The organism is Enterobacter sp. DVT3837 (assembly GCF_056238685.1).
The window spans coordinates 2,414,647-2,471,557 of sequence record NZ_JBWDLA010000001.1 but is presented as its reverse complement, the minus strand read 5'-3'; the positions used below and the strand labels follow the sequence as shown (position 1 = coordinate 2,471,557).

56 protein-coding genes and 1 pseudogene (2 of these 57 running past the window's edge) are annotated in these 56,911 nt (G+C 54.3%); 23 read left to right on the top strand and 34 right to left on the bottom strand.

The window, feature by feature from the left end:
- From hycE to hycA, 5 genes are all read right to left on the bottom strand, one after another.
- Positions 1–402: the beginning of a formate hydrogenlyase subunit HycE gene (hycE, locus tag AC0XWG_RS12110; RefSeq protein ID WP_028016834.1), read on the bottom strand. Its footprint begins 1,308 nt before the window's first position; 402 of the gene's 1,710 nt are visible here — the first part of the coding sequence; it begins with the start codon at positions 400–402; its stop codon lies off the left edge, out of view.
- Positions 403–417: 15 nt separating this feature from the next.
- Entirely contained in the window at positions 418–1,341 is a 924-nt protein-coding gene (locus AC0XWG_RS12105; protein ID WP_256066304.1) for a respiratory chain complex I subunit 1 family protein, read from the bottom strand.
- Between the two features lies 1 nt (position 1,342).
- A complete protein-coding gene (hycC, locus tag AC0XWG_RS12100; protein WP_475680610.1) occupies positions 1,343–3,157 on the bottom strand; it encodes a formate hydrogenlyase subunit 3 in 1,815 nt (604 codons plus the stop codon).
- Positions 3,154–3,762, bottom strand: a complete 609-nt coding sequence (locus AC0XWG_RS12095) for a 4Fe-4S dicluster domain-containing protein (protein ID WP_028016837.1) — start codon at positions 3,760–3,762, stop codon at positions 3,154–3,156. Before AC0XWG_RS12095 ends, hycC begins: the two co-directional genes overlap by 4 nt.
- 70 nt (positions 3,763–3,832) lie before the next feature.
- Positions 3,833–4,297 carry a formate hydrogenlyase regulator HycA gene (hycA, locus tag AC0XWG_RS12090; RefSeq protein ID WP_028016838.1) on the bottom strand — a complete coding sequence of 155 codons (465 nt, stop codon included), beginning with the start codon at positions 4,295–4,297 and terminating at the stop codon, positions 3,833–3,835.
- Positions 4,298–4,507: 210 nt separating this feature from the next.
- Between hycA and hypA the strand changes: the two genes are divergently transcribed.
- From hypA to AC0XWG_RS12040, 10 genes are all read left to right on the top strand, one after another.
- The gene (gene hypA, locus AC0XWG_RS12085; protein WP_128347337.1) at positions 4,508–4,858 is read left to right on the top strand and encodes a hydrogenase maturation nickel metallochaperone HypA; all 351 of its coding nucleotides are present in this window, start codon (positions 4,508–4,510) and stop codon (positions 4,856–4,858) included.
- 3 nt (positions 4,859–4,861) lie between these two features.
- Positions 4,862–5,725: a hydrogenase nickel incorporation protein HypB gene (gene hypB / locus AC0XWG_RS12080; RefSeq protein WP_475680609.1), complete on the top strand. Its 864-nt coding sequence runs from the start codon at positions 4,862–4,864 to the stop codon at positions 5,723–5,725.
- Positions 5,716–5,988 (top strand): HypC/HybG/HupF family hydrogenase formation chaperone, encoded by a 273-nt coding sequence (locus AC0XWG_RS12075; RefSeq protein WP_028016841.1) that lies wholly within the window; start codon positions 5,716–5,718, stop codon positions 5,986–5,988. Before hypB ends, AC0XWG_RS12075 begins: the two co-directional genes overlap by 10 nt.
- A gap of 3 nt (positions 5,989–5,991) precedes the next feature.
- Complete coding sequence (gene hypD, locus AC0XWG_RS12070) at positions 5,992–7,113, top strand: hydrogenase formation protein HypD (protein WP_407220994.1); 1,122 nt, start codon at positions 5,992–5,994, stop codon at positions 7,111–7,113.
- Positions 7,110–8,120, top strand: coding sequence for a hydrogenase expression/formation protein HypE (gene hypE, locus AC0XWG_RS12065; protein ID WP_208594092.1), 1,011 nt, complete (start codon positions 7,110–7,112; stop codon positions 8,118–8,120). Before hypD ends, hypE begins: the two co-directional genes overlap by 4 nt.
- A gap of 55 nt (positions 8,121–8,175) precedes the next feature.
- Complete coding sequence (gene flhA / locus AC0XWG_RS12060) at positions 8,176–10,248, top strand: formate hydrogenlyase transcriptional activator FlhA (protein ID WP_475680608.1); 2,073 nt, start codon at positions 8,176–8,178, stop codon at positions 10,246–10,248.
- Between the two features lie 154 nt (positions 10,249–10,402).
- A complete protein-coding gene (gene eitA, locus AC0XWG_RS12055) occupies positions 10,403–11,401 on the top strand; it encodes a siderophore ABC transporter substrate-binding protein EitA (protein WP_028016845.1) in 999 nt (332 codons plus the stop codon).
- The gene (locus AC0XWG_RS12050) at positions 11,401–12,438 is read left to right on the top strand and encodes a FecCD family ABC transporter permease (RefSeq protein WP_028016846.1); all 1,038 of its coding nucleotides are present in this window, start codon (positions 11,401–11,403) and stop codon (positions 12,436–12,438) included. The genes eitA and AC0XWG_RS12050 overlap by 1 nt, the downstream gene beginning before the upstream one ends.
- On the top strand, positions 12,438–13,199 hold the full coding sequence (gene eitC / locus AC0XWG_RS12045) for a siderophore ABC transporter ATP-binding protein EitC (protein WP_028016847.1): 762 nt from the start codon (positions 12,438–12,440) through the stop codon (positions 13,197–13,199). The genes AC0XWG_RS12050 and eitC overlap by 1 nt, the downstream gene beginning before the upstream one ends.
- A gap of 16 nt (positions 13,200–13,215) precedes the next feature.
- Positions 13,216–14,436, top strand: coding sequence for an MDR family MFS transporter (locus tag AC0XWG_RS12040; protein WP_475680607.1), 1,221 nt, complete (start codon positions 13,216–13,218; stop codon positions 14,434–14,436).
- 5 nt (positions 14,437–14,441) lie between these two features.
- Here the strand turns inward: AC0XWG_RS12040 and AC0XWG_RS12035 are convergent, their stop codons facing one another.
- The gene (locus AC0XWG_RS12035; RefSeq protein WP_128347331.1) at positions 14,442–14,786 is read right to left on the bottom strand and encodes a nitrous oxide-stimulated promoter family protein; all 345 of its coding nucleotides are present in this window, start codon (positions 14,784–14,786) and stop codon (positions 14,442–14,444) included.
- A gap of 175 nt (positions 14,787–14,961) precedes the next feature.
- Between AC0XWG_RS12035 and AC0XWG_RS12030 the strand changes: the two genes are divergently transcribed.
- From AC0XWG_RS12030 to AC0XWG_RS12010, 5 genes and pseudogenes are all read left to right on the top strand, one after another.
- Positions 14,962–15,192 carry a SymE family type I addiction module toxin gene (locus AC0XWG_RS12030; protein ID WP_028016850.1) on the top strand — a complete coding sequence of 77 codons (231 nt, stop codon included), beginning with the start codon at positions 14,962–14,964 and terminating at the stop codon, positions 15,190–15,192.
- Positions 15,193–15,516: 324 nt separating this feature from the next.
- Positions 15,517–15,975: pseudogene (locus tag AC0XWG_RS12025) on the top strand (Fic/DOC family protein); the annotation flags it as partial.
- Between the two features lie 69 nt (positions 15,976–16,044).
- Positions 16,045–17,165 (top strand): IS3 family transposase gene (locus AC0XWG_RS12020; RefSeq protein WP_134708787.1). Its coding sequence is split into 2 segments (ribosomal slippage): positions 16,045–16,303 and positions 16,303–17,165, totalling 1,122 coding nucleotides; the frame shifts between segments, so codons are not numbered across the junction.
- 1,176 nt (positions 17,166–18,341) lie between these two features.
- Positions 18,342–18,626 (top strand): hypothetical protein, encoded by a 285-nt coding sequence (locus AC0XWG_RS12015; protein ID WP_475680606.1) that lies wholly within the window; start codon positions 18,342–18,344, stop codon positions 18,624–18,626.
- Between the two features lie 33 nt (positions 18,627–18,659).
- Positions 18,660–19,357, top strand: a protein-coding gene (locus AC0XWG_RS12010) for an IS1 family transposase (protein WP_223216367.1) whose coding sequence is annotated in 2 segments (ribosomal slippage) — positions 18,660–18,909 and positions 18,909–19,357 — 699 coding nt in all. Because the reading frame shifts where the segments join, the coding sequence is not laid out codon by codon here.
- A gap of 93 nt (positions 19,358–19,450) precedes the next feature.
- Here the strand turns inward: AC0XWG_RS12010 and AC0XWG_RS12005 are convergent.
- The gene (locus tag AC0XWG_RS12005) at positions 19,451–20,734 is read right to left on the bottom strand and encodes a tyrosine-type recombinase/integrase (protein ID WP_257247501.1); all 1,284 of its coding nucleotides are present in this window, start codon (positions 20,732–20,734) and stop codon (positions 19,451–19,453) included.
- 233 nt (positions 20,735–20,967) lie between these two features.
- On the opposite strand from AC0XWG_RS12005, the gene mutS reads away from it, so the two are divergent.
- Positions 20,968–23,535, top strand: a complete 2,568-nt coding sequence (gene mutS, locus AC0XWG_RS12000) for a DNA mismatch repair protein MutS (protein WP_374760265.1) — start codon at positions 20,968–20,970, stop codon at positions 23,533–23,535.
- Positions 23,536–23,616: 81 nt separating this feature from the next.
- Here mutS and AC0XWG_RS11995 read toward each other — a convergent pair whose 3' ends face one another.
- The 3 genes from AC0XWG_RS11995 to AC0XWG_RS11985 are packed head-to-tail and all read right to left on the bottom strand — an operon-like array spanning position 23,617 to position 25,868.
- Positions 23,617–23,838: a non-oxidative hydroxyarylic acid decarboxylases subunit D gene (locus tag AC0XWG_RS11995; RefSeq protein WP_028016852.1), complete on the bottom strand. Its 222-nt coding sequence runs from the start codon at positions 23,836–23,838 to the stop codon at positions 23,617–23,619.
- Positions 23,839–23,848: 10 nt separating this feature from the next.
- Positions 23,849–25,276 (bottom strand): non-oxidative hydroxyarylic acid decarboxylases subunit C, encoded by a 1,428-nt coding sequence (locus AC0XWG_RS11990; protein ID WP_128347329.1) that lies wholly within the window; start codon positions 25,274–25,276, stop codon positions 23,849–23,851.
- Positions 25,266–25,868 carry a non-oxidative hydroxyarylic acid decarboxylases subunit B gene (locus AC0XWG_RS11985; RefSeq protein WP_049007386.1) on the bottom strand — a complete coding sequence of 201 codons (603 nt, stop codon included), beginning with the start codon at positions 25,866–25,868 and terminating at the stop codon, positions 25,266–25,268. Before AC0XWG_RS11985 ends, AC0XWG_RS11990 begins: the two co-directional genes overlap by 11 nt.
- A 172-nt stretch (positions 25,869–26,040) precedes the next feature.
- Here AC0XWG_RS11985 and AC0XWG_RS11980 point away from each other — a divergent pair, with 172 nt between their 5' ends.
- Complete coding sequence (locus tag AC0XWG_RS11980) at positions 26,041–26,448, top strand: MarR family winged helix-turn-helix transcriptional regulator (RefSeq protein WP_028016855.1); 408 nt, start codon at positions 26,041–26,043, stop codon at positions 26,446–26,448.
- Here the strand turns inward: AC0XWG_RS11980 and AC0XWG_RS11975 are convergent.
- Positions 26,445–27,332 (bottom strand): LysR family transcriptional regulator, encoded by an 888-nt coding sequence (locus AC0XWG_RS11975; RefSeq protein WP_049007384.1) that lies wholly within the window; start codon positions 27,330–27,332, stop codon positions 26,445–26,447. The two genes, AC0XWG_RS11980 and AC0XWG_RS11975, sit on opposite strands and share 4 nt — an antisense overlap.
- A 108-nt stretch (positions 27,333–27,440) precedes the next feature.
- Between AC0XWG_RS11975 and AC0XWG_RS11970 the strand changes: the two genes are divergently transcribed.
- Positions 27,441–28,649 carry an MFS transporter gene (locus AC0XWG_RS11970; protein WP_128347328.1) on the top strand — a complete coding sequence of 403 codons (1,209 nt, stop codon included), beginning with the start codon at positions 27,441–27,443 and terminating at the stop codon, positions 28,647–28,649.
- The gene (locus tag AC0XWG_RS11965; protein WP_128347327.1) at positions 28,646–29,023 is read left to right on the top strand and encodes a DUF4440 domain-containing protein; all 378 of its coding nucleotides are present in this window, start codon (positions 28,646–28,648) and stop codon (positions 29,021–29,023) included. Before AC0XWG_RS11970 ends, AC0XWG_RS11965 begins: the two co-directional genes overlap by 4 nt.
- Before the next feature lie 53 nt (positions 29,024–29,076).
- Here AC0XWG_RS11965 and rpoS read toward each other — a convergent pair whose 3' ends face one another.
- From rpoS to cysG, 13 genes are all read right to left on the bottom strand, one after another.
- Positions 29,077–30,069, bottom strand: a complete 993-nt coding sequence (rpoS, locus tag AC0XWG_RS11960; protein WP_008499600.1) for an RNA polymerase sigma factor RpoS — start codon at positions 30,067–30,069, stop codon at positions 29,077–29,079.
- Positions 30,070–30,128: 59 nt separating this feature from the next.
- On the bottom strand, positions 30,129–31,253 hold the full coding sequence (gene nlpD / locus AC0XWG_RS11955) for a murein hydrolase activator NlpD (protein WP_028016859.1): 1,125 nt from the start codon (positions 31,251–31,253) through the stop codon (positions 30,129–30,131).
- 116 nt (positions 31,254–31,369) lie between these two features.
- Positions 31,370–31,996 carry a protein-L-isoaspartate(D-aspartate) O-methyltransferase gene (locus AC0XWG_RS11950; protein ID WP_023333224.1) on the bottom strand — a complete coding sequence of 209 codons (627 nt, stop codon included), beginning with the start codon at positions 31,994–31,996 and terminating at the stop codon, positions 31,370–31,372.
- Positions 31,990–32,751: a 5'/3'-nucleotidase SurE gene (gene surE / locus AC0XWG_RS11945; RefSeq protein WP_028016860.1), complete on the bottom strand. Its 762-nt coding sequence runs from the start codon at positions 32,749–32,751 to the stop codon at positions 31,990–31,992. Before surE ends, AC0XWG_RS11950 begins: the two co-directional genes overlap by 7 nt.
- On the bottom strand, positions 32,732–33,781 hold the full coding sequence (gene truD, locus AC0XWG_RS11940; protein ID WP_128347325.1) for a tRNA pseudouridine(13) synthase TruD: 1,050 nt from the start codon (positions 33,779–33,781) through the stop codon (positions 32,732–32,734). Before truD ends, surE begins: the two co-directional genes overlap by 20 nt.
- Positions 33,778–34,257, bottom strand: coding sequence for a 2-C-methyl-D-erythritol 2,4-cyclodiphosphate synthase (gene ispF / locus AC0XWG_RS11935; RefSeq protein ID WP_114978621.1), 480 nt, complete (start codon positions 34,255–34,257; stop codon positions 33,778–33,780). Before ispF ends, truD begins: the two co-directional genes overlap by 4 nt.
- Complete coding sequence (ispD, locus tag AC0XWG_RS11930; RefSeq protein ID WP_128347324.1) at positions 34,257–34,967, bottom strand: 2-C-methyl-D-erythritol 4-phosphate cytidylyltransferase; 711 nt, start codon at positions 34,965–34,967, stop codon at positions 34,257–34,259. The genes ispF and ispD overlap by 1 nt, the downstream gene beginning before the upstream one ends.
- A gap of 19 nt (positions 34,968–34,986) precedes the next feature.
- Entirely contained in the window at positions 34,987–35,298 is a 312-nt protein-coding gene (ftsB, locus tag AC0XWG_RS11925) for a cell division protein FtsB (RefSeq protein WP_008499609.1), read from the bottom strand.
- Between the two features lie 165 nt (positions 35,299–35,463).
- A complete protein-coding gene (locus tag AC0XWG_RS11920; protein ID WP_028016864.1) occupies positions 35,464–35,790 on the bottom strand; it encodes a DUF3561 family protein in 327 nt (108 codons plus the stop codon).
- 58 nt (positions 35,791–35,848) lie between these two features.
- Complete coding sequence (cysC, locus tag AC0XWG_RS11915; RefSeq protein WP_049007380.1) at positions 35,849–36,454, bottom strand: adenylyl-sulfate kinase; 606 nt, start codon at positions 36,452–36,454, stop codon at positions 35,849–35,851.
- Positions 36,454–37,878: a sulfate adenylyltransferase subunit CysN gene (gene cysN, locus AC0XWG_RS11910; RefSeq protein WP_049007379.1), complete on the bottom strand. Its 1,425-nt coding sequence runs from the start codon at positions 37,876–37,878 to the stop codon at positions 36,454–36,456. The genes cysC and cysN overlap by 1 nt, the downstream gene beginning before the upstream one ends.
- 9 nt (positions 37,879–37,887) lie before the next feature.
- Positions 37,888–38,796: a sulfate adenylyltransferase subunit CysD gene (gene cysD / locus AC0XWG_RS11905; protein WP_006811770.1), complete on the bottom strand. Its 909-nt coding sequence runs from the start codon at positions 38,794–38,796 to the stop codon at positions 37,888–37,890.
- Positions 38,797–38,805: 9 nt separating this feature from the next.
- On the bottom strand, positions 38,806–40,155 hold the full coding sequence (gene cysG, locus AC0XWG_RS11900; protein WP_164881325.1) for a siroheme synthase CysG: 1,350 nt from the start codon (positions 40,153–40,155) through the stop codon (positions 38,806–38,808).
- A 246-nt stretch (positions 40,156–40,401) separates the two neighbouring features.
- Between cysG and AC0XWG_RS11895 the strand changes: the two genes are divergently transcribed.
- Entirely contained in the window at positions 40,402–41,445 is a 1,044-nt protein-coding gene (locus tag AC0XWG_RS11895) for an aminopeptidase (RefSeq protein WP_049007377.1), read from the top strand.
- A gap of 56 nt (positions 41,446–41,501) precedes the next feature.
- On the opposite strand, the gene cysH is transcribed toward AC0XWG_RS11895, so the two are convergent.
- Genes cysH through cysJ form a run of 3 tightly spaced genes read right to left on the bottom strand, consistent with a single transcriptional unit; the run spans position 41,502 to position 45,769 of the window.
- Positions 41,502–42,236 (bottom strand): phosphoadenosine phosphosulfate reductase, encoded by a 735-nt coding sequence (gene cysH / locus AC0XWG_RS11890; protein ID WP_049007376.1) that lies wholly within the window; start codon positions 42,234–42,236, stop codon positions 41,502–41,504.
- A gap of 15 nt (positions 42,237–42,251) precedes the next feature.
- Positions 42,252–43,964, bottom strand: coding sequence for an assimilatory sulfite reductase (NADPH) hemoprotein subunit (cysI, locus tag AC0XWG_RS11885; RefSeq protein WP_049007375.1), 1,713 nt, complete (start codon positions 43,962–43,964; stop codon positions 42,252–42,254).
- A complete protein-coding gene (gene cysJ / locus AC0XWG_RS11880; RefSeq protein ID WP_128347321.1) occupies positions 43,964–45,769 on the bottom strand; it encodes an NADPH-dependent assimilatory sulfite reductase flavoprotein subunit in 1,806 nt (601 codons plus the stop codon). The genes cysI and cysJ overlap by 1 nt, the downstream gene beginning before the upstream one ends.
- A 306-nt stretch (positions 45,770–46,075) precedes the next feature.
- Here cysJ and queD point away from each other — a divergent pair, with 306 nt between their 5' ends.
- Entirely contained in the window at positions 46,076–46,438 is a 363-nt protein-coding gene (queD, locus tag AC0XWG_RS11875) for a 6-carboxytetrahydropterin synthase QueD (protein ID WP_010434567.1), read from the top strand.
- A gap of 28 nt (positions 46,439–46,466) precedes the next feature.
- On the opposite strand, the gene queE is transcribed toward queD, so the two are convergent.
- From queE to AC0XWG_RS11860, 3 genes are read right to left on the bottom strand one after another with little or no spacing between them, the layout of a single operon-like run.
- Positions 46,467–47,138, bottom strand: coding sequence for a 7-carboxy-7-deazaguanine synthase QueE (gene queE, locus AC0XWG_RS11870; protein ID WP_028016873.1), 672 nt, complete (start codon positions 47,136–47,138; stop codon positions 46,467–46,469).
- A 54-nt stretch (positions 47,139–47,192) separates the two neighbouring features.
- The gene (locus AC0XWG_RS11865; RefSeq protein ID WP_128347320.1) at positions 47,193–47,900 is read right to left on the bottom strand and encodes an N-acetylmannosamine-6-phosphate 2-epimerase; all 708 of its coding nucleotides are present in this window, start codon (positions 47,898–47,900) and stop codon (positions 47,193–47,195) included.
- On the bottom strand, positions 47,900–49,459 hold the full coding sequence (locus tag AC0XWG_RS11860; RefSeq protein WP_128347319.1) for a maltose/glucose-specific PTS transporter subunit IIC: 1,560 nt from the start codon (positions 49,457–49,459) through the stop codon (positions 47,900–47,902). The genes AC0XWG_RS11865 and AC0XWG_RS11860 overlap by 1 nt, the downstream gene beginning before the upstream one ends.
- 165 nt (positions 49,460–49,624) lie before the next feature.
- On the opposite strand from AC0XWG_RS11860, the gene AC0XWG_RS11855 reads away from it, so the two are divergent.
- Together AC0XWG_RS11855 and AC0XWG_RS11850 are read left to right on the top strand one after the other, a co-directional pair.
- Positions 49,625–50,449 (top strand): MurR/RpiR family transcriptional regulator, encoded by an 825-nt coding sequence (locus AC0XWG_RS11855; protein WP_028016876.1) that lies wholly within the window; start codon positions 49,625–49,627, stop codon positions 50,447–50,449.
- A 347-nt stretch (positions 50,450–50,796) separates the two neighbouring features.
- A complete protein-coding gene (locus AC0XWG_RS11850; protein WP_028016877.1) occupies positions 50,797–51,906 on the top strand; it encodes an SDR family oxidoreductase in 1,110 nt (369 codons plus the stop codon).
- 55 nt (positions 51,907–51,961) lie between these two features.
- Here the strand turns inward: AC0XWG_RS11850 and eno are convergent, their stop codons facing one another.
- From eno to relA, 4 genes are all read right to left on the bottom strand, one after another.
- Positions 51,962–53,257, bottom strand: a complete 1,296-nt coding sequence (eno, locus tag AC0XWG_RS11845; protein ID WP_028016878.1) for a phosphopyruvate hydratase — start codon at positions 53,255–53,257, stop codon at positions 51,962–51,964.
- A gap of 82 nt (positions 53,258–53,339) precedes the next feature.
- Entirely contained in the window at positions 53,340–54,977 is a 1,638-nt protein-coding gene (pyrG, locus tag AC0XWG_RS11840; protein ID WP_028016879.1) for a glutamine hydrolyzing CTP synthase, read from the bottom strand.
- 223 nt (positions 54,978–55,200) lie between these two features.
- Complete coding sequence (mazG, locus tag AC0XWG_RS11835; RefSeq protein WP_108091048.1) at positions 55,201–55,992, bottom strand: nucleoside triphosphate pyrophosphohydrolase; 792 nt, start codon at positions 55,990–55,992, stop codon at positions 55,201–55,203.
- A 67-nt stretch (positions 55,993–56,059) separates the two neighbouring features.
- A protein-coding gene (gene relA / locus AC0XWG_RS11830; RefSeq protein WP_028016881.1) for a GTP diphosphokinase crosses the window boundary here: on the bottom strand, positions 56,060–56,911 show its 3' portion. The gene runs 1,380 nt beyond the window's last position; 852 of the gene's 2,232 nt are visible here — the last part of the coding sequence; the start codon falls outside the window, past its right edge; its stop codon occupies positions 56,060–56,062.

Sequence of the window (56,911 nt, the reverse complement as noted above, 5' to 3'; positions counted from 1 at the left end):
GCGACGTTCATCCGGCAGTCCTACAGGCACCAGCCCGTACATGTCGCGCACTTCACGTTCGCCCCATACGGCGGCGGGCACGCGCGGCGTGACGGACGGATACTCCGGTTTGTTTGGGTCCACTTCAACGCGTACGGTGAGCCAGCACTTCTCGAACTGCTCCATCGACATCACGTAGTACACCGCGTAATTGCCACACAGCTGGCGCTCGTCGTTGCCGAACAGCACCGACAGCCAGCCGCCCTGCTGGTAATAGAGAAACTCCACCACTTCCGGCAAATAGTTCACCTTAACGGTGACGGTGATCTGGTCTTTGGTTTGCCAGGACTCCTCCAGCACGACGCCAGGGAAAGCCTGATGCAACGCGGCGAGATACTGCTGACCTTTCTTTTCTTCAGACATAAAAACTCTCTTTAATCACGCCACCAGCAAGGAGACGAACGCTAAAAATGCGAAACCAAAACCGGCCCAGGTGATGCGCGATGTCGCGACAAAGCGCAGACGCGCCATGCTGTTTTCAAACAGGGCAATCACCAACACGCCGACCAGAAGTTTGAGCGCCGCAACGACCACGGCCAGCACCAGACCACTCACCGAGAAATGCGTCATCTGTCCCCACGGGAAGAAGACACCGACAAACATCTGCAGCACCACCAGCTGTTTGAGGCTGATGCCCCACTTCAGTACCGCAAAGCCATAGCCGCTGTACTCCGTCAGCGGCCCTTCCTGCAGCTCCTGCTCCGCTTCCGCGAGGTCGAACGGCAGTTTGCCCATCTCAATAAAGGTGGCAAACGCGCAGGCACACAGCGCCAGAACCAGCGGAATGGAACGGGCCAACGGCCAGTGATAAACGGTGTTAGTGATAAAACTGATGTGGGTAGAGCCTGCGACCTGCGCCGCCACCCAGAGCCCCAGCAGCAGGATCGGCTCGACGAGCACGCCGAGCATCGCCTCACGACTGGCGCCAAGACCGGTAAACGGACTCCCCGTGTCCAGGCCCGCAATCGCAAAGAAGAAACGGGCGATGGCGAAGAGATAGATAAGCGTGATCAAATCACCCAGTACCGGCAACGGTGAACCCACCGTCACCACCGGCAGCGCGGTGGCGATGGTGAGCATCACGCCCACCATCACAAACGGTGTCAGGCGGAAGACCCAGCCTGCAGCATCCGGGGCCACGCTCTGGCGAGTGAGCAATTTGAAGAGATCGCGGTACTCCTGCAGCACGCCAGGCCCGCGACGGTTGTGCATTCGGGCGCGCGCCACGCGGCTCACCCCGGAAAGCAGCGGCGCAACGGCGAATAACACCAGCGCCTGAAGTAGTGCCAGTAACAAACTCATGTCAGGCTCCTCGTGAAATCACAATCACTACCAGCACCGCCAGCTCGATAACGGCCAGACGGCGGAACAGCGCAGGCACGGCAGCACTCTGCCAGCCAGGGATCCAGGCCACCGGGTTCAGCCAGTGACGCAGCTTCAGCACGGCAGCAAAGTTCTCTTTCACCGGCATGGCAAAGCCGTGGGCGGTGATCACCATTGATTGTTCATGTTCATAACCGCAGGCCCACGCCGCACCGCGCGAGCGGGAGGCGAGTCGGTCGCGTTTGAAGAACAGCATCAGAATGAATGGCAGCAGCGGCGCGGCAATCAGCAGCAGCGCAATCATCGGCTGAGAAACGGTGGTATTCGCCACGGTCAGCGGCAGCGGAATAGCGCTTCCCAGCAGCGGCAACAGCCACGGCGCAGCGACGCCGCCCGCGATGCAGCACAACGCCAGCGCAACCACGCTGGCACACATCAGTACCGGTGCGCAGCAGGCGTTTTCAGCTTCGCGGGTGCGCGGCGCGGCGAGGAAGGTGACGCCGTAGACTTTCGCCATACACATCACCGCCAGCGCCCCGGTAATCGCCAGCCCGACTGCCAGAAGCGGCCCCAGCAGACGGGCGATAAACGCGTCGCTCTGGCCGAGCGCGAAGAAGGACTGATAGATCACCCACTCCCCGGCAAAGCCGTTGAGCGGCGGCAGCGCCGCCATCGCCATCAGACCGACCAGCATCGCCAGTGAAATCACGGGCATCTTTTTGCCAATGCCGCCAAGCTTTTCGATATCGCGATGGCCAGTGCGGAACCAGACGCTCCCCGCACCCAGGAACAGCGTGCTTTTAAACAGGCTATGGTTAATCAGGTGATAGAGACCGCCGATAAAACCGGCGGCAATCAGCGCCGGTTGATTGAGCGCTAACCCGGTCACGCCCGCGCCAATACCGAGCAGGATGATGCCGATATTTTCCAGCGTGTGGTACGCCAGAAGACGCTGGATATTATGCTCCATCAGGGCGTACAGACCGCCGACGAATGCGGTGATCATCCCGGCGATCAGCAGCACGACGCCCCACCACAGCGGAGGCTGGCCGCCGGTCAGCGTAATCGCCAAAATGCCGAACAGACCGACCTTCATCACCACCACAGAAAACAGCGCGGCAGCAGGTGCGGAGGCATACGCATGCGCCTGCGGCACCCAGCCGTGCAGCGGGATGATCCCGGCGAGCAGGCCAAAGCCAATAACGCCCAGCAGCCAGACGTCATTCCCCAGCGGATGACCGTTGAGTGCGGAGAAGTCCAGCGTGCCGAAGCGCTGCCACACCAGCCAGCAGGCCAGCGCCAGCAGCAGCGTCCCGAGACGGCCCAGCGCAAACCACAGTTTGCCGGAGGCGCTGCAGCCCGTCAGGAAGACACCACACAACGCCATGATTTCCGCCATCACCACCAGCGCCCCGAGGTTACTGGCAATAACGGTACAGACCGCCGTTGCCAGCAGCAGGTTAATCAGCAGGCCGTTGGCTTTAGTATTCTGGTGGCGGTGCCAGTCAATATTGAACAGACTGATAAACAGACCGCACAGGCCAAACGTCACCAGCCAGATGGCATTTAGCGGCGTAATCTCCACGGTGTGGCGAATCAGCGGCATCACGGCCTCTACGGATTGACCACCGAGCAGGACGACACCGCCCGCCGCCAGCGTCATCAGGCTACCGACCGCCCCGCCGATTCCGGCGATCCAGCCGCTCAGGGTTTTATGCAAAGAGAAGATCAGCGCCAGTACTGCGGCGGCGGTAAAGTACGCCACGGCGCTGTTGATCATGGTTATGGCGTTCATTTCGCCTCCTCATTAAGCGCCTGCAGAAGCGAAAGATCGCCAAAATCGCTATTGATGGTCAGCTCACGTTTACGCTTGCTGGTGCGGGCGATATCGCGGATGTTAACCAGAATCAGCGCTTTGGTCGGGCAGGTGCGTACGCACGCTGGACCTTGCTCATCAAAGCTGCACAGGTCGCATTTCACCGCGACGGCACGAATGCCGGGGACCCAGTCAAGCAGCGTACTTACCTTCGCGGGGGCCGGGGGCGCAGGAGGGGCTTTCGGCGTGTTGGCATTAGCCGGAATATGCAGCGGGCGGCTGCCGGAAAATTCAATCGCGCCGAACGGGCAGGCAATGCCGCACAGCTTGCAGCTCACGCACAGGCTTTCGTTCAGCTGGACAGCGCCATCAACGCGAGTGATGGCATTCACAGGGCAAACACCCGCGCAAGGGGCATCTTCACAGTGATGACAGAGCTGCGGGGCAGACTCTTTTTCATTACGCATGATGTGCAGACGCGGCATGGACTGCAACCCATGCAGGCGATGCGTTTCCGAACACGCCGCCTCACAGGTTCGACAGCCAATACAGACCGTCGAGTCAGCAATTACAAAACGGTTCACCGGGTTATCCTCTGGTGATAGTCATTTTTGACGAAAAACTGTCTTGTCGACATTTCTCGACACGTAAGAGTCAGGCCACATTCGCTGAGGCATGCCCATCCATCAACTGCGCCAGATTGACCGGGAGATCGTGTTCAACGGCGGCGTATAAACCGTCATAAACTGGCGCAATTTTTTCCAGATAGTGCTCCAGCACCTGCTGGCGATCGCGGTTACTGACGTGACCATCCACCATGCCGTCTGCCATCAGCTGTGCCTTCGCAATACACTGTTTTTCACCATCTTTTGTCTCGAGGTAGTACTCGATGGTGTGGCTGTTGAAGTTATCCGCCAGGGTAACGTTGATGGTGAAATGGCCGAAGAGGACAAAGCGCATATCACCTTGTGCCGCGCAGCTCATTGCGTGGTGAAGACGTGCTTTCGACAGGGTGATGCCCTGAACCAGAGAGTTGCAGTACAGGTGCCACTGGTCCTGTAATTGCTGATGGCGCTGCGCGATGTAATCCGCTTTTTCGCTGATTTCCCAAATAGTCATAAAAGGTATCCGGTTAATGGAGATAGCGGCTGTTAAGCAGATTCCATGCCAGTTTTTATTATGTTGATTTTAAATGATTTTCAACAAGAGACACCTGTCAACTCCACGGTGTCGACGTGTCATTTCGACAGCGTTGACATCGTCACCCCTTAACAAAAATCAAGCTGGCATTGTTATTGCATTACCGGGGCAATTCATTGAGGAGGCGTTATGCACGAAATCACCCTCTGCCAGCGGGCTCTGGAACTTATCGAACAGCAGGCAGTGCAAAACCACGCGAAACGCGTCACCGGTGTCTGGCTGAAAGTCGGGGCATTTTCCTGTGTCGAGACCAGCGCCCTGACCTTCTGTTTTGAGCTGGTATGCCGCGGCACGCTGGCGGAAGGCTGCGAACTCCATATTGAGGAGCAGCAGGCAGAGTGCTGGTGTGAACAGTGTCAACAGTACGTCACCCTGCTCTCAACGAAGGTTCAGCGCTGTCCGCAATGCCAGAGTGCCGGGCTGCGCATCGTGGCGGATGACGGCATGCAGATCCAACGACTCGAAATCGAGAAGGAGTAAATTATGTGTAGCACCTGCGGTTGCGGCGAAGGCAACCTGTATATAGAAGGGGATGAACATCGTCCTCACTCCGCGTTTCGCTCCGCGCCCTTTTCACCCGCCCCACGCCCTGCATCGGCATTAACCGGTATCATTTTCACTCCTCAACAATCTGACTCGGGTGATCTGCATTACGGTCACGGCGAAGCGGGGACGCATGCGCCGGGCATCAGCCAGCGCCAGATGCTGGAAGTCGAAATCAACGTGCTGGACAAAAATAACCAGATCGCCGCCCGCAACCGTGCCCGTTTTGCTACCCGCAAACAGCTGGTGCTGAATCTGGTCTCCAGCCCTGGGTCCGGCAAAACCACGCTGCTGACAGAGACCCTCAAACGCCTGAACGAGCGTGTCTCCTGTGCGGTAATCGAAGGCGATCAGCAGACGGTTAACGACGCCGCCCGTATTCGCGAAACCGGCACGCCTGCCATTCAGGTCAATACAGGCAAAGGCTGCCACCTGGATGCGCAGATGATTGCCGACGCTACCCCGCGTCTGCCACTGGCAGATAACGGCATCCTGTTTATTGAAAACGTCGGCAACCTGGTTTGCCCGGCGAGCTTTGACCTCGGTGAACGGCATAAAGTGGCCGTGCTTTCGGTGACCGAAGGCGAAGACAAGCCGCTGAAATACCCGCATATGTTTGCCGCCGCGTCCATCATGCTGCTGAACAAGGTTGACCTGCTGCCATACCTGAATTTTGACGTGGATAAGTGCCTGGCGTATGCCCGTGAAATCAACCCGGACATTAACATCCTGCTGGTGTCCGCCACGCGCGGCGACGGTATGGAAAGCTGGTTGAACTGGCTGGAGAGCGAACGATGTGCATAGGCGTACCGGGACAAATTCACGCCATTGACGGGAATCAGGCCAGAGTGGATGTGTGTGGATTATTACGCGATGTAGACCTGACGCTGGTCGGCAGTGTTGATGAAACTGGCGCTTCACGCCTCGGCCAGTGGGTGCTGGTGCACGTGGGGTTTGCCATGAGCGTGATTAACGAAGCGGAAGCGCGCGACACGCTCGATGCGCTGCAAAATATGTTCGACGTAGAGCCTGACGTGGGCGCTCTGCTGTACGGCGAGGAGCGATAGCAGATGCGTTACGTTGATGAATACCGCGCGCCAGAACAAGTGATGCAGCTAATCAAACACCTGAAAACGCGAGCAGCCCTGCTGGACTACAGCGCAGCAAAACCGCTGCGCATTATGGAAGTGTGCGGTGGGCATACCCATGCCATCTTCAAATTTGGTCTCGACCAGCTTCTGCCAGAGAACATCGAGTTTATTCACGGCCCTGGCTGTCCGGTGTGTGTTCTGCCAATGGGACGAATCGACAGCTGTATCGAAATCGCCAGCCAGCCCGACGTCATTTTTTGCACCTTTGGCGACGCAATGCGTGTGCCAGGGAAAAATGGCTCACTGTTGCAGGCTAAAGCGCGTGGAGCGGACATCCGGATCGTCTACTCGCCGATGGATGCCCTGACGCTGGCAGCGGATAATCCCACCCGTAAAATCGTGTTTTTCGGTCTGGGTTTTGAAACCACCATGCCGGCCACGGCAATCACGCTACAGCAGGCCAGAGCCCGCAACATCAAGAACTTTTTCTTTTTCTGCCAGCACATTACGCTCATCCCCACGTTGCGTAGCCTGCTGGAAGAACCGGGTAACGGCATTGACGCTTTTCTGGCACCGGGCCATGTCAGCATGGTCATCGGTACAGACGCCTACGGTTTTATTGCTGAACAGTACAACCGTCCATTAGTGGTGGCTGGTTTCGAACCTCTTGATCTACTGCAAGGCGTGACCATGCTGGTTGAGCAGAAAATAGCAGCCCTGAGTACGGTGGAAAATCAGTACCGCCGCGTCGTACCTGACGCAGGCAATACACGCGCTCAGCAAGCCATTGCGGAGGTGTTTAGCGTCGAAGGCGACAGTGAATGGCGTGGCCTGGGACTGATTGCCGAATCCGGCGTGCGTCTGACGCCTGCGTATCAATCATTCGATGCTGAAGCGCATTTCCATCCGCAACCACAACAGGTTTGCGACGATCCCCGGTCTCGCTGCGGCGAGGTCCTCACGGGCAAGTGCAAACCTCATCAATGCCCGTTATTTGGCAACACCTGTAACCCGCAAACGGCGTTTGGCGCGCTGATGGTCTCCTCAGAAGGAGCGTGTGCCGCGTGGTATCAGTATCGCAATCAGGAGTGTGAAGCATGAGCACGGTGGAAATGGCGCATGGCAGCGGTGGACAGGCAATGCAGCAGCTGATTAGCAGGCTGTTTATGGAGGCTTTTAACAACCCCTGGCTCGCTGAGCAGGAAGACCAGGCGCGTATTGATCTGGCAACCCTCACCGCGCAAGGCGACAGGCTGGCGTTCTCCACCGACAGCTATGTGATTGACCCGCTGTTCTTCCCGGGCGGCGATATCGGCAAGCTCGCCGTCTGCGGCACGGCAAACGACGTCGCCGTCAGCGGTGCCGTTCCGCGCTACCTCTCCTGCGGGTTTATCCTCGAAGAGGGATTGCCGATGGAGACGCTCACAGCAGTGGTCAACAGTATGGCGCAGACCGCTCGCGAGGCGGGAATTGCCATCGTCACAGGTGATACCAAAGTGGTGCAGCGCGGCGCAGCCGACAAGCTGTTCATCAACACCGCCGGCATGGGGGCTATCCCTGCCAATATTCACTGGGGGGCACAACAGCTTAACGTCGGCGACGTGCTTCTTGTAACAGGAACGCTGGGCTGTCATGGAGCGACTATCCTTAACCTGCGCGAAGGTTTAGGGCTGGATGGCGAACTGCGCAGCGACTGCGCGGTGCTCACCCCGCTGATTCAGACGCTGCGTACCATTCCGGGCGTAAAAGCCCTTCGCGACGCCACCCGTGGCGGCGTGAATGCCGTGGTACATGAGTTCGCGGCAAGCTGCGGGTGGGGTATTGAACTTAGCGAGCGTAGTCTGCCTGTTAAGCCTGCCGTTCGCGGCCTGTGTGAATTATTGGGCCTTGATCCACTCAATTTTGCCAACGAAGGCAAGCTGGTGATCGGCGTTGAACGCCACGTCGCTGACGTGGTACTGAACATGCTGCATGCGCATCCTTTAGGGAAAGAGGCCGCCATTATTGGTGAAGTGGTTGAGCGCAAAGGGGTGCGCCTGACCGGGATTTTCGGCGTGAAACGTACGCTGGATCTGCCGCACGCTGAACCTTTACCCCGTATTTGCTAGGCCGCGCCATAAGCGGCCAGCGTGGAATTTTTGCTCGTTTCTACTGGAAAGCACTATGCCATATACACCAATGAGCGATCTTGGACAGCAGGGCCTGTTTGATATCACGCGCACACTTTTACAGCAGCCCGATCTCGGTGCGCTGAGCGATGCCCTGGCACGTCTGGTCAGACAATCGGCGCTGGCAGATAGCGCCGCGATTGTGCTCTGGCATAGCGGAACGCATCGTGCGAGCTATTACTCCACGCGTGATAATGACAAAACGTTTGAATACGAAGATGAAACCTATCTCGCTCATGGCCCAGTGCGCCGTATTCTCTCCCGGCCTGAAATCCTGCACTGTAATTTTGAGGAGTTCCGGCAGGCCTGGCCGAAGCTGGCGGAAAGTCCTCTCTATCGCTCTTTCGGTCATTACTGCATGTTGCCGCTGGCCGCGGAAGGTCATATTTTTGGCGGCTGCGAGTTTATCCGCACAACCGACCAGCCCTGGAGCGAGGCGGAATACGAGCGTCTGCACACCTTTACCCAGATTGTGGCGGTCGTCGCGGAGCAGATCCAAAGCCGTGTCACCAATAACGTCGATTACGACCTGCTGAGCCGCGAGCGCGATAACTTCCGCATTCTGGTCGCTATTACCAACGCCGTGCTTTCCCGGCTTGATATGGATGAACTGGTCAGCGAAGTCTCGAAAGAGATCCACCACTATTTCAAAATCGATGCCATCAGCATTGCGCTGCGGGGGCATCGTAAGGGCAAGCTAAATATCTACTCCACACACTACCTCGATGAAGCCAACCCGGCTCACGAGCAAAGCGAAGTGGATGAAGCGGGTACGCTGTCTGAGCGAGTCTTCAAAAGCAAAGAGATCCTGCTGCTTAACCTTGACGAGCAGGATCCGGTAGCACCCTATGAGCGGATGCTGTTTAACACCTGGGGCAACAAAATTCAGACCCTATGCCTGCTGCCGCTGATGTCTGGCAATACCATGCTCGGCGTGCTGAAGCTGGCGCAATGTGAGGAAGGGGTGTTTACCACGGCCAACCTGAAGCTGCTGCGCCAGATCGCCGAGCGAATCTCCATCGCGCTGGATAACGCCCTGGCCTATCAGGAGATCCACCGTCTGAAAGAGCGGCTGGTGGATGAAAACCTGGCCCTGACCGAACAGCTCAACAACGTGGACAGCGAGTTTGGTGAAATCATCGGGCGCAGCGACGCGATGTACAGCGTCCTCAAGCAGGTGGAGATGGTGGCTCAAAGCGACAGTACGGTTCTGATCCTGGGCGAAACTGGCACGGGTAAAGAGTTGATTGCCCGCGCCATCCACAACCTGAGCAACCGCAATGGTCGCCGGATGGTGAAAATGAACTGCGCGGCTATGCCTGCGGGTCTGCTGGAAAGCGATCTTTTCGGCCACGAACGCGGGGCGTTTACCGGTGCCAGTAGCCAGCGCCTGGGTCGTTTTGAGCTGGCGGACAAAAGCTCGCTGTTCCTCGACGAAGTCGGCGATATGCCTCTGGAACTGCAGCCTAAACTACTGCGGGTATTACAGGAGCAAGAGTTTGAACGTCTTGGCAGCAACAAGCTGATCCAGACCGACGTGCGGCTGATTGCCGCCACCAACCGCGACCTGAAAAAAATGGTCGCTGACCGCGAGTTTCGCAGCGATCTTTACTATCGTCTGAACGTCTTCCCGATCTTCCTGCCGCCCCTGCGCGAACGCCCGGAAGATATCCCTCTGCTGGTCAAAGCCTTTACTGCCAAGATCGCGCGCCGGATGGGGCGAAACATCGACAGTATTCCTGCCGAAACGTTGCGCACACTCTCGTCTATGGAGTGGCCCGGCAATGTGCGTGAGCTGGAAAACGTCATTGAACGTGCGGTGTTACTAACGCGAGGTAGCGTGCTGCAACTGTCCCTGCCTGAGGTGACCCTTTCTGACATGACCGTGCCCACCGCCGAGATAGCGAAAGAGGGAGAAGATGAATATCAGCTCATTATGCGCGTACTGAAAGAGACCAACGGTGTGGTAGCCGGGCCAAAAGGGGCGGCCCAGCGTTTAGGGTTAAAACGGACCACTCTGCTGTCGCGTATGAAGCGGCTGGGAATTGATAAAGAGAGTCTGGTTTAAGCTGTCATTCCGGCGGTGTTTTCCTGACACCGCCTTTTATTACCCTGCGCAATTGTCCCTCATTGACACAAAATCGTTTCCTCTGTATAAAATTCCGCCTTAATAATGAGTTTCATTTGCATCAAAAAATAATGTTAATGATGGGTAGCATTTCATGAAAAAGATCTTCTGCGCGTTAGGCCTGGCGGTTGCGTCGGTCAGTTCTGCTCTGGCAACCACGTATCCTCTGACAATTGAAAACTGTGGCTATAAAGAGACGTTCACCAAAGCACCGGAACGCGTCGTGGCCCTGGGTCAGAACACCGTCGAAATTTTGCTTCTGCTGGGTCTGGAGGATAAGGTGAAGGCCAGCGCCTTCTGGCCGACCAAAGTGCTACCGCAGCTGGCGGAACAGAACGCGAAAATCAAAACCCTGACAGTTGAAATCCCTACCCTTGAATCCGTGCTTGCGCAAAATCCTGACTTTGTCCCCGCCCAGACGCCGCTGCTGCTGGGGCCGGAAAGTAAGGTCGCAAAACGCGAAGACCTGATGACCCTCGGCGTGAACAGCTACGTGTCACCGGGTATGTGCGCGACCAAAAAAGCCACCGGCGATATGTATGGCAGCCGCCAGAAGCTGTGGGATATGACGTATCTCTATCAAGAGATTGAGGATTTCGCCAAAATCTTTAACGTTGAAGATCGCGGCCAGGCGGTGATTGCCGATTTCAAAAAACGCGAGGCCGAGCTGCGTAAGGAATTCGGCAAGAATAAAAAAGACCTTTCGTTTGTCTTCTGGTTCTCCAGCTCATCCCCTTCTGCAGATGCTTACGTCGGTGGTAAAAATAGCCCCTCCGGGTTTATCGCCAGCCTGATGGGTGGTCATAACGCTATTACGTCCGAGACCGAATGGCCAACCGTAGGTTGGGAAAGCATTATTGCCGCAAATCCGGATGTCATCGTGGTGTCCAGCCTGGACCGCAACCGCTGGGCGCTGGATAACGCGGAAGAAAAAATCAAATTCCTGAAGAACGATCCGGCGGTCAGCCAGCTGGATGCGGTGAAAAAAGGTCATATCGTAGTGATGGACGGCCAGGCGATGAACCCGACGATTCGCACGATTTACGGGGCTGAGCAGGTCGGCGAACAGCTCAGAAAGCTGGGGCTGAACTGATGACCGTCGCTGTTCTTCAGGCCCGACAGGGCCTGGTTCTGACAACGTCATGTTTGCTCGCGTTTGTACTGTTATTTCTGGTCATCGCGCTTGGCGTCAGCGTCGGCGAGCTGTCCATCCCACTGCAAAATGTCTTTTATGCTATCAGCAATAAAATGGGGCTTACCCAGGTTCCGCTCAATCGCATCTATGAGAGTGTTATCTGGGACTTTCGCCTGAGCCGCGCGCTGGTGGCAGCCTGCTGTGGCGCGGGGCTGGCCATCTGCGGCGCAGTATTACAGAGCCTGCTGAAGAACGCGCTGGCGGAACCTTACGTGCTGGGCGTATCTGCGGGTGCGTCTACCGGGGCGGTTTCCGTCGTGGTATTGGGTATCGGCACCGGTGCGGTGTCGCTCTCTGCGGGCGCGTTTGCCGGGGCGTTTGCCGCCTTTGCCTTCGTCGCCTTCCTGACGAACGGTGCGCGTGGCGGTAATGAACGGACCATTCTGGCAGGCGTAGCCGCCTCTCAGTTGTTCAACGCCATTACCGCCTACACCATCAGCACCTCCGCCAGTGCCCAGCAAGCGCGTGATGTCATGTTCTGGCTGTTGGGCAGCTTCAGCGGCGTTCGCTGGCCTGAATTCCAGCTGGTGCTGGTGGTGGTACTGATTGGGTTAGCCGTTTGCCTCTACTATTCCCGGGCGCTGGATGCCTTTACCTTCGGTGATGATGCCGCCGCGTCCCTGGGCATTGCCGTCCCCTGGGTGCGCCTGGCACTCTTTACCACTACTGCGCTGATTACTGCCACAATCGTCAGCATGGCGGGCTCCATCGGCTTTGTAGGGCTGGTGGTACCGCATGTGATGCGTTTCCTGTTTGGGCCGCTGCACCGCACATTGCTGATTGCCAGCGCGCTGGCAGGGGCGATCCTGATGGTGCTGGCAGATATCGCCTCACGCATGCTGATTGCCCCGCAAAGCCTGCCCGTAGGCGTGGTGACCGCGCTGGTGGGTGTACCTTTCTTTGCCGTGATTATCTACCGCTCAAGGAATAAGTGATGAGCATCTGCGCTGAAAATATTACCTGGAAGGTAGGCAAAAAAGTCATCGTTAATGACGTCTCTCTGAAGGTCTCCCGGGGTGAAACCGTCGGGCTGCTAGGACCAAATGGCTGCGGTAAATCCTCGCTTTTGCGTATCCTTGCGGGCCTTCGTCGCCCGGACATCGGCAGCGTAACCCTGGACGGGCAAGATATTTCCCGGATAGCCAAAAAGCAACTCGCCCGCCGGGTCGCCTTCGTTGAGCAACACGGGATGACCGATGCGAATATGCGCGTACGTGACGTGGTAAAGCTCGGTCGTATTCCGCACCACTCCCCTTTTTCAAACTGGAGCACGCACGATGACGAGACCGTCACCGCTGCCCTGCAACGCGTGGACATGCAGGATAAAAGCGACCAGGGCTGGCTGAGCCTGTCTGGCGGTGAACGCCAGCGGGTGCACATTGCCCGTGCGCTGGCCCAGACTCCCACTGAAATCCTGCTGGATGAACCGACAAATCACCTGGACATTCACCATCAGATGCAGTTAATGCATTTGATCAGTGAGCTGCCTGTCACCAGTATTGTCGCTATCCACGATCTCAATCATGCTTCGATGTTCTGTGATTCGTTGATTGTGATGCAAAAAGGGCAAATCGTGGCCACGGGAACACCGCAGGAGATCTTATCCGAAGAGCTGCTCTGGGACGTCTTCCGGGTAAAAACCAAAATTGAGATCTCGCCGTTCCATGGCAAAAAGCACATTCACTTTATCGTTTAGGGGCAAGTAAACAACGATGTCCCTTCGCCCTGCCACCACACTCTGGCCGCCCGTTTTACTGGGTAGCCAGTTTGTTTTTAACATTGGTTTTTATGCCGTTGTCCCCTTCCTGGCGATATTCCTGCGCGACGATATGCTGCTCTCCGGCGGGCTGATCGGGCTGATCCTGGGGCTACGCACGTTCTCCCAGCAGGGGATGTTTATCGTCGGGGGGGCGCTCTCGGATCGCTTTGGCGCGAAAGTCGTGATCCTGAGCGGGTGCGTTATCCGCGTCGCGGGTTATCTGCTGCTGGCCTTCGGGCAATCTCTGTGGCCCATTATTCTTGGTGCATGTCTGACCGGCATCGGCGGAGCATTATTCTCCCCTTCCATTGAGGCTCTGCTGGCGAAAGCGGGCACGCACAGCGAGGCGAAAGGAAAACGTAGCCGGGCGGAATGGTTTGCTCTCTTTGCTGTCTGTGGTGAGCTCGGTGCAGTGCTGGGCCCGGTTGCAGGAGCTCTGCTGACGGGGCTTGGTTTCCGCCAGGTGGCGCTGGCAGGTGCGGGGGTCTTTATCATTGCGCTAGTGGTGCTCTACTTCTGCCTCCCAGCTTCACACCACCGTTCACAGACGCTACACATACAGCCCTGGTGGACAACGTTCCGCCAGCCGCGCTTTGTCGCCTTTATCATTGCCTACAGCTCGTGGCTGTTAAGTTATAACCAGCTTTATCTGGCGCTGCCGGTGGAGATCCAGCGTTCTGGTGGTAACGAGAAAGATCTCGGCCCACTTTTTATGCTGGCCTCCATTCTGATCATTACCTTACAGTTACCGCTGGCGCGTTTTGCCCGACGCGTGGGCGCGGTGAGGATCCTGCCTCTGGGCTTTTTACTGCTCTCCACCGCCTTTGCGAGCGTGGCGATGTTTGCCCCGATGACGCCGCCGGAAGGCTGGCTTCGCTTACTGCCCTCAGTCTGTTTTGTGACGCTGTTGACGCTGGGACAGATGCTGCTGGTGCCATCGGCAAAAGATCTCATTCCGCGGTTCGCCGTGGAATCAACGCTTGGCGCGCACTACGGCGCACTCGCCACCGCCGGAGGCATTGCGGTACTGGCAGGAAACTTGTTGTTTGGCAGCATGCTGGATCGCGCGCTGGTGCCCTCAACGCAGGCAATGTATCCATGGCTGCTGCTGGCCCTTTTCCCACTCTGCAGCGCGCTGGCCCTGAACATGATTTGCCGCCCACTCAGAAGCTGAACCAGTCACTTTTTCGGGCGATACTTCACCGGTAGCTCCGGCACGGGACGGCGGTCATCAATCAGATGGCGGATAGTCAGAATGGGATGACGCCACAACATACGCGGGCCAGCCCAGCGCATGACCTGCTTCATCTCTTCACGTCTGGCAGGCTGATAGCAGTGCACCGGGCACTGCTTGCAGGCGGGTTTTTCTTCACCAAATACACACTTATCCAGGCGTTTATCGGCATAAGCCTTAAGCGCCTGATAATAACCCTCTTCCTGAGAAGCCTGTGGACACTGCTTTTCATACAACGCGATCATTTTCGCAATTGTCTCTTTTTCTCGTGATATGCGTTTTCCAGACATAACGACTTACCCAGCAATAAAGTGCATTAATAATACATTTTTAAACTCCAGATTTCAGTTGTTGCATTCCTTTTTCTGAAGCCTGATTCCAGTATTAAGCCTGCACCTCATGAAAATCACTGGTATTTTATACAGGCATCAGAAATGACTATTGTCCGTGCTGCCAGGAGGCCCTATGCAAGAGATCGTGATAACCAAACCCTACCGCCATTTGAAAGTGGGATATTTCAGAAAGCGTCATGAAGACCGTAAAACCAAGATACCAAAGCGTTACAGCGTACATGCAGCGCTGAGCTTAAAAGGTGACTGGCTTGAACAAGCAGGGTTTACCACAAATTCCCAGGTCAGAGTGGGCATAGAGCATGGAAAAATTGTCATTGAGTTAATGCCGGAAGGCACCTCGTAAAGCGCGACATTTTTCTGCGCCGTATCTTTTTTTCATGCGACAATAGAAGGAACAAACGGCCACTCAGCCGATCAAAACGGTTTATTTTCAAAGAAATGGACATCATAACTCCATGAGCACAATCGACAATTTCGACGCACATACGCCGATGATGCATTAGTGTGTTAATGCTGATTATTAGAGATTATTTTCCACCAGAGAATAAAAACTACATTTTAACCTACGCTTTTGTAACCATCTGATTTTACGAATATTGTTTACTGTACTCATCCAGCGTTATAATCCCTCTGTTTTTCCATCCCTCTAATAACACAGGGCATCTCCATGAGCCGATACCATGTATCCAGCAGTGAAGGTCAGTATGAGAAAGACTCTGGTGAGCAAGTTATGGCTAACAAGCTGGGGATCGCAACTTCTGATGAGATGGATGAGGCTGAACTTGTCCTGTTAGAACAACTCTACCAGTCTGTTTTTGAAGAACAGTTCCCGGAAGGACAGCTCAGCGTAGCCATGCTAAAAAGCTGGCATCGCCGCTGGTTAGGCAACATCTAGGAGTGGGCTGGACAAGAAAGAGCGGTTAATATCAGCAAAGGCGGCTTTATGTTTGCCCCCTCAGCACAGTTGCCAAAACTACTGAACGAATTCGACACTAAGTATCTGGCTCAATACACACCGTGTAGCGGCATGGACGAAGAACGACTCATCACCGCTATCGCCATCCCCCATGTCGAGCTGATACTTATCCATCCATTCAGAGAGGGAAACGGACGCTTGTCGCGACTGACCTGCTCCCCGTTGATTAATACACCCCGATGTTAGTAATGTCTTCATAAGCCACATGAGGACATCCCCATGAAGAAGCGTTTTTCCGACGAACAGATCATCAGTATTCTTCGCGAAGCGGAAGCCGGAGTTTCTGCCCGTGAGCTCTGCCGTAAGCACGCCATTTCCGATGCCACTTTCTACACCTGGCGCAAGAAGTTTGGTGGCATGGAAGTTCCTGAGGTGAAGCGGCTTAAATCTCTTGAAGAGGAGAACGCCCGCCTCAAGAAGCTACTTGCCGAAGCCATGCTGGATAAGGAGGCACTTCAGGTGGCTCTGGGGCGAAAGTACTGACGACAGACCAGAAGCGGGAAGCCGTTGAGTTTATGTGTGATGCGACCGGTCTGTCGCAACGTCGTGCCTGCAGGCTTACAGGTTTGTCCCTGTCGACCTGCCGCTACGAGGCTCAGCGTCCGGCAGCTGATGCGCATTTATCAGGGCGCATCACTGAGCTGGCACTGGAGCGCAGGCGTTTTGGCTACCGCCGCATCTGGCAGCTGCTGCGTCGGGAGGGCCTTCACGTCAATCACAAGCGGGTATACCGTATTTACCACCTTAATGGACTGAGCGTAAAACGCAGACGACGCCGTAAAGGGCTGGCAACCGAACGGTTTCCGCTTCTGCGCCCGGATGCGCCGAACCTGACATGGTCGATGGATTTCGTTATGGACGCACTGGCCAACGGTCGGAGGATCAAGTGCCTGACCTGTGTGGATGATTTCACGAAGGAGTGTCTGACAATCACCGCTGCTTTCGGTATTTCAGGCGTTCAGGTCACGCGTATTCTGGACAGCATCGCGCTGTTTAGGGGCTATCCGGCGACAATAAGAACCGATCAGGGCCCGGAATTTGCCTGCCGCGCGCTCGATCAATGGGCCTTTGAGCATGGTGTGGAACTACGGCTTATCCAGCCAGGTAAGCCAACGCAGAACGGATTTATTGAGAGTTTTAACGGACGCTTTCGCGATGAGTGTCTGAATGAACACTGGTTCAGCGATATTCTTCATGCCCGGAAAACGATTAATGACTGGCGGCAGGATTATAACGAGTGCCGTCCCCATTCATCGCTGGATTACCAGACACCAGCTGAATTCGCAACGGACTGGCGAAACAGGAAATATGAAGAAAAACCAACCGACATTACTAACTGAAGGTTGTATCTAATCCTGGGGGCAGGTCACCAGGCCCGGCACTTTAAGACTAAAAGTCGACAATTGTCTACTTTTGCAGATTTTTAGTTCGAATGATAAAGATAATCATTGACTTAGCCATAAAGAAAAAAACCCGCCATCATTTTAGCTTCAGGTAAACAGGCGGGTTAAGCTGATGCGTGAGTGATGTTGATTTCGTCATGGTGGAGTGAAGATATAGCTGGCTTGAGGTATCGCTCCGGCAGGGCCAACATCTTTGACGGCTCGTCCGGTTTCGACAGAGATGAGAAGGTAATAACCCGAGTGGCAAGGTAGCTGAGACACTCCCCTTAGCTCCGAATAGTTAATATTTACAATGCGCACAATCTATTAATAAACCTTCTTCAACAAATATTAAATCATTCTTTGAATGCAGGCCACATATAAAGAACCATCAATTCCATAAATGGAACAACACATGACATAAAGCACTACGGCAAGGTTAAAAAACACGCCATGAGGTTATTTATTAAGCATGCTTTATTTTTAAGATAATTCAAACACTATCATTATTTAATAACGCTTTTAAATAAAATAGAAATGAAAAATTAACGCACTAAAAAAATCAAAACACCTTATCAATACACTTCGTTAATGATGAAAAACAAGATCATAAAATCCATTACTCAATGTTAAAATAAAAATCTAAACCCTTCTTCAAAAGTTATCCTTCATCAATTTCAATCTCTCCCTTCCACGGGTAATGAAAGGACAACAAAAAAGCACTAACTAATTGATTTTATTGAATTTAATTTATAAAAATTAAAATCATAAATCTCCCTATCAAAAGAAACGTGAAAAAAAACACAATAAGCCCTCCCTATGGAAAGATACCGAACACCGTGCCTAACCTGCTCGTATTTAAAATTAACAACCACCCCACTCCTATAAAAAGTTAGACATCGATTTTAAATAACATAACAGCATTCAAGATCTAAGCAAATCAACATCATTCAAATCCGCTCAAGAAATTCAAAAAAGTAAGATTAATAATAAAACCCTATCACCTCATCAAAAACAGCGTTGAATTTCCGCAAGATACTTCATACACTCCTCATAAATTATGAAGGTACAGAAAATGTTTAGTAATCTGTAGACAATAACATTGTCTCTTCGAGTACAACTGGGATGTAAACAATGAATATCTTTACGCGTATTTCTATTACTTTGCTCTTATCTTCTATTTGCCCTCTCACCCAAGCGGGAATGACGGTATACCCAATGGAGATCTCGTTAGGGACAAAGGGTGCCGATAAAATAAGAGTGATCTCGCAGGATGATAACGTTCAGTTTGTGAAAGTCATATTGAAAAAAATCGCTGAGCCAGGAACGCCAAAAGAACATGAGATCGATGCGACTGCAGAGGATAAAAGTAACTTTATCATAACGCCGCAAAAACTGGTAATGGTGCCAACTTACTGATTTAGTGTACGATGGTGTTTTTGAGGTGCTCCCGTGGCTTCCATCTCCATCAGTTGTCCCTCCTGCTCAGCTACTGAAGGCGTGGTGCGTAACGGTAAAAGTACTGCCGGACATCAGCGCTATCTCTGCTCTCACTGCCGTAAAACATGGCAACTGCAGTTCACTTACACCGCTTCTCAACCCGGTACGCACCAGAAAATCATTGATATGGCCATGAATGGTGTTGGATGCCGGGCAACCGCCCGCATTATGGGCGTTGGCCTCAACACGATTTTACGTCACTTAAAAAACTCAGGCCGCAGTCGGTAACCTCGCGCATACAGCCGGGCAGTGACGTCATCGTCTGCGCGGAAATGGACGAACAGTGGGGCTACGTCGGTGCTAAATCACGTCAGCGCTGGCTGTTTTACGCGTATGACAGGATACGGAGGACGGTTGTGGCGCACGTCTTCGGTGAACGCACTCTGGCCACACTGGAGCGTCTTCTGAGCCTGCTGTCGGCCTTTGAGGTCGTGGTATGGATGACGGATGGCTGGCCGCTGTATGAATCCCGCCTGAAGGGAAAGCTGCACGTAATCAGCAAGCGTTACACTCAGCGAATTGAGCGGCATAACCTGAATCTGAGACAACATCTGGCAAGGCTGGGACGGAAGTCACTGTCGTTCTCAAAATCGGTGGAGCTGCATGACAAGGTCATCGGGCATTATCTGAACATAAAACACTATCAGTAAGTTGGAGTCATTACCCTGTTCGGTATTGAAATCGCTAAGCATGAATAATCCCTTCTATTGCAGCAACATAAATTAATAATGCATCTGTATTTGTTATTTTATCAGGCCATCCAAGTAATCCGCCCATACCTGCAGCCATTTCCGGCACTCAGCATCATACTTATACAAGTTGTAGATCCCTTCAACACCGCCACGTGTATGCCCCAATACGGCCTCTGCTACCTCATTTGGACACTGCAAACGAGATAACCCCGTTCGTACTGTACGACGCAGATCGTGCGGCGTCCAATGAGGCATATCAAGCATTTGACCGCTTTCACGTAAACGCCATGAGTTTTCAGTTAGATACTTCTGCTGAATTGGCTTCTTAGTGGCTTGCGAAGGGAATAGATATTTGTCAGAGGTAAGGCGTAAAACCTTGAGAAAGTCGATTGCCTGATCAGATAACTGTACGTAGCGCTCTATCTCTGTTTTAGTTTCTCGCAGATGAATAGTGCCTTTTTCAAGATCAACATCCTTCCATGCCATATTGCAGACTTCACCGGTACGACACCCGGTCCAGAGAGTCAGACGTAACACGTTTTTGATCGTTGGCGTGTAAGCCGAACCCGGAAGCCATTTAAGGAATTTTGCTAGCTCGTCCTCGCTCAGTACTCGTGTTCCACGTCCGTTTGTGAGCTTGATTCTGGTCTGTCGCAAGCTGGATTTTGCTAACAACGCCGGATTCGCAAAACTGTCATCAAAACGACCAAGGCCAATAGCAAACTCATAAGCGAGTGAAAGTTCCCTCAGAACATTACCAGCCTGTACGTTTGCGCCTCTGGCAACAATGCCATTAATTAAATTGATAACATCCTGGCGCGTAATCTCAGCAGCATTTCGTGTTCCTAAGGTTTTAACGGCATCACCATAAAGAGTGCGACGAACCTCTGCTTGCCCTTTAGGCTTTCTGGCACCGGGAATGATCCTCCCATCCTTCGTTTTACGATCCTCAATACGCTCGGTAAGATACAGTTCAACCAACCCTTCAACCGTCAGCACTGGCGCTTTTGGTTTTTGGCTCTCTTCTAATAACCGTTGCTTCTCATCTTTTAGCTCAGACGCCGGACAGCGCCCTTCATTTCTGATTAGTTTGAGTTCTTGCAACTTCATACGTGCCATTGCGAGCGAGGTTTGCGGGAAGCTGCCAATTTTTACCTGTGACAGCTTATTGGTCACTGGGCTAGTATAGCGGTAGAAAAAGGTCTTGATACCAGAAGCACCGCAAGTCACACGCAGGCCCCGGTTCTCACCCGTATCAGCCTTGTTTTTGTCCCCAGGCTTCATCATTTCGACCGCTTTGGATGACAAAGGTTTGCCTGCTGGTTTATCCGTCATATAAGATCCATTTTATGGCTAACCACTTGATTTATTAAGGCTGAAATCCAGCCTTTGTTTCCAAGTGTAGGTTGTGAGTTTATTGAGTGCAATTATACCATAACCTACATAACAACCTACACTTTGACCTACACTTACAAGTGGGTTTTGGTGATTTTTTATGAGACAACGTGATATCTAATGAGAACAACAAAAATCACAATTTACTTTAAATTCAACGGAATATATAAATTATGTCACTGAATGACAACGTAAACTTAGATTCACACACCCCAATGATGCAGCAGTATCTGAAGCTGAAGGCACAGCATCCGGAAATCCTGCTGTTTTACCGTATGGGCGATTTTTACGAGCTGTTTTATGACGATGCTAAGCGTGCATCGCAGTTGCTCGACATCTCGCTGACCAAACGTGGTGCATCGGCGGGTGAACCCATTCCTATGGCAGGTATCCCGCATCACGCGGTAGAAAACTACCTGGCCAAACTGGTGAATCAGGGCGAGTCCGTCGCTATCTGCGAACAGATAGGCGACCCGGCGACCTCTAAAGGTCCGGTTGAGCGCAAAGTTGTGCGCATCGTCACGCCAGGTACCATCAGTGATGAAGCCCTGCTGCAGGAGCGTCAGGATAACCTGCTGGCGGCACTCTGGCAGGACAGCAAAGGGTTTGGCTACGCGACGCTCGACATCAGCTCCGGACGTTTTCGTCTGAGTGAACCGGCTGACCGTGAAACGATGGCTGCCGAATTGCAGCGCACCAACCCGGCAGAATTACTCTATGCCGAGGATTTCGCCGAAATGGCGCTTATCGAAGGCCGTCGTGGATTGCGCCGCCGTCCGCTTTGGGAGTTCGAAATTGATACCGCGCGTCAGCAACTGAATCTCCAGTTTGGCACCCGCGATCTGATTGGCTTTGGCGTCGAAAACGCCCCGCGCGGACTGTGCGCAGCAGGTTGTCTTCTGCAGTACGTGAAAGACACCCAGCGCACCGCCCTGCCGCATATCCGCTCTATCACGATGGAGCGCCAGCAGGACAGCATCATCATGGATGCCGCTACGCGCCGTAACCTGGAGATCACCCAGAACCTGGCGGGTGGCGTCGAGAATACGCTCGCCTCGGTCCTTGACAGTACCGTGACGCCGATGGGCAGCCGTATGCTTAAACGTTGGCTGCATATGCCGATTCGGGATACCGATACGCTGGTTTGCCGTCAGCAGACGATTGCTGCGTTGCAGGATCGTTATACCGATCTGCAGCCGGTCCTGCGCCAAGTAGGCGATCTGGAACGTATCCTGGCCCGTCTGGCTCTGCGGACAGCGCGCCCACGCGATCTTGCGCGGATGCGTCATGCTTTTCAGCAGTTGCCGGAACTGCGTGCTCAGTTAAGCGACGTAGACAGCGCCCCCGTTCAGAAACTCCGCGAAACCATGGGCGAATTTACCGAGCTTCGCGAGCTGCTGGAGCGCGCCATTATTGATGCACCTCCGGTTCTGGTGCGTGATGGCGGCGTGATTGCCCCTGGCTACAACGAAGAGCTGGACGAATGGCGTGCGCTGGCCGACGGCGCAACAGACTACCTTGATAAGCTGGAAATCCGCGAGCGCGAGCGACTTGGGCTCGACACCCTGAAAGTGGGCTATAACGCGGTACACGGTTACTATATTCAGATCAGCCGCGGGCAGAGCCACCTGGCACCGATTCACTACGTGCGTCGCCAGACATTGAAAAATGCAGAACGCTACATTATTCCTGAGCTGAAAGAGTACGAGGACAAAGTTCTCACCTCGAAAGGCAAAGCGCTGGCTCTGGAAAAACAGCTGTATGACGAGCTGTTTGACATGCTGATGCCACACCTGGCCGACCTGCAGTTAAGCGCCAGTGCGCTGGCGGAACTGGATGTTCTGGTGAATCTTGCAGAACGCGCTGAAACGCTGAACTATACCTGCCCGACTTTTACCGACAAACCCGGCATTCGCATTACCGAAGGTCGTCACCCGGTAGTAGAGCAGGTGCTGAACGAACCGTTCATCGCTAACCCCCTGAACCTGTCGCCGCAGAGAAGGATGCTGATCATTACCGGTCCGAACATGGGCGGTAAAAGTACCTATATGCGCCAGACAGCGCTGATCGCGCTGCTCGCTTACATCGGCAGCTACGTCCCGGCGCAAAACGTGGAGATTGGCCCCATCGACCGCATCTTTACCCGCGTGGGCGCAGCGGACGATCTGGCTAGCGGCCGCTCAACCTTCATGGTTGAAATGACCGAAACGGCTAACATTCTGCATAACGCGACGGAACATAGCCTGGTGCTGATGGACGAAGTCGGACGCGGAACATCAACCTATGATGGTCTGTCACTGGCATGGGCCTGTGCTGAAAGTCTGGCGAATAAGATCAAGGCAATGACCCTGTTCGCAACCCACTATTTCGAGCTGACACAGTTGCCGGAGAAAATGGAAGGGGTTGCTAATGTCCACCTTGATGCGCTGGAACACGGCGACACTATCGCCTTTATGCACACGGTGCAGGATGGCGCGGCGAGCAAGAGCTATGGCCTGGCCGTCGCAGCGCTGGCGGGTGTTCCTAAAGAGGTGATTAAACGCGCGCGTCAGAAACTGCGTGAGCTGGAAAGCCTCTCACCGAATGCGGCTGCAACGCAGATTGATGGCACACAGATGTCGCTGTTAGCACCAGCGGAAGAGACGTCGCCAGCAGTAGAAGCCCTGGAAAACCTCGACCCGGATTCCCTGACGCCGCGTCAGGCGCTGGAGTGGATTTATCGGCTGAAGAGTTTAGTGTAGTTTTTTGCCGGGTGGCGGCTTCGCCTTACCCGGCCTACACAACCCGTAAGCCCGGTAAGCGCAGCGCCACCGGGCTTTTTTTTACAGCAACGGCGGAATGGTCGGCACCTGTGGTGCCTCGTCAATATCCTTCTGCGTCATGCGAAATGCTTCCGGATAGTGATCCCGACTGGTACGGCGCAGCGGTTCAGTATCACGCCAGGTATACAGGCAATGCTGGCACTGATACACAGTCCAGACCCCTTTCACGGGAGATGTCGCCATTACTTCAATGTGTTCATCGGCACAACGTGGACAAATCATCTTTTCCTCCTTATTGACGTGCAGCCAGCATCGCGGTCAGTTTTTCCGCCCAGGCTTTAGTTTCAGGTAAATCCTGTACCGGCTGGCTGTAGTGGCCACGGGTGTCCGGAGCAACTGGCGTCGTAGCATCAATAATCAGCTTGTCGGTAATACCCGCCGGGCTCGAACCAGGGTCAAGTTCAAGCACTGACATGTTCGGCAACTGCACCAGATCACCTGCCGGGTTCACTTTCGATGACAGCGCCCACATCACCTGTGGCAGGTTGAACGGATCGACATCCTCATCCACCATAATGACCATTTTCACGTAGCCCAGACCGTGCGGCGTGGTCATGGCACGTAAACCAACCGCACGAGCAAAACCGCCGTAGCGTTTTTTAGTAGAGATAATCGCCAGCAGACCGTGGGTGTACATCGCATTCACCGCCTGCACTTCCGGGAATTCCGCTTTTAGCTGCTGGTAGAGCGGCACGCAGGTGGCTGGCCCCATCAGATAGTCAATCTCGGTCCACGGCATGCCGAGGTAGAGGGATTCGAAAATCGGTTTGGTGCGGTATGAAACTTTATCAATACGCACCACTGTCATGTTACGGCCACCGGAATAGTGTCCGGTAAACTCACCAAACGGCCCTTCTATCTCACGCTTGCGGCCTTCGATCACCCCTTCGAGGATCACTTCTGACCCCCACGGCACGTCGAAACCGGTCAGCGGTGCGGTGGCAATCGGGTACGGGCTTTTACGCAGCGCGCCAGCCATTTCATACTCGGACTGATCGTATTTAAGCGGTGTAGCGCCCATGAGCGTGATGATTGGATCGTTGCCAAGCGTTATCGCAATCGGCAGATCTTCCCCGCGCTCTTCCGCTTTGTGCAGATGCAGGGCAATGTCGTGCATCGGTACCGGCTGCAGGCCGAGCTTGCGCTTGCCCTTCACTTCCATGCGGTAAATACCGACGTTTTGCTTGCCAAAATGATCGGGGTCCAGCGGATCGCGCGAGACAACGCAGGCTTTATCAAGATAAAAACCACCGTCACCATCATTCAGGCGAAACAGCGGCAGGATATCGAACAGGTTAATGTCTTCACCGTCCACCGTATTCTGCGCCCAGGCCGGGTTAGCGCGACGCTCCGGTGTGACGGGGAATTTATCCCAGCGGCGGATAAACTCGTCGATCTGTTTTTTGACCGGGGTGTTCGCAGGCAGTCCCATCGAAATGGCGTGATTCTGCCAGGAGCCAATCGTATTCATCACGACACGGGCATCGGTAAACCCGCGAATGTTGTCGAACCACAGCGCGGGGGCACCGTCGCCAATACGTCCCGTTGCGTTGGCTGCCGCAGCCAGATCCGGCTCGGCGTTTACCTCTTCCTCAATTTTCAGCAGTTGCCCTTGCTCATCGAGCGCCTGCAGGAAGCTTCTCAAATCATCAAATGCCATCTTTATTCTCCTGTGAAAAATGTTTCGCCTCCTGCAACCCGTTCCAGCGGCGTGCCTTTTTATGCTCCAGACCAAACTGGTCAAGCACGCGGGTCACAATATGCTGGGTAATGTCATCGGCGGTTTGCGGGTGGTTGTAATACGCAGGCATGGGCGGCACCATCGCCACGCCCATGCGGGAAAGCGCAAGCATATTCTCCAGATGAACGGTGCTGAGCGGCGTTTCACGGGGAACCAGCACCAGCTTACGCCCCTCTTTCAGCACCACATCTGCCGCGCGCCCCACCAGCCCTTCGGCGTAGCCTGCGCGGATCCCCGCCAGCGTTTTCATGCTGCAGGGAATGACGATCATGCCGTCGGTGCGAAATGAGCCGGATGAGATGGTGGCGGCCTGGTCAGCCGGACTGTGGACAACGTCAGCCAGAGCAGCAACGTCCTGCGCGGTGTAAGGCGTTTCCAGCTCAATGGTGGTTTTTGCCCACTTCGACATAACCAGGTGGGTCTCCACCTCCGGAATCTCCCGCAAGGCCTGGAGTAGCGCCACGCCCAGCGGAGCGCCTGTCGCCCCTGTCATTCCCACGATCAATCTCATTCAGCACCTCAATTTTTTTGTTCGTACACGAACATTAAAACTAAACTACTCCCGAACCATTTTCCTGACAAGATCGTTCGTACACGATCACACGAATCGCTAAAAAATGCCGCGTTAAAATCCGGAGCAATAGCGGCTATCATAGTGGGAGATTTTTTCCGTCGGAGTGTTCATGGAACTAAGAAAAGAGGCGTTCCACCTGTTACGTCAGCTTTTTCAACAGCATACCGCGCAGTGGCAGCACGCCTTGCCGGAACTGACCAAGCCGCAGTATGCGGTCATGCGCTCAATTGCCGAGCATCCTGGCATTGAACAGGTGGCATTGACCGAAGTCGCGGTTAGCACAAAAGCGACGCTGGCAGAAATGCTAAGCCGCATGGAGGCGCGCGGGCTGGTCAAACGTGAACTCGATCCTGCGGATAAGCGCCGCCGGTTTGTCTTCCTGACGCCAGAAGGAGAAGCCCTGCTTGCAGGCTGTAAACCGGTTGGCAATGAGGTGGATGAGGCGTTTTTAGGACGTCTAAACAAGGCCGAGCGGGAGCAGTTCTCTGCGCTCATCAAAAAGATGATGCACGATTAATTCACGCTGGTGCGCATAAAATCGATAAAGCTACGCACTTTTGCGGGTACATGCCGGGCATCAGGATAAACCGCGTAGATGCCCTGCTTCGCAAAGGTGTATCCCGGTAAAACCGACACCAGATTTCGCGCATCCAGTGCCTCACGCACCAGCCATTCCGGTAGTAACGCCACACCACTTCCTGCAAGTGCAAAGGCCATTAGCGCCTGCGCACTGTCCGCAAACAAACGCGGTGCTTTTTTAATCTCCAGCGTCTCTGATGCCCCGCTGGCATCTTTTACCTGCCAGTGCAACGGCGAGGTCAGACGCTCGTGAACGAGCCAGTCAGCTTGTGCCAGATGTTCCAGCGATTCAATTGGATTTTTCGCCAGCCACTCGGGCGTCGCGACGGGCAGGATGGAGAAGTGCGAGATCGCAGCTGCGTGATAGCGCGAGTCGGCGAGCGTCCCCAGCCGGATGGCGACATCAAAGCGCTCTGAAATTAGGTCGGCATGCAGCGACGACGAAACATGTCTTACGCGAAGATCAGGATGCTGCTGGCTAAACCTGGCCAGCAAAGGAACCACGACCCTTGAGCCATACTCCGGTGTGGTCGTGATCCGCAATTCCCCCGTGAGCCCCCCATGATTCGCGCGTACATCGTCCTGCAATTGCTCTGCATCCTTCAGAAGCGCGACGCTGCGTTGATGAAAAAGCGCACCGGCCTCGGTTAAGGTCAGACGTCGGGTGGAACGCAGCAACAGGGTGACGCCCAGCTCAGCTTCGAGCTGGCGGATATTGAAGCTAACCACGGCTTTTGTCAGCCCCATTGCGTCGGCTGCCGCAGTGAAACTGCCGGTATCAGCTACCGCTACAAACATCGCCGTCCGCTGTAAATTAATCATCGTCACTTTTTTTACTGTCAAAATGTGTTTGACAGTATATCTCGCTTTGTCGCATTTATCCGTACCTCCCGGGCCGCTACGATACGCCACCTCACGGGAGGAACCGCCATGACGTATCGCAGCAAAGTCGCCGTTGTTTATCTACTGGGCTTTTTTCTTGATTTGATCAACATGTTTATTGCCAGTGTCGCCTTTCCGGCAATAGCGCACACGTTTAACGCTACGCCTTCAGCACTTGCCTGGGTCAGTAACGGGTATATTGCCGGGTTGACGCTGGTGATCCCTTTTAGCACCGTGCTGACACGCTGCATCGGGCCAAAGCGCGTCATCCTGCTCTCGCTTTTACTGTTCAGCGCAACCTCTGTTGCCGCAGGCTTGTCTTCCTCACTGGGAAGCCTGATTGCCTGGCGAGTACTGCAGGGAGTGGGAGGAGGCTTATTGATCCCCGTCGGACAAGCACTGACCTGGCAACAGTATAAGCCCCACGAGCGTGCCAGACTTTCTTCAGCGGTCATGCTGGTGGCGTTGCTTGCTCCCGCTTGCTCGCCTGCAATCGGGGGAGTTCTGGTGCAGATGCTAAGCTGGCGGTGGATATTTTTTGCCACCCTTCCCGTTGCGGTGGTGACGTTTATGTTGGCCTCCCTGTGGCTGAAACACGAAATGCCACCGATGAAAGCGACCAGGCTGTTAAATCTGCCTTTGCTGATGAACCCACTTCTGCGTTTTTCCATGCTGGTCTATTTATGTGTACCCGGCATGTTTATTGGGGTGAACGTAACAGGTATGTTTTATCTTCAGAACGAAGCGAACATGACGCCTGCCGAAACGGGAATGCTCATGCTGCCATGGTCTCTGGCATCATTCATGGCGATCACAGCGACGGGCCGCTATTTTAACCGCATCGGCCCTCGGCCACTTATTGTCACGGGTTGCCTGCTGCAGGCGCTGGGCATTTTGCTGTTGCTCAACGTCAACTCAGCCACAACAGCGCTGTTACCCACCGTTGCGTTTGTATTGATGGGAGCAGGAGGCAGTCTTTGCAGCAGCACGGCTCAGAGTAGTGCTTTTTTGACGACGCGCCGGGAAGAGATGCCGGATGCCAGCGCCCTGTGGAATCTTAATCGCCAGTTGAGCTTTTTTGCCGGAGCCCTGCTACTGGCACAGATGCTGAACCTGGCCCAGATATATCTGACACCTCTCGCCGCGTGGCACGGGATGTTTATTTTTGCCGCAGGCATCACCTTATTGCCTGTACTGTATGCTTTTCGTCTTAACAATAAGCAGGTGCTAACACAGCTGCGACAGGAGAATTCATGACGCTTTTCGAACAAGAGATTATCGACCTCCACATTGCGCTCGAAAGCTGGTTAGGTAATGGCGAAGGTGATATTGACGCACTGCTCGCCCGTTTCCGGCCTGATTTTTTGATGGTCCCGCCTGGGGGGACCCATATCGACTATGACGGTCTTGTCAGCTTTCTGGAAAAACAGCGCGGAAGCCGTCCCGGACTGAAGATCGTCGTCGATGAATTAACAACTCGACAGACATGGAGCCACGGAGCGGTGCTTCACTACCGGGAGACGCAAACTCGTCCCGATCACCCGGTCAACGTGCGCTGGTCAACCGCCCTGCTTAATCTGGAAGGTGATTTGATCGCGTGGCGTTTGCTGCACGAAACAGCACAGCCGTAGAAAAAAAGAAAAAGGCCCGTCTCACGACGGGCCTTTTTTTGACGAAAGGTTGCTTATTCGCGGAACAGCGCTTCGATATTCAGACCTTGCCCCTGCAGGATTTCACGCAGGCGGCGCAGACCTTCAACCTGAATCTGACGAACACGTTCACGGGTCAGGCCAATTTCGCGGCCGACGTCTTCCAGTGTTGCAGCTTCATACCCCAGTAAACCGAAACGACGCGCCAGCACTTCACGCTGTTTGGCGTTCAGTTCGAACAGCCATTTGACGATGCTCTGTTTCATGTCATCGTCCTGCGTGGTGTCTTCCGGACCGTTGTCTTTTTCATCGGCCAGGATGTCCAGCAGCGCTTTTTCGGAGTCGCCACCCAGCGGGGTGTCAACCGAGGTAATGCGCTCGTTGAGACGCAGCATACGGCTTACGTCATCAACCGGTTTGTCGAGTTGTTCGGCAATTTCTTCTGCGCTTGGCTCGTGGTCCAGTTTATGGGACAACTCGCGCGCGGTACGCAGATAAACGTTCAACTCTTTGACGATGTGAATCGGCAGGCGGATCGTACGGGTCTGGTTCATAATAGCCCGTTCGATGGTCTGACGAATCCACCAGGTCGCGTAGGTTGAGAAACGGAACCCGCGTTCCGGGTCAAACTTCTCAACTGCGCGGATGAGGCCTAAGTTGCCCTCTTCAATCAGATCCAGCAGAGCCAGACCACGATTGCCGTAACGGCGAGCAATTTTCACGACCAGTCGCAAGTTACTTTCAATCATGCGACGACGCGAGGCAACATCACCACGCAAAGCACGACGTGCGAAATAGACTTCTTCTTCGGCCGTTAACAGTGGGGAGTAACCAATCTCCCCAAGGTAAAGCTGAGTCGCGTCCAGTACACGCTGTGTGGCACCCTGCGATAACAGCTCTTCTTCAGCCAAATCGTTATCACTGGGTTCCTCTTCTACTAAGGCTTTTTCGTCAAAAGCCTCTACTCCGTTCTCATCAAATTCCGCGTCTTCATTTAAATCATGAACTTTCAGCGTATTCTGACTCATAAGGTGGCTCCTACCCGTGATCCCTGAACGAGACACCCTGGCTGGCATGCCCCGTCAAATTATCGCTGCGGCAAGTACTGCAGCGGGTTTACGGATTTCCCCTTGTAACGAATTTCAAAATGCAAGCGTGTAGAACTGGTTCCGGTGCTACCCATAGTAGCGATTTTTTGCCCCGCCTTAACTTCTTGTTGTTCCCGGACCAGCATTGTGTCGTTATGGGCGTAGGCACTCAGGTAATCATCGTTATGTTTGATGATAATAAGATTACCGTAACCGCGCAGAGCGTTACCGGCATATACAACACGTCCATCTGCGGTCGCGATGATAGCCTGTCCCTTACTCCCTGCGATATCGATCCCTTTATTTCCACCTTCGGAGGAAGAGAAGTTTTCGATAACCTTGCCGTCAGTTGGCCAGCGCCATGTAGAAATTGGCGAACTGGACGTCATACTGCTGGCAGTCGGTTCAGTAGAGCTAACCACAGGTGCCGTCACGGGTGCTGTGACAACAGTCGCAGTCCCTTTATTATTCGGCAACATTTTGTTAGCAGTCTGATCACCTGAATCCTCAGAATACGTAATTACAGGTTGTGAAGCAACCACTGTGGTGGATTTTTGTGCAGGCTTAACGCTGTTATTTTGTGCAGTCACATCGGCCGCAGAAACGGTGTTACCTGGCGTAAGTGGCTTGCCTGTGGCGTTGCCAACCTGAAGCGTTTGGCCCACTTCCAGTCCATACGGCGCCTGAACGTTGTTACGCTGGGCGAGGTCACGGAAATCGTTCCCGGTAATCCACGCAATGTAGAACAGCGTATCCCCGCGTTTCACGGTATAGGTACTGCCGCCGGTATAGCTGCCTTTAGGAATGTTCCCATACTGACGGTTATAAACTATGCGGCCATTTTGGGTCTGGACAGGTTGTTCAACTGGCTGAACCTGCATTGGCTGTGTAACAGGATGTTGCACAGGCTGAATTTGTGGTGTTTGCTGCGGCGCAGCAGTACCCATTTTAGGTGGCGGCGTGATCAACATTCCGCTGGACGTGCTACCGGAGCCGCTGTTTCCGCCGACGGAACTGACGGGCGCAGGCGCGTTGTTAGAACTTGTACAGCCTGCCAGCCAAAGCGAAACCAGTGATAATGCCGCAACACGGCTGATGGTGAATTTAGGGCTTCCCGCGCTCATTTATCCCCCAGGAATGTGTTAACTACCAGTGACTTAAAATTTACCGTGAAGGCACGACTCTTTCGCGCCACACCATACGCTGAATTTGCCTTAATAACCCTGGATAATTCCGAGTCTCAGGCCAACTCCCCCTTTACCAGAGGCACAAAACGCACGGCTTCCACGGTGTCGATAATAAACTCGCCGCCACGTCGACGAACGCGCTTCAAAAGCTGCTGCTCGTCCCCGACAGGCAAAACAAGAATGCCCCCCTCATCCAGTTGCGACAACAGGGCTGCAGGAATTTCAGGCGGGGCCGCCGTCACGATGATAGCGTCAAACGGGGCGCGAGCCTTCCAACCCTGCCATCCATCACCGTGTCGTGTCGAAACATTATGTAAATCAAGTTGTTTCAGGCGACGACGCGCCTGCCACTGCAAACCTTTAATACGCTCAACGGAGCACACATGATGAACCAGATGCGCCAGGATGGCGGTTTGATACCCCGATCCGGTGCCAATTTCCAGTACACGGGAGTCGGGAGTCAGCTCCAGAAGCTCCGTCATGCGCGCCACCATGTAGGGCTGCGAAATCGTCTGGCCCTGCCCGATAGGCAGCGCCACGTTTTCCCACGCTTTGTGTTCAAACGCCTCGTCTACAAATTTCTCACGCGGAACCTGAGCGAGCGCCTCAAGCACGTGCTCGTCGCGGATCCCCTGCGCGCGTAGTTGTTCCAGAAGAGTTTGTACACGTTTGTTTACCATTGCGCGTTCACTCCTGCGCGATCCAGCCAGCCCGACACCACATCATGCGCGCTATACGCGGTTAAATCTACGTGCAGCGGTGTAACCGAAACATAGCCTTCATCCACGGCGGCAAAGTCGGTATCAGGACCCGCATCGCACTTATCGCCGGGAGGACCGATCCAGTAAAGCGTATTCCCACGTGGATCCTGCTGCGGGATCACCTGATCGGCCGGGTGCCGGCTTCCGCATCGCGTGACGCGAATGCCTTTAATTTCATTCAGCGGGAGATCCGGCACGTTGATATTGAGGATGCGCCCGGTACGTAGCGGCTCACGGCTGAGCGCGCGCAGGATCGAGCAGGTCACCACGGCTGCGGTGTCGTAATGCGTGTGACCGTTTAACGAGACCGCCAGGGCAGGGAACCCCAGATGTCGTCCTTCCATTGCGGCTGCCACGGTACCGGAGTAAATCACGTCATCGCCGAGATTTGGGCCGGCGTTAATACCCGAGACGACGATATCCGGGCGCGGTCGCATTAACGCGTTCACGCCCAGAAATACGCAGTCTGTCGGCGTGCCCATCTGCACGGCAATATCGCCATTTTCAAAGGTAAAAGTGCGAAGCGACGACTCCAGCGTCAGTGAGTTGGACGCTCCACTGCGGTTACGATCGGGGGCCACGACCTGCACATCCGCAAATTCGCGAAGGTGTTTCGCCAGGGTCTGAATGCCCGGCGCGTGGATCCCGTCATCGTTACTCAGCAATATTCGCATAATCACCCGATGTGTTGATAAGTTCCCTGACAACACTGGTGGCAAAGCTACCTGCCGGTAGCCAGAAGCGTAACTCGACGGTTACGTCATCCCACCAGTTCCAGCTTAACTGCTGCGGATAGAGCAGCATCGCGCGGCGTGCTGCTTCGACTTTTTCCCGCACCAGCAATGATTGTAATTCTTGTGCATTCGCAACGGCAGACTGCTCCGCAGCCAGCGCATCGCCCTGCGTCCCCCACTCGCCCGTACCGAGCAACGCGGCGGTAATCATCAGCGTTTTGGCATCCACGCGCGACTGAACATCGGCCATTTCTTCGGCCGTTGCCACAAACCAGCTTCCGCGTCCCGCTAATTGTAGCGCATCGCCAACAACAACTTGATTCGCGTCCGGTTTTTTCAGCCTTTCGCTCACAATCTGATTAAACAACGCACTACGCGCCGCAGACAACCAAAAACTGCGTTTATTCCTGTCACGGACGGGCGCATCACTTTGTGCCCAGCGCAGCGCACCCTGCAGGTTGCTGCCGCCAATACCAAAGCGCTGAGCGCCAAAGTAGTTAGGCACGCCATCGGCGTTGATAGCAGCCAAACGCTTCTCGACGTCATCGCGGTTTGTGATTTCGCGTAGCACCAGCGTAAAATCGTTACCTTTCAAGGCGCCCAGACGCAATTTGCGTTTATGGCGGGCGTACTCCAGTACCTTACAGCCTTCAAGCTCAAATTTGCTTAAATCAGGCATCGTATTGCCGGGAACGCGTGCGCATAGCCACTGTTCAGTGACGGCGTGTTTATCTTTCTGGCCGGCAAAACTCACTTCACGAGCATGAATTTTGAGGAATTTTGCCAGCGCATCGGCCACAAAGCGGGTATTGCAGCCATTTTTCAGAATGCGCACCAGGATATGTTCGCCTTCGCCATCGGGCGCGAACCCCAGATCCTCGACTACGAGGAAATCTTCGGGGCTGGCTTTCAGCACCCCGTTCCCCTGCGGTTTACCGTGCAGGTATGTCAGGTTATCGAAGTCTGTCATGCGTTCGCCTTCACCAGCAGCGCCACGGCTTCACAGGCAATCCCTTCGCCACGGCCGGTAAAGCCCAGTTTCTCCGTGGTGGTTGCTTTGACATTGACGTCATCCATATGGCAACCCAGATCTTCAGCAATAAACACGCGCATCTGAGGAATGTGCGGCAACATTTTTGGTGCCTGAGCGATGATCGTCACATCGACGTTGCCCAGGGTGTAACCTTTGGCCTGAATACGACGCCAGGCTTCACGCAGCAACGCACGGCTATCCGCACCTTTGAAGGCCGGATCCGTGTCAGGAAAAAGCTTGCCAATATCACCCAGCGCAGCAGCACCGAGCAATGCATCGGTTAATGCATGTAATGCCACGTCGCCATCAGAATGCGCCAGCAACCCTTTTTCATAAGGAATACGTACGCCGCCAATGATAATTGGGCCTTCTCCGCCAAAGGCGTGTACATCAAAACCGTGTCCAATTCGCATTATGCCTTCTCCTGATGGGTCGAACGGGTAAGATAAAATTCCGCGAGCTGTAAATCTTCAGGGCGCGTCACTTTTATATTATCAGCACGTCCTTCAACAAGCTCAGGGTGAAAACCGCAATACTCCAGCGCTGAGGCTTCGTCCGTAATGGTCGCACCTTCTTTAAGCGCACGCGTTAAGCAGTCATGGAGTAATTCGCGGGGGAAAAATTGTGGCGTCAACGCGTGCCATAAATCGACGCGATCAACGGTGTGAGCGATAGCCCGTTTACCCGGCTCAGCGCGTTTCATGGTGTCACGCACCGGCGCGGCGAGAATCCCGCCAACCTTGCTTGTTTCGCTCAGGGCCAGCAGGCGCGCGAGATCGTCCTGATGCAGGCATGGACGCGCGGCATCATGCACCAGCACCCACCGGGCATCCCCGGCGGCCCGAATGCCCGCCAGCACGGAATCGGCGCGCTCGGCACCGCCATCGACAACGGTAATCTGCGGATGATTTGCCAGCGGTAACTGCGCGAAGCGCGCATCGCCCGGGCTGATAGCGATGATCACACGCTTCACACGTGGATGCGCCAGCAGCGCCGCCACAGCATGTTCGAGGATCGTTTTATCGCCAATTGAGAGGTATTGCTTGGGACATTCTGTCTGCATGCGCCGGCCAAAACCTGCGGCCGGCACCACGGCGCATACGTCCGAAAAAGTTACTGCCATGTCGTAATCCTGGGCCTGATTATCGATTGTTTTGTGCTGAGCCCTGATTGCGTTTAGACGCATCCGGAACCAGACGATAAAAAGTTTCGCCCGGCTTAGTCATACTGAGTTCATTGCGTGCGCGTTCCTCAATCGCCTCTTGCCCGCCATTGAGGTCATCAATTTCAGCAAAGAGTTGATCGTTTCGCGCCTTAAGTTTGGCGTTTGTTGCCTGCTGAGCCGCAACGTCATCGCTCACCCGGCTATAGTCGTGCAGTCCGTTCTTACCGAACCACAGCGAGTATTGCAGCCAGATCAGCAAAGCCAGCAACAGCAGCGTTAGTTTACCCATCCTGCCCCCTGAAAAACGGCATCATCATCCCAAAACGCCCCAGGGCACTACGCCGGGGGTACAGAGATGCCGCAACATCGCGGGCAAATGTACCACATTTTTTCCGCAGAATCGCCCTGCACAATATCGTCACACAGTTGGTTACGGTTTGAATTATGGCTGAAGTTAGCCCATGAGCCACAAAAATAACAGTCCAAACATCAGGACCACCGTCACAATCGTGACCACGGCACTGTAAAGGAGTTTGCCATTGAGTAGCGAATGCAACGCAATGCCGACGACAACCGCGACGGGCATCAGCGCCAGGAAGAATGGCCAGGTGTAGAGAAAGAAGAACAGCGTATTACCGCCGTAAATGAGAAACGGGATACCCAGCGCCAGTAACCACGAGACGAAGCCGACGATGGCCCCAGGAAATGACCAGGTCGTCTCGTCGTCGGTCGCTATCGGCTCCGACCCGGTGGTAATGATGTAGTTTTCACTGTTGCGCATAGCTAATCCTGTGACCATGACTCATCGCTCGGGTAAATAGCGCCCAAACGATACCGTCTCAGGATCTGATAATATCGTCCCGTCTGAGGAGGTCTAATAATTGGCTTACTAAATTTGTTACCAATTGTTGACCTTCCAGGTGAATTTCAGGCGATTCAGGCGCTTCGTATACTGCGTCTATTCCCGTGAAATTTCGCAGTTCACCCGCACGCGCTTTCTTGTACAGCCCTTTCGGATCGCGCGCTTCACAAATCTCCAGCGGCGTATCGACAAACACTTCGATAAAGCGATCCTGCCCAACGCGCTCACGCACCATCTGGCGCTCTGCCCGGTGCGGAGAGATGAACGCAGTAAGGACCACCAGCCCGGCATCCGCCATCAGGCTCGCCACTTCCCCTACCCGACGGATATTCTCTTTACGGTCTTCGTCGCTGAAGCCCAAATCGTTGCACAGACCATGGCGCACGTTGTCCCCATCCAGCAGGTATGTGCTCACGCCTTGCTGATACAGCGCCTCTTCCAGCGCCCCCGCTACCGTGGATTTACCGGAACCCGACAGCCCGGTAAACCACAGCACAACCCCACGGTGACCGTGGAGTTGCTCACGCTGAGCGACAGTGACCGGATGAGGATGCCAGACGACGTTCTCATCATGAGCAGCCATTACTTCCCTCCCAGCAGATCGCGTGCACCCCAGTGCGGGAAGTGTTTACGCACCAGCGCATTCAGTTCCAGCTCGAAGGCGCTGAACTCAGACGCCACGGCGGCCTGTTCGTTAGGCTCGCGCACCATCCCGGCACCGACGGTGACGTTAGTCAGACGGTCGATAAAGATCAGCCCGCCCGTGACCGGGTTTTGCTGATACGGATCCAGCACCAGTGGCTCGTCGAAGGTCAGATCGACCAGGCCGATGCCGTTCAGCGGCAGCTCGGTGACGTCACGCTGGGTCAGATTGTTGATATCTACCTGGAACTGAATACCGTCCACGCGGGCGCGGGTTTTCTTGCCCGCAATTTTAATGTCGTAGCTTTGCCCAGCGGTCAGCGGCTGTTCGGCCATCCACACCACATCCACGGACGCGCCCTGTACCGCCGTCAGCGTTTCGTGCGCATCCACCAGCAGGTCACCGCGGCTGATATCAATCTCATCTTTCAGCACCAGCGTCACCGCTTCACCGGCTCCCGCCTCCGGCAGGTCACCGTCAAAAGTGACAATACGGGCAATAGCCGATTCTACGCCAGATGGCAGCACTTTGACGCGCTGACCCACTTTCACAGAACCTGATGCAATAGTGCCTGAAAAACCACGGAAATCGAGGTTCGGACGATTCACGTACTGCACCGGGAAACGCATCGGTTGGGTATCAACCACGCGCTGAATTTGAACGGTTTCCAGCACTTCCAGCAGCGTCGGGCCGCTGTACCACGGCATGTTCGTGCTCTGGGACGCGACGTTGTCGCCTTCCAGCGCCGAGAGCGGCACAAAACGAATGTCCAGGTTACCTGGCAGCTGTTCGGCAAAGGTCAGGTAGCTCTGGCGGATCTCATCGAATTTTTCTTCGCTGAAATTCACCAGATCCATTTTATTGATCGCCACCACCAGGTGCTTGATCCCCAGCAGCGTGGAAATAAAACTGTGACGACGGGTTTGATCGAGCACGCCTTTACGGGCGTCGATCAGCAGGATCGCCAGATCGCAGGTGGAGGCACCTGTCGCCATGTTACGGGTGTACTGCTCGTGCCCCGGGGTGTCGGCGATAATAAATTTGCGCTTCTCGGTAGAGAAGTAACGATAAGCCACATCAATGGTGATGCCCTGCTCGCGCTCCGCCTGCAGGCCATCCACCAGCAGGGCCAGATCGAGTTTTTCACCCTGGGTGCCGTGACGTTTGCTGTCGTTATGCAGGGAAGAGAGCTGATCTTCGTAAATCTGACGCGTGTCGTGCAGCAGACGGCCAATCAGGGTGCTTTTCCCGTCATCCACGCTGCCGCAGGTCAGAAAGCGCAGCAAGCTCTTATGTTGTTGCGCGTGCAGATAAGCTTCTACGCCGCCTTCTTTGGCAATTTGTTGAGCAATGGTCGTGTTCATGGCGGCTCCTTAGAAATAACCCTGACGTTTCTTCAGCTCCATGGAGCCTGCCTGGTCGCGGTCAATCACGCGCCCCTGTCGCTCACTGGTGGTCGACACCAGCATCTCTTCGATGATCTCCGGCAGCGTCTGTGCGCTGGATTCCACCGCACCGGTCAATGGCCAGCAACCGAGGGTACGGAAACGCACCATCTGTTTTTTGATCACTTCACCTGGCTGCAGGTCGATGCGATCGTCGTCGATCATCATCAGCATCCCGTCGCGCTCCAGTACCGGACGCTCAGCGGCCAGATACAGCGGAACGATCTCAATATTTTCCAGATAGATGTACTGCCAGATATCCAGCTCGGTCCAGTTGGAGAGCGGGAAGACGCGAATGCTTTCGCCTTTGTTGATCTGGCCGTTGTAGTTGTGCCACAGCTCCGGGCGCTGGTTTTTGGGGTCCCAGCGGTGGAAGCGGTCACGGAAAGAGTAGATACGCTCTTTCGCACGGGATTTTTCCTCATCACGACGCGCGCCACCGAAGGCCGCATCAAAACCGTATTTGTTCAGCGCCTGCTTCAGCCCTTCGGTTTTCATGATGTCCGTGTGTTTGGCGCTGCCGTGCACGAACGGGTTAATGCCCATCGCCACACCTTCCGGGTTTTTATGTACCAGCAGTTCGCAGCCATAGGCTTTGGCGGTACGGTCGCGGAATTCGTACATTTCGCGGAATTTCCAGCCGGTATCCACATGCAGCAACGGGAACGGTAGCGTACCCGGGTAAAACGCTTTACGCGCCAGATGCAGCATGACGCTGGAGTCTTTGCCGATGGAATACATCATCACCGGGTTAGAAAACTCGGCGGCCACTTCGCGGATAATATGGATACTTTCCGCTTCGAGCTGCCGCAGGTGAGTAAGACGTTTTTGGTCCATAACCGTTCCTTAAGCCAAATTTATAACAGAAGAACCAAAGCCTTCTGTGTCGGTTGTGTGCTGAAACCAGGCGAGCGTGCTGTGCAGCTGCACCACTTCCCCCACCACGATCAGGGCGGGCATAGGGGCGTCTTTCGCCAGGGTTGCAAGATCGTCAAGGGTGCCGATAGCAACGTGCTGATCGACGCGCGTACCGCGAGAAATAACGGCAACAGGTGTCTTCGCCTCGCGACCGTGCTGAATAAGTTGTTCGCTGATGTCCGCCGCCTTCATCGTGCCCATATAGATAGCCAACGTCTGTCGGCTTTGAGCGAGGTGAGACCAGTCGAACGGCGTGCTGTCCGCCTTGTAATGTCCCGTCACAAAGGTGACGCTCTGGGCGTAATCGCGGTGGGTCAGCGGGATACCGGCATATGCCGTTACCGCAGAAGCCGCCGTGATGCCGGGAACCACCTGGAACGGCACCCCCGCTTCGGCTGCTGCCTGCAATTCTTCGCCGCCACGACCGAAAATGAAAGGATCTCCCCCTTTCAGGCGAACCACGGTTTTGCCCGCTTTGGCGGCCGCAACCAACATCTGGTTGGTGTCGTGCTGCGGCACCGAGTGCTCTCCAGCCCGTTTGCCGACGCAGATTTGCTCGGCATCGCGGCGAATCAGTTCGCGTATGCCGTCAGTAACCAGGTGATCGTAGAACACCACGTCCGCGTCCTGCAGCACCTGCAGGCCGCGCAGCGTCAGGAGCCCTGCATCGCCCGGCCCTGCGCCTACCAGAATGATCTCCCCGCCGGTGCTGCCGGGGTTATCCAGTTCGTCTTCAAGAATTTTCTGCGCCGCTGTCTCATTGCCTGCATGCATCAGGCTGGCAAAGCGGCCGCGAAACACGCGTTCCCAGAAGCGACGACGTTCCGTCACGCTGGTCAGTCGGGTTTTCAGATGATTGCGCCAGTAGCTCGCTTTCTCTGCCATACGTCCGAGACTGGTTGGCAACAGCGCTTCGATTTTTTCCCGCAATACGCGCGCCAGCACCGGTGCGGTACCACCGGAGGAGATAGCGACCAGCAGCGGGGAGCGATCAACAATCGACGGGAAGATAAAGGAGCATAAAGGCTGATCGTCCACCACGTTCACCAGACGGTAACGCGCCTGAGCAGCATCTGAGATCCGTCGGTTCAGCTCGCGGTCTTCCGTTGCCGCAATCACCAGCACCACGCTGTCGATTTGTGATTCGTCGAAATCCGCCCCTGCAACGACCCGCACCTGCGCCCCTGCGCGCTGCAGAAATACGATTTTGCGATCGGCAATCTCACCTGTGCCAACAACCAGCACCGGCTTATCTTTAATCGCAGCAAATAAGGGCAGATAGTCCACAGCAGCAACTCACTAACAACGAGGAATAAAGGGACTATAGGGGGCGGCTTAGACCGAATGAAATTACGAATTGGAATGAGTAGTTACTCAATGGAATAACGCCATGAAAAAGCAAATATCAAAAAGTGCTTAACACGCGAAATTTCGGGCATTTAAGAGCAATTCAAATTGTGTATGGACGATCACAGTTTCATACTAGGCGGGTTAAAATTTTGCTCTGTTTTTTAAGGACTCACTATGTTTTCCGCAACGCGCCACCGTATTGCTGCCCTGGCGCTCGGCGTTTGCTTCATCCTTCCGGCTCAGGCAAAAAATCAACCGTACGGTGAAATCGCGAATACGCAGGCGCGACATATTGCCACCGTATTTCCTGGCCGCATGACCGGTTCCCCCGCGGAAATGCTCTCCGCAGACTATATTCGTCAGCAGTTTGCCGACATGGGTTACCAGAGCGATATCCGCACGTTTCACAGCCGCTATATCTATACCTCACGCAATAAAACCAAAAACTGGCATAACGTGACCGGTAGTACGGTTATTGCGGCTCACGAAGGTAGCGCGGATGAGCAGATCATTATTATGGCGCACCTCGATACCTACGCCCCAATGAGCGACACCGATACCGATAACAATCTCGGTGGTCTGACGCTGCAGGGTATGGATGATAACGCCGCAGGTCTGGGCGTGATGCTCGAACTGGCAGAACGAATGAAGGATATACCGACTAAATACGGGATTCGTTTCGTTGCCACCAGTGGTGAAGAAGAAGGCAAACTCGGCGCTGAGAATCTCCTGAAGCGCATGAGCGCCAAAGAGAAGAAAAATACCCTGCTGGTGATCAACCTCGATAACCTGATCGTCGGCGATAAGCTCTATTTCAACAGCGGACAAAGTACGCCGGGTACCGTGCGAAAATTGACGCGCGACCGGGCATTGGCGATTGCCCGCAGCCATGGGGTCTATGCCACCAGTAACCCAGGCGGCAATCCTGATTATCCGCGAGGAACAGGCTGCTGTAACGATGGTGAGGTGTTCGATAAAGCGGGTATTCCGGTGCTGTATGTGGAAGCAACTAACTGGGCACTGGGGAAGAAAGATGGCTATCAGCAGCGGGCTAAATCGAAAGCCTTCCCGGACGGGATTAGCTGGCATAACGTGATGCTGGATAATCAGCAACACATTGATAGCGCACTGCCGCAGCGGATTGAACACCGCAGTCGTGATGTAGTGAAGGTGATGCTGCCGCTGGTGAAGGAGCTGGCGAAAGCTAATAAGGCTTAGTGCGGCCTGATGCCCTCACCCCGACCCTCTCCCACAGGGAGAGGGAGGAAATGGGATCACCCTTCGTGCAGTCCGCACTCGCGCTTGAGGCCAAAGAATCGCGTCTCTTCTTCTGCCATTCCCGGTTCCCATTTACGCGTGGTGTGGGTATCCCCCACCGACAGGTAACCCTGATCCCACAGCGGATGGTATTTCAACCCGTGCTTTTGCAGGTACTGATACACCGTCCGGTTATCCCAGTCGATGATCGGCAGCACTTTGAACACCCCACGCTGAACCGCCAGCACGGGTAGCGTGGCGCGACTGCCGGACTGCTCGCGGCGTAGTCCTGCAAACCAGGTCTGTGCATTAAGCTCTTTCAGCGCCCGGTTCATCGGCTCAACTTTGTTGATCTCATTGTATTTCTCAATGCCCTCAACGCCCTGCTCCCAGAGTTTACCGTAGCGCGCCTCCTGCCAGGCCGCGCTTTCCGTCGCGCGGTAAACTTTCAGGTTCAGCTTGAGCTTGTCCGTCAGCTCGTCAATAAACTGGTAGGTTTCCGGGAACAGGTAGCCGGTATCGGTGAGGATCACCGGAATGTCCGGACGAATTTGATTCACCAGATGCAAACTGACCGCCGCCTGAATACCAAAGCTCGACGAAAGCACATAGTCGCCCGGCAGGTTTTCCAGCGCCCATACCACACGCCCTTCGGCGTCCAGCTTTTCCAGGTGGGCGTTGGTTTCTGCGAGCGCCAGAATGCGTTCGACTTTTGGCAGATCGTTCAGGGCGTTTAGATCGAGTACGGACATAATCACCTCGCGTTGTTACTCCCAGAAATCCCGGGCCGGGTCGAGCACCGGGCGAATGATGCCCGCACGCACCGTAAAGTCGCCGAAGCCTTCACCCGCTTCACGCTCTTTCGCCCAGCGCCCAACCAGTTCGTCGACCGAATCGAGGATCTCCGATTCAGTAATGTTTTCACGGTACATCCGTGGGATACGCGTACCGATGCGGTTGCCGCCAAGATGCAGGTTGTAACGGCCTGGCGCTTTACCCACCAGTCCCATCTCTGCCAGCATTGCGCGGCCGCAGCCGTTCGGGCAGCCGGTAATACGCATAACAATATGCTCGTCCGGAATACCGTGTTTTTCCAGAATCGCTTCTACTTTGTCAGTGAATGACGGCAGGAAACGCTCCGCTTCGGCCATTGCCAGCGGACAGGTCGGGAATGACACGCAGGCCATCGAGTTTTCGCGCTGCGGTTTCACCGCATTCATCAACCCATGATCGCGCGCCAGTTTCTCGATCTTCGCCTTCTGGTTTTCAGGCACACCAGCAATGATCAGGTTCTGGTTGGCGGTTATGCGGAACTCACCCTTGTGGACCTTCGCAATTTCCAGCAAACCGGTTTTCAGCGGACGCCCCGGATAATCCAGAATACGGCCGTTTTCGATAAACAGCGTCAGGTGCCATTTATTGTCGATGCCTTTTACCCAGCCAATGCGATCGCCGCGACCGGTGAATTCGTAAGGGCGGATCGGCTCAAATTTAATGCCGGCGCGACGTTCTACTTCTTCTTTAAACGTCTCAACGCCCACGCGCTCCAGGGTGTATTTGGTTTTCGCGTTTTTACGGTCTGTACGGTTACCCCAGTCGCGCTGGGTGGTTACCACCGCTTCCGCCACGGCCAGCGTATGCTCAAGCGGCAGGAAGCCGAACTCGCTGGCGGTACGGGCGTAGGTTTTCTTGTTGCCGTGTTCGATGGACAGGCCGCCGCCCACCAGCAGGTTAAAGCCCACCAGCTTGCCGTTTTCAGCAATCGCTACGAAGTTCATGTCGTTGGCGTGCAGATCGATATCGTTCTGCGGCGGGATCACTACCGTGGTTTTGAACTTACGCGGCAGATAGGTCTGGCCAAGGATCGGTTCTTCGTCGGTGGTGGCGACTTTTTCCTGATCGAGCCAGATCTCCGCATAAGCGCGCGTGCGCGGCAGCAGATGCTCAGAGATCTTCTTCGCCCACTCATAGGCTTCGGCGTGCAGCTCGGACTCATACGGGTTCGAGGTGCAGAGCACGTTACGGTTCATGTCGTTGGCGGTCGCCAGCGCGTCCAGCCCAACCGAGTGCAGCATCTGGTGTACCGGCTTCACGTTCTTCTTCAGAATACCGTGGAACTGAAAGGTCTGACGGTTAGTCAGGCGGATGCTGCCATAAATCGTGTTTTCACCGGCAAACTTGTCGATCGCCTGCCACTGTTTGGTGGTGATCACCCCACCCGGCAGGCGGCAGCGCAGCAGCATCGCGTGACGCGGCTCCAGCTTCTGTTCAGCACGCTCGGCGCGGATATCGCGATCGTCCTGCTGGTACATACCGTGGAAACGGATCAGCAGGAAGTTGTCGCCTTTGAAACCGCCGGTGAGACCGTCATTCAGATCTTCAGCAATGGTGCCGCGCAGGTAGTTGCTTTCCAGCTTCATGCGCTCGGCGTCTGTCAGTTTACCTTCGACCACCAGTGGCCCTGGATGTTTTTCGCTCATTAGTAGACATCTCGCTGATAACGGCGCTCAACGCGCAGCTCACTTAAATATTCATCTGCCGTTTCGGCATCCATACCGCCGAATTCGGCAATCACTTCCAGCAGTGCCTGCTCAACGTCTTTCGCCATGCGATTGGCGTCGCCGCAGACATAAATGTGGGCACCGTCATTGATCCAGCGCCACAGCTCTGCGCCCTGTTCGCGCAGTTTGTCTTGTACGTATACTTTTTCTTTCTGGTCGCGGGACCAGGCCAGATCGATGCGGGTCAGTACACCCTCTTTAACATAGCGCTGCCACTCAACCTGGTAGAGGAAATCTTCCGTAAAGTGCGGGTTGCCGAAGAAGAGCCAGTTTTTACCCGGCGCTTCATCTGCCGCGCGCTGCTGCATGAAGGCGCGGAACGGCGCAATGCCGGTGCCTGGGCCAATCATGATGACCGGGGTTTCCGGGTGCGCAGGCAGGCGGAAGTTGTCGTTGTGCTCGATAAAGACGCGCACTTCGCCCTCTTCTTCCACGCGATCCGCCAGGAAACTTGATGCCCCACCCGCGCGGGCGCGGCCTTCGATGTCGTAGCGCACCACGCCGACGGTAACATGCACTTCACTCTCCACTTCGGCCTGCGAAGAGGCGATGGAGTACAGACGCGGGGTCAGCGGACGCAGCAGGCCGATCAGCGCATCGGCATCCAGCTGAGCCGGAGAGAAACGCACCATATCGACAATTGGCGTTGACGCCGCGTAATGCTGCAGCTTCGCCTTATCACCCACGAATGGCAGCAGCGATTCGCTGCGGGTTAAGGTAGCGTAATTTTCTACAATATTCGGGGTATTCACCGTCAGTTCGAAATGCCACTGCAGCGCTTCAGAGAGCGGCTGCGTTTTGCCTTCCACAGTGACAGGCTCATCCCCTTTCAGCCACAGCAGTTCGACCAGCTCTTTTACCAGAGCAGGATCGTTCTGATACCAGATCCCCAGCGCATCGCCCGGCTGGTAACGTAGGCCAGAGTCACCGAGATCGATTTCGATATGGCGCACGTCTTTTTCAGAATCACGGCCGGTAATTTTCTGATTAACCGACAGGCTCGCGGCCAGCGGAGCCTCTTTAGTGTAAGGGCTGGTATGGATGTCGTTGACGGCCCCCGTCGCGGTAAACGCGGCCTGTGCCTGTGTCTCTTTCGGGACGCGCGCTTTCAGCACCTCAACGATGCGGGCACGCCATTCAGCAGCGGCGGTCTGGTATTCCACGTCGGCGTCAACGCGATCCAGCAAACGCTCTGCGCCCAGTTCAGCCAGTTTGCTGTCGAAATCTTTACCAGACTGGCAGAAGAATTCATAAGAGGTATCGCCCAGGCCAAACACCGCAAAAGCCGTGCCGTCCAGTTTTGGCGCTTTTTTCGAGAACAGGAACTTATGCAGCGCCACCGCTTCTTCAGCAGGCTCACCTTCCCCCTGCGTTGAGGCGACAACCACCAGCAGTTTTTCTGACGCGATCTGTTTAAATTTATAATCCCCGGCGTTGACCAGGTTCACGTTCAGTCTGGCAGCCAGCAGGTCGTCACGCAGCGCTTCAGCCACACGGCGGGCATTGCCCGTCTGCGAGGCGGAAATCAACGTAATGGCCGGAATTTCTACGGCCGTTGCCGGAGCGGCAGCCACAGCGCCCGGTTGCTGATTGAGCATTCCCCAGAAATAACCGGAGACCCAGGCAAGCTGAGTGGGAGAAAAATCAGAGGTGGCAGCCTGAAGGCGCGCCAGTTGCTCCGGGTTCAGGGGAAGCAAATTTGAAGGTGGGGCCTGTGTCGTCATGCGTCGTTATGTTCCAGTAGCCAAGCGGACTTTAAGCGAATAAATCCAAACTGAAGATAAGGTTAACGGTGAGGATACTAACAATTAAAGAAGGGATGGAAATAATAAATAACCAAATGGACTAACCTGTTTTAGTTATCATGCTTAACGATAAAACAGATTAATTAACTGATTGAAATATCACAACAAAGATCACAAAAAATGACCACTTCCTGCGGTCCAGGCTTCAGAGCCGTTTTAGTTAATGCTAAAAATTGTGCTTTCCGGTACTATGCGGCGGTTTTTTCCGCATTACTGAGAGCGATCATGTCCACCACACTGTTTAAAGATTTCACCTTCGAAGCCGCCCACCACCTTCCTCATGTTCCTGAAGGACATAAATGTGGCCGTCTGCACGGGCACTCGTTTATGGTGCGTCTTGAGATCACCGGTGAAGTCGATCCGCATACCGGTTGGATCATGGATTTTGCCGAGCTGAAAGCGGCATTTAAGCCAACTTACGATCGTCTGGATCACTATTACCTGAATGATATTCCGGGCCTTGAAAACCCGACCAGCGAAGTGCTGGCAAAATGGATCTGGGATCAGATGAAACCGCTGGTACCGCTGCTGAGCGCAGTGATGATTAAAGAGACCTGCACCGCCGGCTGCGTCTATCGCGGCGAGTAAAAAAAGCCCGGTTAAACCGGGCTTTTTTTCAGGCTATATTCAGGTACTTGTGCGTCTGCATCGACAGACGCCAGTTACGCGCGATACAGGTTTCAATGCACAGGCGCGTCGCGTCCTCTTTCTGGCTGATAGGCTGCAGGGCAATGACCCGCTGCTTTTCATCCGAGAGGGTTGCCAGCAGTTCATCCAGTGCTTCAATATCACGCACGCGACCTACCGGGTGTTTTATCTCATCTGCACGTTCCAGCGCCTGAGACAGGACATCGTATCCGCCGCGCATATTCACTTTGGGTGATACCGTCACCCACGTGGTGTGGGAACAACGCACTTCATGGGTACCGCTGGTTTCAATCTGGCAGCTGTAACCGTTCTTTTCGAGCAGCTCGGTTAGCGGCGTCAGATCGTGGATGCAGGGTTCACCCCCGGTGATCACCACATGGCGCGCCGTCCAGCCCTGACGACCAATAATGGCCAGCAGATCTTCTGAACTGCCCGCGCCCCACTTATCGCTCTCTTTGGTTTTCGCCAGAATGCTAAACAGCGACACTTCCCGATCTGCGAGCTTATCCCACGTATGTTTGGTATCACACCAGGCACAGCCAACCGGGCATCCCTGTAAACGAATGAAAATAGCGGGAACGCCGGTAAAGTAACCCTCGCCTTGCAGGGTCTGGAACATCTCGTTAATCGGGTACTGCATAGTCATCTCAGTAAAGGGGATAAACGATAATTATCGCAGATCCCCGCCAGATGGTCATGCTTGATCGGTGCTTTGCGCGCCAATCGCTGCCATAAACCGTTCAGTGATCTGCTGTGGACGGGTGATTGCCCCACCAACGACCACCATATGCGCTCCCAGTGCCAGGCATCTGGCCGCGCGCTCAGGGGTATCGACGTTGCCTTCGGCAACCACCGGAACCGTGACGGCAGCCAGCACATCCTTCAGGAATGCGCAGTCATTATCAGGTAAAGCATGACCCGCACTTTCCGCCGTATAGCCGTAAAGCGTGGTTCCAACACAATCAAAGCCCAGTTCCTGCGCGGTTTCGGCTTCTTCTAAGCTGGATATATCCGCCATCAGCACTATCCCGGGGTAACGTTTACGGATGTGGCTGACCAGCGTTGACAGTGATTCACCGCCAGGACGCTCGCGCGCAGTCGCATCAAGTGCAATGATTTCCGGAGAGACGCTCATCAGCTCATCCACTTCTTTCATTGTCGCAGTGATAAACACCGCGCTACCAGGATAATCCCGTTTGATGATGCCGATAACGGGTAAAGAAACCTCCTGTTTAATGGCCGCAATATCCACCACGCTGTTGGCGCGGATGGCAGCAGCCCCGCCCTGAAACGCTGCCCGCGCCATCCGTGACATAATAAACGGGCTATGCAGCGGTTCATTCTCCAGCGCCTGACAAGAGACGACCAGTTTTCCTTTCAGGTTATCCAGTACAGTTTTCATTACGATAAGATCTCTTCAACTTCGTTTTTGATAATCGTGACATGCGGGCCATAAATGACCTGAACACCGTTACCGCGCACAATGACGCCGCGTGCACCGGTGGCTTTCAATGCTGCTTCATTCACTTTGCTGCCGTCTTTCACCGTGACACGAAGGCGCGTGGCGCAGCAGTCCACCTCGTCCAGATTGTCTTTTCCACCCAGCCCGGCGATTACCGCTGCAGCGCGCTCGCTTTGCGGCAGACTGACCTCATCCGCCACCGCCTCTTTTTCACGCCCCGGCGTGGCAAAATCAAAGCGGTTAATCAGATAGCGGAACGTGAAGTAGTAGAGGAAGAACCACGGCACGCCGACCAGCGGTACGAACATCCAGTGGGTTTTGGCCTCACCCTGAAGAATGCCAAACAGCACGAAGTCGATAAAACCGCCGGAGAAGGTTTGCCCGATGGTGATATGCAGCATGTGTGCGAGCATGAACGCCAGCCCGTCAAACAGCGCATGAATGACGTAAAGCACCGGCGCAATAAACAGGAAGGAGAACTCGATAGGCTCGGTAATCCCGGTCAGGAACGAGGTTAATGCCGCAGAGAGCAGCAGCCCGGCGACGCGTTTTTTGTTCTCGGGTTTTGCCGTGTGGTACATCGCGAGACATGCACCGAGCAGGCCAAACATCATCGTAATGAAGCGCCCGGACATAAAGCGCGACGTCCCTTCGTAAAACTGACGCGTCGTAGGATCGGCCAGTTGCGCGAAGAAGATCCGCTGTGTGCCTTCGACCAGATGACCGTTGACGATCTCACTCCCGCCGAGCGCGGTAGTCCAGAAAGGAAGATAGAAGATGTGATGTAAACCGAATGGGCCGAGCATACGCAAAATGAAGCCATAGAGCATTGTGCCCAGGTAACCCGTCGCATCCACCAGCCCACCCAGACCAAAGATCAGTTTCTGGAAATGCGGCCAGACGACGGTCATGACGGCCCCGACGAGTATTGCTGCCAGCGAGCTGATAATGGGAACAAAACGTGAACCGCCAAAGAAGCCCAGAAATTGCGGAAGCGCAATTTTATTAAACCGGTGATGGAGAGCGCAGGTCACGAGACCGATCACCACGCCACCAAACACACCCGTTTCCAGGGTCTGGATCCCCAGCGTCATGCCCTGCCCCACAGCGCCAGGATTATCATGCGCCAGTTTTCCGGTGAGGATCAGCAGCGCGTTAATGGTGGCATTCATCACCAGAAAAGCGAGCAACGCCGCCAGCCCGGCCGTGCCCTTATCGCTTTTTGCCAGCCCGACAGCAACCCCAACAGCAAACAGCACCGAGAGGTTCGCAAACACAATTGAACCCGCACTGCTCATGATAGTGAAGATGGCCTGAAGCCAGCTCACATCCAAAAACGGATATGCCGCGAGGGTATTTGGATTCGATAACGCGCCACCTATCCCCAGCAGCAGACCTGCTGCTGGCAATACGGCGATAGGTAACATAAAGGATTTGCCAAAGCGCTGCGCTTTTTCAAACCATCCCCCAGAAGAAGCCCCGCTGAACATTTGCATCATTTTTTCATCCTCTCATTTAATGATGAAAATTTTTACCACAAAAACATCAATACATGAAAATTACCACCAAAAAACAGGAGGATGATCATACTTTTTCAAAATGACTGGCATCTTTCCCCTGCTTTCCGCCACACTAGTCGCAGAGAAACGCATTAAGGATCTAGCATGTCAGACCATGAAAACCTGCTGCTGAAGCTACGCCAGGAGGCATCCGGGTACAGCCCAACGCAACAAAAACTTGGCGAGTTTGTCCTCAACGATCCTACCCGGGTGCTCTACCTGACGATCACTGAACTGGCGCGCGAAAGTCGCACCAGCGAGGCCAGCGTCACGCGTCTTTGCCGCACGCTGGGCTGCAAGGGATATAACGAATTTAAAATGGCACTTGCTCTGGATATTCAGCAGGGCCAGCCCGCGCGACAGACCGGAGATGAAATTGATAACGTTGTTGATGAGTCAGTACAGGCTTTGCAGGATACTGCCAGACTCCTTGACCGGGCGTTGCTTGAAAAGGCGGCGCTAGCGCTGCACCAGGCGCAATCCGTACAGATTTATGGCGTTGCGGCCAGCGCGATCCTCGGTGAGTACCTGCATTACAAGCTGTTGCGGCTGGGCAAACCCGCACAGCTGTTTAGTGATATGCACCGCGCAGCCATGAATGCGACGACCCTTTCGAAGGAGACCCTGGTCGTGGCCATCTCCAGTTCGGGTTCAACGCGGGATTTACTCCACGTGGTGAAACTTGCACGCAAGCGCGGCGTCAAGGTGTTAGCCCTCAGCAATACCCCCCGTAGCCCGCTGGCTTCCCTGAGCGATATTCAGCTGGTTGCCGCCAAGCCCGAAGGGCCTCTTAGCGCTGGCGCACTCAATGCTAAAGTTGGCGTCATGCTGCTGGTCGAGCTGCTGACCACCTCCATGATTGCGCTGGATGGCCATTATGGCGACGTTAGCCAGCAAACGGCCAGCGCTACGCTCCCTCTGTTACTCTAAAAATAGTTCGCAGGCTAAATAAAACAGCCTGCGGTTTTTGGTATTCAGTTTCACTTAAATCATTTACCGAACAAATGAATGGTGTAACAAAGTATTTTGCTTATTACATTTTGAATAACTATTAATAGTAAGATTGAGCTTATAAAAAATCTTTAAAATCATTAACTTAAAATATTCTTTTTTATAATTTGAATTTTTTACCTTTCCACAATGTCGAATACATCCACCTGATTTCCTTTTCTTAAAATAAGCTTAAGAAGCCTTCATTTTCGGCGTTTTATTATTTAAATGCCGTTTACTTTTGTGCGCCTACAATCCGCCTCATCAACCATAATGAGACGGTATTAATGAAGATGTTATTGATTACAGGCGTAACAGGATTTCTGGGCGGTGCAGTACTCGAAAAAATACTGACCAATGATAAACCCGTAAAACTCCTTTTGCTCGCGCGTGCCAGCGATCCGCAAGGTGGGCTGGAGCGTGTGCAAGAGAACATGCGCAAATTCAATGTGCCTGAGAATAAACTGGCTTCTCTGAGCGTAGATAATATCCTCATTGGTGACCTCAGCCAGCCGGAAGCATTTCTGGACGATCCTCGCCTGGACCAGGTCACGCACGTCGTTAACTGTGCAGCTGTTGCGTCTTTTGGTAATAATCCGCTGATCTGGAAGGTCAATGTCGAGGGCACGCTGGCGCTGGCGCGTCGCATGGAACGGGTGACGGCCTTACAGCGTTTCCTGCACGTAGGCACGGCAATGTCATGCACGCCGGAACAGGATTCCCTGGTCGCTGAAAGCGCTGAATTCAGAGAAAATGCTGAACACCTGGTGGAATACACGTTTTCGAAGTCAACTATCGAACAGCTGATGCGCCAGGAGTGCCCGAACCTGCCGTTGCTCATCGCTCGCCCGTCCATCGTCGTCGGCCATACTCGTCACGGTTGCACGCCGTCGAGCAGCATTTTCTGGGTCTTTAGCATGGGCCTGATGCTGCAGAAGTTTATGTGCTCAATGGAAGACAGAATCGACGTTGTTCCGGTGGATTATTGCGCCGATGCGTTGTTAATGCTGCTCACCAGCAACGCTCGTCCTGGGGAAGTGGTACATATTTCTGCTGGGGAAGAGAATAGCGTTCGCTTTGCGGATATCGATCAGGCCATGGCGCAGGCGCTAGAGAAAGCCCCTGTTGGCGATCGGTATGCTCAGGTCAGCTACGAAACGCTGGTTAGAATGCGCCGCGAATTGAAAAATATTTTTGGTCCATGCAACGAACGTCTGATGCTAAAAGCAATGCGTTTATACGGTGCGTTTGCCACGCTTAACGTGCGCTTCAGCAACGATAAGCTGTTGAGCATGGGGATGCCGAAGCCACCCCGCTTTACGGATTATATCGCCCGCTGCGTACAGACGACTCAGGGGCTAACAATCCCCGAACAGATGGCAGTCGATTTTAAATAGCCAAAAAAAATGCCAGTCATTCGACTGGCATTTTCATTCTAAGGCTTAAAGGCTATTACTGGCCTTTGATCTCTTTACGACCGTTGTATGGTGCTTTTTCGCCCAGAGCTTCTTCGATACGAATCAGCTGGTTGTATTTAGCAACACGGTCAGAACGGCTCATAGAACCGGTTTTGATCTGGCCTGCAGCGGTACCAACAGCCAGGTCAGCGATGGTAGCGTCTTCAGTTTCGCCAGAACGGTGAGAGATAACAGCGGTGTAGCCAGCGTCTTTCGCCATTTTGATCGCAGCCAGAGTTTCGGTCAGAGAACCGATCTGGTTGAATTTGATCAGGATGGAGTTAACGATGCCTTTCTCGATGCCTTCTTTCAGGATCTTGGTGTTGGTTACGAACAGATCGTCACCAACCAGCTGGATTTTGTCGCCCAGTACTTTGGTCTGGTATGCGAAACCAGCCCAGTCAGATTCGTCCAGACCGTCTTCGATAGAAACGATTGGGTACTGTTTGGTCAGGTCTTCCAGGAAGTGAGTGAACTCTTCAGAGGTGAACGCTTTGTTGCCTTCGCCAGCCAGAACGTATTTACCGTCTTTGTAGAATTCAGATGCTGCACAGTCCATCGCCAGGGTGATGTCTTTGCCCAGCTCGTAGCCAGCAGCTTTAACTGCTTCTGCGATTACTGCCAGTGCTTCTGCGTTAGAACCCAGGTTTGGCGCATAACCACCTTCGTCACCAACAGCAGTGTTCATACCTTTAGCTTTCAGAACTTTAGCCAGGTTGTGGAACACTTCAGAACCCATGCGTACCGCTTCTTTCAGGGATTTCGCGCCAACTGGCTGAATCATGAATTCCTGAATATCAACGTTGTTGTCCGCGTGCTCACCACCGTTGATGATGTTCATCATTGGTACTGGCATGGAGTATTTGCCTGGGGTGCCGTTCAGTTCAGCAATGTGTTCGAACAGTGGCATACCTTTCGCTGCAGCTGCTGCTTTGGCGTTCGCCAGGGAAACAGCCAGGATTGCGTTCGCACCGAAGTTAGATTTGTTTTCAGTACCGTCCAGATCGATCATGATCTTGTCGATGCCAGCCTGGTCTTTGGCGTCTTTGCCAAGGATTGCCTGAGCAATAGGACCGTTTACAGCGCCAACCGCTTTCAGTACGCCTTTGCCCATGAAACGGGATTTGTCGCCATCGCGCAGTTCCAGCGCTTCGCGGGAACCAGTAGAAGCACCTGATGGAGCTGCTGCCATACCGACGAAACCACCTTCCAGATGAACTTCGGCTTCAACGGTCGGGTTACCACGGGAGTCGATGATTTCACGACCGATGACTTTAACGATTTTGGACATTAGATTTTCCTCAGTACAAGTTAAACTAAAACTCCAGACAAACAACGCGTACCAGGGGTACGCGTTGCCGTTCTAACTTTTTTTACTTCGCCTGACGCTTCTGGTAGTCGCTGGCGGCCTTCACAAAGCCTGCAAACAGCGGATGCCCGTCACGTGGCGTTGAAGTAAATTCCGGGTGGAACTGGCAGGCGACAAACCACGGATGGTTTGGCACTTCAATGATCTCGACTAACTGATCATCCCCGGAGCGGCCCGCAACACGCAGACCCGCGGCTTCAATTTGTTTCAACAACATATTGTTGACTTCATAGCGGTGACGATGGCGTTCAGTGATGGTTGACTCGCCATACAGCTTGCGAACCACGCTATCGTCGGACAGCTGGCAGGCCTGTGCGCCAAGACGCATGGTGCCACCCAGATCGCTCTTCTCGGTACGGACTTCGACGTTACCGTCTTCGTCACGCCATTCAGTGATAAGCGCCACTACAGGGTACTTACAGTCTGGCACAAATTCCGTAGAGTTCGCGTTTTCCATTCCCGCTACGTTGCGCGCAAATTCGATCAGCGCAACCTGCATACCCAGACAGATGCCGAGGTATGGAATATTGTTCTCACGCGCATAGCGCGCGGTGGCGATCTTGCCTTCTACACCACGGTAGCCGAAGCCGCCAGGGATGAGAATTGCATCCAGATCTTTCAGGATTTCAACGCCACGCGTTTCAACATCCTGCGAATCAATCAGCTTGATATTCACGGAGACACGGTTCTTCAGACCACCGTGTTTCAGCGCTTCGATCACTGACTTATAGGCATCCGGCAGTTCGATATACTTGCCGACCATACCGATAGTCACTTCACCAGCCGGATTAGCTTCTTCGTAAATAACCTGTTCCCATTCGGACAGATTTGCTTCCGGGCAGTTCAAGCTGAATCGTTTACAAATATAATCGTCCAGGCCCTGTGATTTCAACAGGCCCGGGATTTTATAAATGGAATCGACATCTTTCATTGAAATAACGGCTTTTTCAGGCACGTTACAGAACAATGCAATTTTCGCACGTTCGTTCGCCGGGATAGCACGATCGGAACGGCAAACCAGGATGTCAGGCTGAATACCAATGGAGAGCAGCTCTTTCACCGAGTGCTGAGTCGGTTTGGTTTTCACTTCACCTGCGGCTGCCATGTAAGGCACCAGCGTCAGGTGCATGAACAGCGCGTGTTCACGACCAATATCCACCGCCAGCTGACGAATCGCTTCCAGGAATGGCAAGGATTCGATATCCCCTACAGTACCGCCGATTTCAACCAGCACCACGTCATGCCCTTCGCCACCGGCAAGAACACGTTCTTTAATTGCGTTCGTGATGTGTGGGATAACCTGCACGGTCGCGCCCAGGTAGTCACCACGGCGCTCTTTACGCAGAACGTCGGAATAGATGCGGCCAGTCGTGAAGTTGTTACGACGGGTCATTTTGGTGCGGATGAAACGCTCGTAGTGGCCAAGATCCAGATCGGTTTCAGCGCCGTCTTCAGTAACGAACACTTCCCCGTGTTGGGTTGGGCTCATGGTGCCCGGATCGACGTTGATGTACGGATCCAGTTTCATCATGGTCACATTGAGGCCACGGGCTTCAAGAATGGCTGCGAGGGAGGCTGCGGCAATGCCTTTACCCAGAGAGGATACGACCCCGCCGGTCACAAAAATATAGTTCGTTGTCATGCTGAACCTGAGAAGTTAGGGTGAAACGATGGAATAACCAGGACGGGAAAGTAGTATACCCGAACACGGCGAGCGCCACAAACTTTCATTCTCCGTCTCCATTCCAGGCCATGACAAACATAAGGAGTGAGAAAATAGCCCGTTTTGGGTAAATGTTTTTGACGCAAATCAAGCGCTTGTCATTTAAAAAATCACACAAATTGCGCTTGATCGCAAAAATCCGTTAGAGATCAGATTCCTGGCGTTTTACTTCCTGCCAGACTTCTTCCATCACATCGAGGTCTACCCCGGTCATTTCCAGGCCGCGCGAGGCCACAATTCGTTCGACTTCGCGAAAACGACGCTCGAACTTAATGTTGGCTTTTTGCAGCGCGGTTTCCGCTTTTACGCCCAGGTGGCGTGAAAGGTTGACAGTCGCAAACAGCAGATCGCCCATCTCCTCTTCCAGCTTTGCTTCATCCACCACTGCCTGCTGCGCTTCGTGCATCACTTCGTCTATCTCTTCATGCACTTTGTCCAGTACCGGGCCGAGGGACGTCCAGTCAAACCCGACTGCAGAGCAGCGTTTCTGAATTTTATGGGCACGCATCAGCGCAGGCAGACTCAGAGGAATATCGTCCAGCGCGGAGTGCTGAGATTTCTCTGCACGCTCGGCGCTTTTGATTTGTTCCCAGCGGACCAGCACTTCCGCGCTGTTCCCTGCAGTGGCATCACCAAAAATATGGGGGTGGCGGCGCTCAAGCTTGTCGCTGATGGCGGCACAGATGTCGTCAAAGTTAAAGCGCCCTTCTTCCTGCGCCATTTGTGCATAGAACACCACCTGGAACAGCAGATCGCCCAACTCGCCGCGCAGGTCGTCAAAATCTTCACGAGAGATGGCGTCCAGCACCTCATAGGTCTCTTCAAGTGTGTACGGGGCGATGGTGGCGAAAGTCTGCTCTTTGTCCCACGGACAGCCGTTTTCCGGGTCCCGAAGACGTTTCATGATGCCGAGCAGGCGGTCGATTTGAGTCATAGTGTTTTCCATTAAAAAAACAAGCCGGGTGGCGGCAAAGCCTTACCCGGCTTACAGAAGAGTGTGTTTAACCGCCGTGCAGACGACGCGCGTCAATCACATCCGGCACCTGGTTCAGTTTGCCCAGCACGCGGCCCAGCACCTGCAGGTTATAGATTTCGATGGTCATATCGATGGTGGCAAGCTGCTCGCGGGTATCGCTGCGGCTGGCGACGCCCAGCACGTTGACCTTCTCGTTGGCGAGAATGGTGGTAATGTCGCGCAGCAGCCCGCTGCGATCGTTGGCAGTAACGCGCACCACCAGCGAGTAACCCGCGGAATAGCTCTCGCCCCAGACCGCTTCCACGATGCGCTCAGGCGCATGCGATTGTAGCTCGGCAAGCTGGTCGCAGTCGGAGCGGTGAATCGAAATTCCGCGCCCCTGGGTGATAAAGCCGACGATATCGTCGCCCGGGATAGGCTGGCAGCAGCGCGCAATGTGGTGCATAAGATTGCCTACGCCTTCCACCACCACGCGACCATTGTCTTTGCTGCGCTGCTGCGGGGCATAGGTTTTCTGCTGCAACTGCTTCAGCGCGGCTGCATCCTGCTCTGCCGCACTCGGCTTATTGAACTGCGCCTGCAGGAAGTTCACCATCTGATTCAGGCGGATATCGCCGCCGCCAATGGCCGCTAACAGCTCATCAAGCTCGTTAAAGTTGTAGCGCGGCAGCAGGAACTTCTCCGCCTCTTTCAGGCTGATGCCAATATGCTCCAGCTCATCATCAAGGATCTGACGACCCGCAAGGATGTTCTTGTCACGATCCTGTTTACGGAACCAGGCGTGAATTTTGGAGCGCCCACGGCTGGTCGTCACGTAACCCAGGTTTGGATTCAGCCAGTCCCGGCTCGGGTTTGGCTGCTTCTGGGTGATAATTTC

Bases quoted from the DNA above. Each gene is read 5' to 3' on its own strand.
- AC0XWG_RS12105 (WP_256066304.1), bottom strand. From the start codon at position 1,341: ATGAGTTTGTTACTGGCACTACTTCAGGCGCTGGTGTTATTCGCCGTT.
- hycC (WP_475680610.1), bottom strand. From the start codon at position 3,157: ATGAACGCCATAACCATGATCAACAGCGCCGTGGCGTACTTTACCGCC.
- hycA (WP_028016838.1), bottom strand. From the start codon at position 4,297: ATGACTATTTGGGAAATCAGCGAAAAAGCGGATTACATCGCGCAGCGC.
- hypA (WP_128347337.1), top strand. From the start codon at position 4,508: ATGCACGAAATCACCCTCTGCCAGCGGGCTCTGGAACTTATCGAACAG.
- hypB (WP_475680609.1), top strand. From the start codon at position 4,862: ATGTGTAGCACCTGCGGTTGCGGCGAAGGCAACCTGTATATAGAAGGG.
- AC0XWG_RS12075 (WP_028016841.1), top strand. From the start codon at position 5,716: ATGTGCATAGGCGTACCGGGACAAATTCACGCCATTGACGGGAATCAG.
- hypD (WP_407220994.1), top strand. From the start codon at position 5,992: ATGCGTTACGTTGATGAATACCGCGCGCCAGAACAAGTGATGCAGCTA.
- hypE (WP_208594092.1), top strand. From the start codon at position 7,110: ATGAGCACGGTGGAAATGGCGCATGGCAGCGGTGGACAGGCAATGCAG.
- flhA (WP_475680608.1), top strand. From the start codon at position 8,176: ATGCCATATACACCAATGAGCGATCTTGGACAGCAGGGCCTGTTTGAT.
- eitA (WP_028016845.1), top strand. From the start codon at position 10,403: ATGAAAAAGATCTTCTGCGCGTTAGGCCTGGCGGTTGCGTCGGTCAGT.
- AC0XWG_RS12050 (WP_028016846.1), top strand. From the start codon at position 11,401: ATGACCGTCGCTGTTCTTCAGGCCCGACAGGGCCTGGTTCTGACAACG.
- eitC (WP_028016847.1), top strand. From the start codon at position 12,438: ATGAGCATCTGCGCTGAAAATATTACCTGGAAGGTAGGCAAAAAAGTC.
- AC0XWG_RS12040 (WP_475680607.1), top strand. From the start codon at position 13,216: ATGTCCCTTCGCCCTGCCACCACACTCTGGCCGCCCGTTTTACTGGGT.
- AC0XWG_RS12035 (WP_128347331.1), bottom strand. From the start codon at position 14,786: ATGTCTGGAAAACGCATATCACGAGAAAAAGAGACAATTGCGAAAATG.
- AC0XWG_RS12030 (WP_028016850.1), top strand. From the start codon at position 14,962: ATGCAAGAGATCGTGATAACCAAACCCTACCGCCATTTGAAAGTGGGA.
- AC0XWG_RS12015 (WP_475680606.1), top strand. From the start codon at position 18,342: ATGAATATCTTTACGCGTATTTCTATTACTTTGCTCTTATCTTCTATT.
- AC0XWG_RS12005 (WP_257247501.1), bottom strand. From the start codon at position 20,734: ATGACGGATAAACCAGCAGGCAAACCTTTGTCATCCAAAGCGGTCGAA.
- mutS (WP_374760265.1), top strand. From the start codon at position 20,968: ATGTCACTGAATGACAACGTAAACTTAGATTCACACACCCCAATGATG.
- AC0XWG_RS11995 (WP_028016852.1), bottom strand. From the start codon at position 23,838: ATGATTTGTCCACGTTGTGCCGATGAACACATTGAAGTAATGGCGACA.
- AC0XWG_RS11990 (WP_128347329.1), bottom strand. From the start codon at position 25,276: ATGGCATTTGATGATTTGAGAAGCTTCCTGCAGGCGCTCGATGAGCAA.
- AC0XWG_RS11985 (WP_049007386.1), bottom strand. From the start codon at position 25,868: ATGAGATTGATCGTGGGAATGACAGGGGCGACAGGCGCTCCGCTGGGC.
- AC0XWG_RS11980 (WP_028016855.1), top strand. From the start codon at position 26,041: ATGGAACTAAGAAAAGAGGCGTTCCACCTGTTACGTCAGCTTTTTCAA.
- AC0XWG_RS11975 (WP_049007384.1), bottom strand. From the start codon at position 27,332: ATGATTAATTTACAGCGGACGGCGATGTTTGTAGCGGTAGCTGATACC.
- AC0XWG_RS11970 (WP_128347328.1), top strand. From the start codon at position 27,441: ATGACGTATCGCAGCAAAGTCGCCGTTGTTTATCTACTGGGCTTTTTT.
- AC0XWG_RS11965 (WP_128347327.1), top strand. From the start codon at position 28,646: ATGACGCTTTTCGAACAAGAGATTATCGACCTCCACATTGCGCTCGAA.
- rpoS (WP_008499600.1), bottom strand. From the start codon at position 30,069: ATGAGTCAGAATACGCTGAAAGTTCATGATTTAAATGAAGACGCGGAA.
- nlpD (WP_028016859.1), bottom strand. From the start codon at position 31,253: ATGAGCGCGGGAAGCCCTAAATTCACCATCAGCCGTGTTGCGGCATTA.
- AC0XWG_RS11950 (WP_023333224.1), bottom strand. From the start codon at position 31,996: ATGGTAAACAAACGTGTACAAACTCTTCTGGAACAACTACGCGCGCAG.
- surE (WP_028016860.1), bottom strand. From the start codon at position 32,751: ATGCGAATATTGCTGAGTAACGATGACGGGATCCACGCGCCGGGCATT.
- truD (WP_128347325.1), bottom strand. From the start codon at position 33,781: ATGACAGACTTCGATAACCTGACATACCTGCACGGTAAACCGCAGGGG.
- ispF (WP_114978621.1), bottom strand. From the start codon at position 34,257: ATGCGAATTGGACACGGTTTTGATGTACACGCCTTTGGCGGAGAAGGC.
- ispD (WP_128347324.1), bottom strand. From the start codon at position 34,967: ATGGCAGTAACTTTTTCGGACGTATGCGCCGTGGTGCCGGCCGCAGGT.
- ftsB (WP_008499609.1), bottom strand. From the start codon at position 35,298: ATGGGTAAACTAACGCTGCTGTTGCTGGCTTTGCTGATCTGGCTGCAA.
- AC0XWG_RS11920 (WP_028016864.1), bottom strand. From the start codon at position 35,790: ATGCGCAACAGTGAAAACTACATCATTACCACCGGGTCGGAGCCGATA.
- cysC (WP_049007380.1), bottom strand. From the start codon at position 36,454: ATGGCTGCTCATGATGAGAACGTCGTCTGGCATCCTCATCCGGTCACT.
- cysN (WP_049007379.1), bottom strand. From the start codon at position 37,878: ATGAACACGACCATTGCTCAACAAATTGCCAAAGAAGGCGGCGTAGAA.
- cysD (WP_006811770.1), bottom strand. From the start codon at position 38,796: ATGGACCAAAAACGTCTTACTCACCTGCGGCAGCTCGAAGCGGAAAGT.
- AC0XWG_RS11895 (WP_049007377.1), top strand. From the start codon at position 40,402: ATGTTTTCCGCAACGCGCCACCGTATTGCTGCCCTGGCGCTCGGCGTT.
- cysH (WP_049007376.1), bottom strand. From the start codon at position 42,236: ATGTCCGTACTCGATCTAAACGCCCTGAACGATCTGCCAAAAGTCGAA.
- cysI (WP_049007375.1), bottom strand. From the start codon at position 43,964: ATGAGCGAAAAACATCCAGGGCCACTGGTGGTCGAAGGTAAACTGACA.
- cysJ (WP_128347321.1), bottom strand. From the start codon at position 45,769: ATGACGACACAGGCCCCACCTTCAAATTTGCTTCCCCTGAACCCGGAG.
- queD (WP_010434567.1), top strand. From the start codon at position 46,076: ATGTCCACCACACTGTTTAAAGATTTCACCTTCGAAGCCGCCCACCAC.
- queE (WP_028016873.1), bottom strand. From the start codon at position 47,138: ATGCAGTACCCGATTAACGAGATGTTCCAGACCCTGCAAGGCGAGGGT.
- AC0XWG_RS11865 (WP_128347320.1), bottom strand. From the start codon at position 47,900: ATGAAAACTGTACTGGATAACCTGAAAGGAAAACTGGTCGTCTCTTGT.
- AC0XWG_RS11860 (WP_128347319.1), bottom strand. From the start codon at position 49,459: ATGATGCAAATGTTCAGCGGGGCTTCTTCTGGGGGATGGTTTGAAAAA.
- AC0XWG_RS11855 (WP_028016876.1), top strand. From the start codon at position 49,625: ATGTCAGACCATGAAAACCTGCTGCTGAAGCTACGCCAGGAGGCATCC.
- AC0XWG_RS11850 (WP_028016877.1), top strand. From the start codon at position 50,797: ATGAAGATGTTATTGATTACAGGCGTAACAGGATTTCTGGGCGGTGCA.
- eno (WP_028016878.1), bottom strand. From the start codon at position 53,257: ATGTCCAAAATCGTTAAAGTCATCGGTCGTGAAATCATCGACTCCCGT.
- pyrG (WP_028016879.1), bottom strand. From the start codon at position 54,977: ATGACAACGAACTATATTTTTGTGACCGGCGGGGTCGTATCCTCTCTG.
- mazG (WP_108091048.1), bottom strand. From the start codon at position 55,992: ATGACTCAAATCGACCGCCTGCTCGGCATCATGAAACGTCTTCGGGAC.